Below are 57,671 nucleotides of genomic sequence, written 5' to 3' on the forward strand. Positions count from 1 at the left end.
AAACGGAGGCTCCAAGCCGCAACACGCCATGTTACTGGGAGCCGACCTCGACAGCGAAACCTGCATCAAATACATCGACCGGTTCCTGATGTTCTATATAAGAACCGCGGATCCGCTTACACGTACTGCTACCTGGCTGAATAAGCTCGACGGCGGAATAGATTATCTCCGCAATGTAGTGGTGAATGATAGTCTTGGTATTGCCGCGCAGCTGGAAGTTGAAATGCAGCTGCTGGTCGACAGCTACAAATGTGAGTGGAAAGAGGTCGTGGAAAACCCGGAATTGCGTAAGCGGTTCACCCACTTTATCAATGCACCGGAAGACAAAGATCCTACAGTGAAATTCGAAACGCTTCGCCAGCAGAAAAAAGCTGCTGACTGGAAATAATTTTCTTCATAAAAAATTTACTGCTATGTCTATTTCTTCAACAACCATTCACTGGTTTTTTGCCTGCAGAACATCGGATGTACCCACCAATGGCGGTGTTTGCGTAAAGTACAAAGAGGAGCAGATTGCATTGTTTTATTTTGCCCGGAGAGATGAATGGTATGCTACCCAGAATCTTTGTCCGCATAGGCAACAGATGGCGCTGAGTCGCGGTATGACTGGCACCACCAAAGACGAACCCAAGGTAGCATGTCCCTTTCATAAGAAAACATTTTCGCTGCTCGATGGTCGCTGTTTATCTGATGAGGCCGAATGTGCACTGACGGTTTACCCGGTGCGTATCATCGACGACCTTGTATACATCGGCGTGAGTGAAGGAACAGAAATGGCAGAAGCATAAATAGGAAACCCGGCAGCGGGCAGGCTGGCCGGGCTTCTGATTTCAAAATGGATTGACTCACTTAAAATCAACCAAAGGTACATGAAAAAATGGTTTCATGGCAGCATAGGACTCATGTTGCCTGGGCTGTTACTGTCGCATTACAGCTATGCCCAGTTCACCCTCGGAGCTCAGCTGCGCACCCGCTCTGAGCTTCGCAACGGACAAGGCGCTCCCCAACCCCAGGGCGCGGCCCCGGCTTTCTTCACCTCTCAGCGCACCCGGCTGATGGCCGGTTTCAGCGCATACCGCATTAAACTGGGCCTGACGGTACAGGATGTACGTGTATGGGGGCAGGATGTTTCTACCATAAACCGCACTACTACGCCCGATAACAACGGCTTTATGCTGCATGAAGCCTGGGCGGAAATCCTGCTTACGGATACGGTGGTAAAAAACAAAAGCCTGTCCGTTAAAATCGGCCGTCAGGAACTGGTGTATGACGACAGCCGGTTGTTAGGTAACCTCGACTGGCTACAGCAGGGACGCCGGCACGATGCGGCGGTGGTGAAGTATGAAAGCAGCTCCTGGACAATGCACGCAGGATTTGCTTTCAATCAGAATAAGGAAAATGCCTCAGGCACCATTTATAATCCCGTTCCTCCGGGCAATTATACCGCTAATACCAACGGGGGAAGTGCTTATAAAAGCCTGGAATACCTGTATGTTTCCAGGAAGTTCGATAAAGGTCATCTTTCCTTTCTTTTTCTTTCCGATCAGTTTTCGAAATATCGTGTCGACAGTGTAGCGAAAACCTGGGAAGGGCCTGCATATAGCCGCATTACAACCGGTCTGTTCTATACCGTGGAGGGTACTCATTTATCCGGTACGGCATCCGCTTACTACCAGGGAGGTACTAACGCAAACGGGCAAACGATTAATGCAACGCTGCTCTCCGGGTATTTGCAATATGCCGTTTGCAGCAATTTCGGCGCAGGCCTCGGAGTGGATTATACAACTCCTGATTTCGATCCGTTGTATGGTACTCCACATAAGTTCTGGGGATATATGGATTATTTCTACGTTGCCAGTCCGTTTGGAAACAAAGGGCTGCAGGACTATTATCTCAGAACAAAGCTGACAGCCGGTTCCCGCTGCACAATAGGCGCTGATGTACACGAATTCTATAGCGCTGAAATGAGCAAAAAATTCGGAACAGAGGCGGATATCGTTGCTACCTACGCACTTACAAAGATGATAGGATTTGAAGCCGGCTATAGCCACTTCTGGAGCACTGCTTCACTGGCCGCTGTAAAGAATGTTAAAGACCCGGCTGCCAATAGCAACTGGGCATATGTAACGATCAATATCCATCCCGAATGGAAATTTAAATAACAACAAATAACAGTACAATGCCCGCTCTCGATAAAATAAAAATATTTAGTCTGGATACCATCCAGATGCGTACTTTTCATATTACCTGGCTGATGTTTTTCGTCTGTTTCTTTGGCTGGTTCGGTCTTGCTCCGCTGATGCCAACGATCAGAACCGATCTTGGGCTTACGAAAGCGCAGGTAGGTAACATCATCATTGCATCTGTATCCGGCACCATTATAGCCCGCCTTGTGATAGGCAGGCTCTGCGATACATGGGGACCGCGTAAAACAGCGATACGCCTCTTATTGCTGGGATCTGTACCGGTATTCCTGGTAGGATTATCAAGAGATTATACCTCTTTCCTTGTTTTTCGTTTAGCCATCAGTGTTATAGGTGGTTCTTTCGTAATTACACAGTTCCATACTTCTCTGATGTTTGCGCCGGCTATCAAAGGTACGGCTAATGCCATTACCGGTGGTTGGGGTAATCTGGGCGGCGGTGTAACTAATATGGTGATGCCGCTGATCTTCGCTGCCATTGTAGGAATGGGGTTTACTAAAGGGGAAGCCTGGCGTTATGCCATGATTCTGCCGGGTTTGATGATGCTGATAGTGGCGTGGTTGTATTACCGCTATACGAAGGATACGCCGGAAGGTAACTTCGATGAGATTGGTCGCAATAGCCGGCAGGCCAAAACAGATTGGTCTGTATTGCGCGACTGGCGCATCTGGGCGTTGACATTGGCCTATGGCATGTGTTTCGGTATGGAAATCACTTTTGATAATGTGGCTTCTTTACACTTCGTGGACACTTTTCACCTGTCGCAGAGCAGTGCTGGCTTCTGGGCCGGGGTATTTGGTTTCATGAACCTTTTTGCCCGTGCATTGGGAGGCATTGTGTCTGATAAAGTAGGTGCTGTATCAGGGATGAAAGGGAAGGGCCTGTTGCTGGCTTTTATGTTGCTGATGGAAGGCGCAGGGCTGATACTTTTTGCTCAGTCGGGCTCACTTGTGCTGGCAATTATTTCAATGCTTGGCTTTGCCCTGTTCCTGAAAATGGCCAACGGCGCTACTTACGGTATAGTACCATTTATCAGTGAAAAAAATACCGGCCTGGTGAGCGGAGTGGTAGGAGCCGGCGGTAATCTGGGTGGAATGATGTTTGGTTTTCTGTTTAAGTCAGAGCACATCACCTACGTACAGGCATTTACGTACATTGGGCTAACAGTGATCACCATAGGATGTATTGTACTGCTGACACGATTTACACCAAGACAGGAAACCGATGAAGAGCAGGTAGTCAATGCTCCGGTGGCGATGTCCTGAAAGCGTTAAAAGATGAATTATGCGGTCGACTCTTAAAACTACCTGTTGTTATTGCGGTGTTGGTTGCGGCATACTGGTACATAAAGACCGGCAGGGAAAACTGTATGTGGAAGGAGATCCTTCGCACCCCGTGAATAAGGGAATGCTTTGTTCAAAAGGAATGAACCTGCATTATACGGTAATGGATACAACCGACCGGTTACTTTATCCTGAAATGCGCTACCATCGGGAATTACCGAGGCAGCGGGTAACATGGGATCAGGCATTGGAACGTACTGCTGCAGTGTTTTCTTCCATCATCAGGAAGTATGGGCCGGATGCCGTGGCATTTTATGCCTCCGGTCAGTGCCTGACGGAAGAGTATTATGTAGTCAATAAACTGATAAAAGGATTCATCGGCAGCAATAATATCGATACAAATTCCCGGCTTTGTATGAGCAGCGCTGTAGCCGCTTACAAGATGGCATTGGGAGAAGACGCAGTACCGGGCACTTACGACGATATAGAGCAAACCAGCTGTATTTTTGTGGCCGGCGCCAACCCCGCCTGGTGCCATCCTATTCTGTGGCGCCGGGTGGAAGCTGCCAGGGCGGCGAATCCACAGCTAAAGATCATTGTGAGCGACCCCAGGGTAACGCAGAGTTGCAGTATCGCCGATCTGCATCTGCAGATTAATCCCGGTACCGATATAGTACTCCATCATGCTATAGGCCGGTTGTTGATAGAGCAGGGAAAAACGGACCATTCATTTATAACAGCACATACCGAGGGATTTACGCAGTATCGCGAATGTGTGATGCAACGCAGCATCAGCGAGGCGGCTGCTATTTGTGGTATAGCCGAAGACGCCATCAACACCGCTGCTACATATATCGGAGCGGCAGAGGGGTTCATGACCTTATGGACAATGGGACTGAATCAAAGTGTTGTGGGTGTGAATAAGAATCTTAGCCTTATTAATCTGCACCTGATCACTGGTCATATCGGAAAGCCAGGCAGCGGCCCCTTTTCGCTTACAGGTCAGCCTAATGCCATGGGAGGCCGGGAAGTAGGCGGACTATCCAACCTTTTGCCTGCGCACCGGGTATTGAGTGACCCTGAGCATCGCCGGCAGGTGCAGGAATTCTGGGGCGGAACAACACTATCGGATAAACCCGGGCTTACCGCTACCGAAATGTTCGATGCCCTGAATGATGGCCGCCTGAAAGCCATCTGGATCATGTGTACCAACCCGCTGGTGAGCCTCCCGGATGTACGTGTGGCGGAAGCTGCATTGCAAAAGGCAAAGTTTGTGGTAGTACAGGAAATATCATCGAAACCGGAAACCCTGCGATATGCTGATGTAGTGCTGCCGGCTGCTGCCTGGACGGAGAAAGAGGGTACCATGACCAATGCCGAGCGCCGCATCAGCTATCTCGGCAGAATTGCCGATGCGCCCGGAGAAGCATTGCCGGACGCAGAGATCATTTGCCGGTTTGCCCGGAAAATGGGATATAACGGATTCGGCTATACGAGCATGGAGGAGATCTATAAAGAACATGTGCGCCTCACGGCTGGCACCAACATCGATATCAGCGGCCTTGATTACACCATACTGAAGAAACAGCGAAGCGTACAATGGCCCTTCAATAAAGGGAAAGGAACCGCCCGCCTGTTTACTGACAGCTATTTCTATACCTCTACCGGCCGTGCTCTCATACACAGTTTCGGAGATACGAATGGCTCTGAACCACTGACGCCCGATCTGCCCCTGATCCTTACTACCGGACGTATCCGTGATCAGTGGCATACCATGAGTAAAACAGGGAAAGTCAATAAACTGAAGCAGCATATTGCCAATGCTTTCCTGGAAATCCACCCGGCAGATGCACGGAAACGCGGTATCAATACCGGCGATATTGTAACAGTAACCAACGAACGGGGGAATGTACGGGTGAAGGCCCAACTCAGCGATGCCATCAAGCCTGGAGTAGTATTTCTGCCTATGCACTGGGGAAAGATGCTGAACAGTGATCTGCATCGTGCAAACAATCTTACCAACAAGCTGCTGGACCCGGTATCAAAGCAACCTGATTTCAAATACGCTGCGGTGGAAGTGGCCCGCTATCGTAAGCCCGTGCAGAAGATCGTTGTGATCGGGGCCGGAGCCGGAGCTTGCGGGTTTGTGAAGTCGTACAGAGAGCTGAATACCACCGATGAAATTGTAGTGTTCAGCAAAGAGGATCTTCCTTTCTATAACCGCGTAATGCTGCCCGATTATATCAGCGGAACCCAGCAATGGAAGCAGCTGGTGAAAATGACGCGGGCAGAAGAAAAGGAATATAATATCACCCTGCACAGGGGAGTTAGTGTGGTACATATCAACCGTACTGCGAAAGAAATAACTGATAGTAACGGCGACGTACATACGTACGATATACTGTTATTGGCTACCGGCAGCCGGGCGGCCAGTTTGAAAGATGTTCCGGATCTGCCGGGCATTTTTACCATGCGCACAAAACTGGATGCAGATGCCTTCAGTGAACATATAGATCCCCGCAACGGTAAAGTGATGATCGTTGGTGGCGGACTGCTTGGTATAGAACTGGCCGCTTCCCTGCGTGAAATGCGTATAGACGTTAGCGTTATACAGCGCAGCTCCCGGCTGATGGACAGGCAACTGGACGCACTGGGCGGCCAGTTGCTGTATGAAGAGCTGACCGACAAAGGCATTGAGATCTGCTATAACGATGAAATAGATCGCTTCGCCGGGCATGAGAAACTGGAAGGCATCTATATGAAAAGCGGCCGGTATATCGCCTGTCAGGCGGTGGTGATGTCGATAGGCACCGTACCTAATATAGAACTGGCTCGCGAAGCCCGCTTAAATTGCAGCAGGGGCGTAGTAGTGAATGAATACCTGCAAACAAGCGATCCCGATGTTTTTGCCATCGGGGAAATAGCCGCGTTTAATGGCACCCTTTACGGTATCACAGCGGCTGCGGAACAACAGGCCGCAGTGGTGGCCCGTTTCCTGAATGGAGATATCAGCTGCTACTATCAGGGATCGCTGATGATGAATATCCTCAAGATGCACGGCACCGACCTTTGTTCGCTGGGTATGGTAGAAACGCCGGCAGATCCGGCTTACGAAGAAATCCTGTTTATTGATAAAGCCAAACGTTATTATAAAAAATGTATCATCCATCAGGACAGGCTGGTAGGCGCTATATTGATAGGGGATAAAACGGAGTTCCAGGAATTCCGCGATCTGATTGAGCAACGTATTGAGCTGTCGGATAAGCGACTGGAATTGTTGCGTTCCGGTAAGAAAGGAACACCGGTGATTGGCAAACTGGTTTGCTCCTGCGGTAACGTGGGCGAAGGAAATATCCGGGAGAAAATAAATGAAGGCTGCAGCACTCTGCAGCAGCTGTGTCAGGCTTCCGGCGCCGGTATGGGATGTGGAAGTTGTAAATCAGAAGTGAAGGCGCTGTTGGAAAAACATCTGCATAAAAATCAACCAGTACCCGTTTTATAATGGCGAAGCATACACATACGTTACAGTTTAATTTTACCGGCGGCATCATATCACCCGGTAAGCTGCTCGAATTGCTGGAACTGCTGGACGATGCTACGGTAACGCATGTACGCTTTGGATTGAGGCAGCAGCTGCTGTTGGATGTGCCTGATAAATCCCTGGCAAACTTTATTGCATCGTGCAATGCGCGGCAGATCAGGTTTTCCGATACTCCCAATATACTCAGTTCATATCCTGCTGCAGATATTTTTACCAGTAATACCTGGCTGACAGAAGGTGTTTACAAGGATGTGTTTAATCAGCTGGATTATCAGCCTGCACTTAAAGTGAACATCTGCGATAGCCGGCAGACGTTTGTGCCCTTGTTCACCGGACATATCAACTGGATCACTTCCGGCTCCCTGCATTACTGGTATTTATATCTGAGGCCCCCCGGCAGCCAGGAACTTTTTCCATGGCCGGAACTCGTGTATACAAACGACATTGCAACAGTTAGCCGGAAGGCAGAATTGTTGTTGTTGCAAGGCGTTTCGCCTGATATTGCTTATCAGGATATAAAAAATACATCGACTTATATCTCAAAAGAAAAAGACAAAGAACCTGATTTTCTGCCTTTTCATCTGCCTTATTATGAAGGGTTCAATAAACATCACAACAGTTACTGGCTGGGGATTTATAAAAGAGACGAGGATTTTTCCACTGCTTTTTTAAAAGAAATCTGTATCCTGTGTATGGAAACCCGCATTGGTCAGTTATATGCAACTCCCTGGAAATCGCTTGTGATCAGGAATATCGACACTGCTCATCGCAGGCTCTGGGATTTTATTTTAGGTAAGCATGGCATCAATGTGCGGCATGCGGCAAATGAGCTGAACTGGCAGGTGGAAGATAACTGCGAAGATGGTCTGATCCTTAAACGGCACATTATCCGGTATTTCGATATTGCGGATGTGCGTACCTATGGCCTTTGCTTTAGTGTGAGAGTGTTCCGGCCGGCCAGTTTATTTGGAAACATTGTAATCAGGAAACGGGAAAACCCGCAGGGTAGCCGCCTTAAGTATATGCAGCGATATGATATTTTGTATACTGCCGATTTTAACGCCAATACCGGCTCACTGATACCCTACCGGGAAAATGTATCAAAAGAACATCTGGGCCCTTATGTGTCTTCATTATGCCGGTTGTTTTATGAACAAAGCAGTAAGACCGATACGCTGATGAATTTTGTTAATGAACAGCGAACATTGGCCCAGCCCGATCATAAGGAGTATATCCTGCATCAATGCACTAATTGTTACACCGTTTATGACCCCGTTGCCGGCGACCCCGCCCATGCTGTTCAGCCAGGAACTCCCTTCAGTGAAGTACCTGCTATTTACACCTGTTCTGTATGTGATGCAGGCCGGGATGATTTTAAAGAAATAAAGAACACAGACCTGCTTTTCCGCGGCTGATCCCGTTTATATATTTTATTTTGGCCCCATTACCAGGATGTTTATTTTAGCTGCTAAATAAAAAGATAAGGAATGAAGTTTAGGGTTACAACGGGCAGATGCCTGGCCATCGGACTGCTGGCAGGCAGCTGTTTTCAGGCGAGTGCACAATCTGATCGCTGGCAGCAGCGGGTGAAGTATTCGATGGATATAAAGATGGATGCACCTGCTAATCAATTTAAAGGGCAGCAACATCTGGAATATTACAATAACTCACCTGATACACTGAAAAAAGTCTTTTATCACCTCTACTGGAACGCATTTCAGCCAGGCAGCATGATGGATGTCCGTAGCCGTGAATTAGGTAAAGTTGTTCTGGGAAGAGACAAAAACGGCAATGAACGCCGCGACTGGGACCCTCGTGTGCGTGACAGGATCTCTAAACTTCAACCTAACGAAATAGGCTATCAGAAAATAATATCGCTGAAGAGAGATGGTAAGCCGCAGGCATTCAAAGTAGTGGAAACCATATTGGAAGTACCGCTGGATAAGCCTGTCCTGCCTCATTCAAAAACTGTTTTTGATATGGAATTTGAGGCCCAGGTACCAGTGCAGATCCGCCGTAGCGGCCGCAATAACTCCGAAGGGATCGACTTTTCTATGTCGCAGTGGTATCCTAAAATGTGCGAATATGATTACGAAGGCTGGCATCCTACTCCCTATATTGCCCGTGAATTTTACGGCGTATGGGGCGACTACGATGTGAAAATAACCATCGATAAAAAATACGTGTTGGGAGGCACCGGTTACCTGCAGAATCCCCAGCAGATTGGCTACGGTTATGAAGCGCCGGGAACCAAAGTAAACAGGCCCGCAGGTAATACACTCACCTGGCATTTCATCGCCCCCAATGTGCACGACTTTGTGTGGGCTGCAGATCCCGATTACAAGCATATTACCCAGAAGGTAGATGGATTCACTGCACATTTCCTTTACATCGATAACGAGCATACACACGAAACCTGGCCTCAGCTGGCGAAGATGGTTCCTGTTGCATATGCTTATGTCAAGGCGCATTATGGCCCTTATCCATACGAACAATATTCCTTTATTCAGGGAGGCGACGGCGGTATGGAATATCCAATGGCTACGCTGATTATGGGTAACGGAAAAATGGATGGCTTGTATGGCCTGGCCATGCACGAATGGATGCATAGCTGGTACCAGGGTATGCTGGGTACCAACGAAAGCCTGTATCCATGGATGGATGAAGGCTTCACCACTTTCGCAGAAAATAATATACAGTACAATACCATCGATTCACTGAAAGGCCGGAATCCACTGGAAGATGCTTACGCCGGCTATTTTGCGCTGGTAAGAAGTCCATACGAAGAACCTGCATCCACGCATTCAGACCATTACAACACCAACTATGGCTACAGCCTTTCTGCCTATTCTAAAGGTGCAGTATTCCTCGAGCAACTTAGCTATGTGATCGGAACACAAAACCGCGATAGCGGACTGCTGCGCTATTACAGGGAATGGCGCTTCAAACACCCGAATGCGAACGACTTTATCCGGGTAATGGAAAAAGAAAGCAATATTCAGCTGGATTGGTACAGGCAATATTTCATCAATTCCGTAAAGCATATTGATTACGGCATCGACAGCGTATACCCGAAAGGCAATAAAACAGTAGTTCGCCTGCGCCGGATCGGGCTCATGCCTATGCCGATCGATTTTATGGTTACAGATAAAAACGGAAATAAAGTGCTGTACTACATTCCGCTGTCGCTGATGTTCGGCGAAAAGCCCAATGATTATGCCGGCATAAAACGCATCGTAAAAGATCCCTGGTATTGGACCAATACCAACTACGAAGTAGAAATAGATACTCCCTTATCTGAAGTACAGGAGCTGGAAATAGATCCCAGTCAACGTATGGCGGATATTGACAGAAGAAATAACAGAATGAGCTATTAGCTTTTAATTAAGAATAGAGAAAGGAGAATGAAGAATGCCAGCGAAGATAGTAAACGCGAAGATCACATTCGCTACCATTTTCGCTGGCATTCTTCATTCTCCTTTCTCTATGCTTAATTAAAAGCCGAAGGCTTTTTCTGCAATTCTTTCTCCTTCCCTCAGCATCTCCTGCATTGCCATCGGTTCAAATCCTAGTCCTCCCATATCTGCGTCCAGTGGGATTTCCGGCCGGATAACATGCAGATTTATTTTTCGCTTATCCTCAAAAGGATTGTGCGCGACGTCGCTGAAACAGCGGTCGATGTCGGCCGCCGGTACACCTGCCTGAGCAAGGTTGGATCTTACTTCGTTGAGATAGGCAATGGCGTCGTTAGTGAGCCGGGTACTGTTGATGCCATTGGCGGCTATACTGTTAGTACTGCTATCCATTTGCTTTTCCAGTATCTCGAGGATGGTTTTAAACAGCCTGTTGTCTTCTTCATCATTTTCCGGCGTAAGGAGGATGGCGTATATATTATCGGCTCCTTTATCGATCGCCAGTTTTACCGGATCATAATGTATGCCTCCCGCACTGGTGAATTGCTGTACATGATCAGGAAGAGAGGCTACTGACACAGGTGGCATGAACACCGGAATGCTGCAGGCTGCCTGCACGGCTTCGCGGAAAGTAAAGTTGTCGTGCAGTGAAACGATTTCAAAATCGTGCAGCGACCCGTCTGCAATACCGGGTGTGAAATAGGTAGTTCGATTGGATTGCAGGCAGTGCGCCGCAATGAACACCTGTTTATTCAATTCCTGCAAGGCTGCAAATCGCGCATCAGTGAAGATATTGGTGATTTTCTGAGTAAAAGGGGTTGAGTTGTAGAGTGAATTGTGCTGCGGAAACCGCTGCATCATCGTGCTGGTATTGAAAAGATCGGCGGTCCTGTTGCTGGTAAAGAGCTTTTCCAGCAACAGGATTTCTCCCAGAGCGGCCAGTGGTGTAATCAATGCACTGGTGCCAGTTCCACAAAAAAAATCGAAGTTAATATCCGGCCGGTGAGAGAAAATATATTTGAGAACACCCACAGCAAAAGCAGCTCTGGAGCCGCCTCCGCTGATGACTAATGCTGTTGTCGCCATGGAGATTTATTAGGTGACAACAAATTAATTAAAAAATCAGAATATCAGTTGCTGAAGCTGGTTTTCCCAGGTATGCCCTAGTAGTTCCTGGTCCCGCAATTTATCGAGGTGATGTTCATTATGATACACAATGCTGTAGAGCATTTCACGAATCGTAATTTTCCCCAGCAACGGATGAGGCAAACGGTATTTGTCGAGGTCTTTTTCCGACCATGAGGCAAGCTTCTCATTTAGCCTGGCCTTTTGCAACAGGAAGCCCTGTATCAAAGCCGGACGCTGAGCAGGGTACACTACTCCCGGATGGTAGGCCCGGCCCGCTACCGCACCAGCGGCAACTACCTTGCTGAATTGCCCGGCCAGCTGCTCATATGAACGAACAGGTAACTGGTTGGTACCAAAATAGCGCAGGGTAATTTTGGGAAATCCCAGGGCGCTGCTCACAGGCCGTATGGATTTTATAAGATGATCCAGCTGTTGGCCGGCAGACCATTTGCCATAAGGAGAAGCTGTAAAACGTATATCCGGCAGCGTATTGACAAAGTCAATGAAGTTGTCGAAGCTGGTGTTAAGTAACTTAATTATCTCATGTTTGTTCAGGTACATAGGAAATGATTTTAGCGGATTCAAAAACACATTACCTGGCGCCGTATACTGAAATACCCTGGCCTCTGCATTCTCTTTGAAGTTACATCAGATTTGTGAACCGGCCAACTGGAAATTACATATAAAATTATTTTATGTGCAAAAAAATATTCGATTGGACGGAAAATAAGCGCGTACAGCTAGAAAAAAGTTAAATTATTCTAGTGCGGCGCATTCAAAACCCTGTTTTTGTACAAATTTGATGATAATATCTTCATCTACTTCGAGGTCAGCAATACGCAGCACCTTGTCACAATCGTCCAGGTCTACATGGCAGGATCCTACCGGAAAACTGTCGGAAATAGCCCGGATCACGTATTGTCGCTCTTCCGGGCTGTGTATATTGGTTTTGAATATGCCTATCATAGTCGGAGATTTTTAATGTGATTCTTTTTCTTCGTTTTTAAGGTCATCACGGCGTTCCTCCCACTGATCGTGGCGCCAGCCGCCGAAACCCCGGCAACGGTTGCGGAAATGTTCCTTCATCCTTTCCTGTTCTTCCGGCGTCATATTCGCCATTTTCTCCCGCATGCGGGCTTTCCATTCGCGTCCACGTTCCCATTTGCTACCGTGATGATTGTGCCATCCGAAGAGCAATTTTCCGAGCAGCAACAGGCCAAGTGCCTGCCAGAATGTGATGATCGGGCCATGGAAAAGATCGGGTATCAGGTTGTTCCATAATAACATGGTAGCAAACCCCACAGCCGTGATAAACACGATTCCCAATACTAAAAACTTCATCACATGAAGGCCTTTGTTCCTTCTTCCATATGTGTGTCTCATATCTTTATTAATTAATTTAAATCAGTCGTTTAATAATTCCTGGTACAGTTCAGTAAGACGATCCCGCAGGTACAGTACAGCATAGCGTTTGCGCGACAACAGCGTATTTACGCCCACCCCGGTTTCTTCACTGATTTCCTTAAAGGATTTTCCTTCCACTTCGTGCTGCAGGAACACCTGCCGCTGGTCTGGGGGTAACTCGTCAATCGCCTCCATGATCGCCTCATACATGATCTTCTTTACCAATGGGGTATCAGCTTCCAGGTTTTTGTCCGACAACAGCTCCGGGAGAAATAATACCTCCTCTCCTTCAATTTCGCGCGTGTGATCTGCAAAGGGAGACTCTTTTTTCTTCCGGAACCAGTCGGTGATCTTATTGCGTGTCACTGCAAACAACCAGCCTGTTATAGAATCTATCTGGCTGCCCAGCTTCAGGTATTCAGTGAATTGATAGAAAACGTCCTGCAAAATGTCCTCCGCATCCGACGTATTACTTACCCGCTGACGGATAAAGTGAAGCAATCGCTTGCGTTCCTGCTTTACGGTTGCCTGTATGCGTTCGTTTTGCTCTATGGCCATAATGCTATTTGAAAGGACCAGCTGTTTCATCTTAATAAGGATGACGAAACAGCAAAACGGATATTTTAAAACTGCAGAAAAATTTTTTAAGCAGGCAGGGGGTTATATAAAGATATGAAACCTGCAACAGATGGGAAAATGCCTGGGATACCCGGCGCCGATAGCCTCTTTTCCGCCCGGCGCCTCCGCTAATAACTGAGGATCAGCTTTTAGCCAATACTACATACTTCTCTTTAAAACTCTCCTCCGGAAATATATCATACACACTTACCATCCGGGGTTTTACATGACTTTCCGAGATTTCCTGTGCAAGGTCGCCTCCTTTCAGGCATATCAGCCCCTTTTCGAACTGCTTGCCAGGTATAGCCGATTTCTTCAGCAACGGTTTGCTCCAGCGCCAAAGATCGCCCAGCGGTGCTACCGCACGGGATACAACAATATCGAACTTACGGTTCTTTATATCTTCCACCCGGCTATGTGCTGTGGTAACATTCTTCAACTGCAGGGCCTCTGCAACTCCCTGTACCACCTTGATTTTTTTACCAATTGAATCTACAAGATGAAATTGTACCTCAGGAAAGAAAATAGCCAGGGGAATTCCCGGAAAACCTCCGCCTGTACCCAAATCCAGAATCTGCGTACCCGGTTGAAAATCTGCAAGTGCTGCTATACTGAGAGAATGTAAAACATGCTTTTCATATAGAGCATCTATATCCTTACGGGAAATAACATTGATCTTCTCATTCCATTCCTGATATAACCCCTGTAATGCCCCGAACTGCGCCAGCTGCTCTGGTGTGAAGTCGCTGAAGTACTTTAAAATAATTTCCATAGTGCAAAGTAAAAGAATTAAGAATTAGGAATGAAGAATTAAGAATAACGATGCCCGGCATTCTTCATTCCTGATTCTTAATTCGTAATTCTTTCTTCTTACCATTTGTTCTTCGATTTGAAAAACAACGCAGGAGTGAAAATGATGTAGTAAAGGAACATGAAGATATCCATCAGCCAGCTGATCTTGAACAGGTCGCTCTCATCCAGCTTACGCATAGCGCAATAGGTAATGATGGATTGTACAAGCACCTTTAGGCCGAATATGCCTAACACATACCAGAGGATAGGAGGAGGAAAGAATAAGCCCGCAATAAATGCAGGGTAAAAAAGAAAATGAGTGAGAGAAAACAGCCCCAGAACAAACTTGTGGCCAAAGCGGTAATGTTTGCCGGTAGACATATGCCTGGTTTTCTGACGGAACCAGCTTCTCCAGGTTTGCTTGGGCTCAGAGTAGGTGAACGCCTGTTTGTCGATCACCACGCCCACGTTTTTATTTGTAGCTGCCGTATTTACGAACAGATCATCATCGCCGCTGGCCAGGTGCTGATGGCTGGTAAACCCTTTATGACGGAAAAACAGCTCTTTATCGTATGCCAGATTCCTGCCTACGCCCATATAAGGCATGCCGCTCATCGCGAACGACAGGAACTGCATGGCGCTGAAGAAGGTTTCGTAACGGACAATTTTATTCAGGAACCCTGGCTTTTTGTGGTAAGCGCCGTAACCCAGCACAATTTCTTTTTCATCTGTAAAGCCCTGGCTCATGATCGACAGCCAATAGGTACTTCCCGGCTTGCAATCAGCATCGGTAAGCAATACCCTGTCGAACTGCGCTCCTTTCAGTCCGATAGATAACGGGTACTTTTTCCCTGGAATAAATTTCGCCGCCTGCTTGATCTCAATATGGCGGTAGTGAGGATAACCCGGCTCTATGGAGCGCAGGTAATACTTTGTATCGTCTTCGGAGTTATCATTGACCACAATTACTTCATACTCTGGCTTCATATGCTGGTGGTAACGCTGCTGCAATACCCCCGGCAGATTTTTCTGCAAGTTTAACTCCTCATCTTTTGCGCAGATGATGACTGAAAAATGCCCGTCCGGTGTATGGTCCAGGTCAAATTTTCTCTTGTAAAAGGCTACCCGGGAGAAGATAAATAAGAAATATATGATCTGTATCCCGGCTATTGTAGCAAAAAAGTATAAGGCAATTTCACCCAGATGGTCCTGCATAATGCTCGCAAAAATATAATATTTTTATTATCTATGAAAAGAAAGAATTAAGAATTAAGAATTGGGAATGAAGAATTAAGAATGCCAGGCGTTGGTATTCTTCATTCTTCATTCTCAATTCTTAATTTCTTTCCTGATCTTTGCGGGCTGAAACACAGATACGTGAATTTTGAACTGATAACTACAGATAGCGGCAGCAATGCCAGGGCCGGGAAGATCAGTACGGCTCATGGGGAAATAGAAACCCCTATTTTTATGCCCGTTGGTACTGCCGGCAGCGTAAAGGCTGTTACGCAGGAACAGCTGCGGCAGGATGTACAGGCACAGATTATACTGGGCAATACCTACCATTTATACCTGCGCCCCGGGCTGGAAGTGTTATCGCTGGCCGGCGGACTGCATAAATTCAATGGGTGGGACCGTCCCATCCTGACCGATAGCGGAGGCTACCAGGTGTTTTCCCTAGCTGCCAACAGGAAGATCAAGGAAGAAGGAGTGGTATTTCAGTCGCATATCGACGGATCCCGCCACCTGTTTACTCCGGAAAATGTAATGGATATCCAGCGTACCATCGGGGCCGATATCATCATGGCCTTTGATGAATGCCCGCCTTATCCTTCAGAATACCGCTATGCGCGTAAATCGATGGAGTTGACACACCGCTGGCTCGACCGTTGTATCAAACGACTGGCCGATACTCAGCCGGCTTACGGTCACGAACAAACGTTGTTCCCCATTGTTCAGGGGAGTACCTATAAAGATCTGCGTAAGGCCTCAGCGGAATTCATTGCTTCCAGGGGAGCCCTGGGCAATGCAATCGGCGGACTTAGCGTAGGAGAGCCGGAGCAGGAAATGTACGAAATGTGTGGCCTGGTATGTGAGATCCTGCCGGCCGACAAGCCCCGGTACCTGATGGGGGTGGGCACACCGTGGAATATCCTGGAAAATATAGCGCTGGGCGTAGATATGTTCGATTGTGTAATGCCTACCCGCAACGGCCGTAACGGCATGCTTTTTACCTGGAACGGAGTCATGAACATCCGTAACAAAAAATGGGCTACCGATTTCAGGCCCATCGATGAAAATAGCCCCTGTTTCGCTACCAACTGGTATTCCAGGGCTTACCTGCGTCACCTGTTCGTTTCCGGGGAAATCCTGGGCATGACTTTGGCAAGTATCCACAACCTGGCATTTTATCTTGAACTGGTAAAAGAAGCCAGGAAACAGATCCTGGCAGGTACTTTTACCGCCTGGAAAAACCAGATGACAGCACAGCTGAAAACACGCCTGTAAAAAACACGGACAATAAAATAAACTAATATCTTTGGGGTCATATGACTAAAATTGACTGGTACATTTTACGCAAGCTCATAGGTACTTTCATTTATTCCCTGATGATATTCCTATTGATTTCTGTGGTGATTGATGTCACGGAAAAGGTAGACGACTTTATGAAGCATCATTTGTCGCTGCGTGAAATTGTGGTGGATTATTACTTCGGGTTCATCCCGCATATCCTTGCATTGCTGTTCCCATTATTTATATTTCTGTCTGTAATATTTTTTACTTCCAAGATGGCTTACCGCTCCGAGATCATCGCGATCCTGGCTGCCGGTGTCAGCTTCCGCCGGTTTCTGCGTCCTTACTGGGTAGGGGCCTTCCTGTTCGGCGGCATCCTCTGGCTGGCAAACTACTGGGTGGTACCCAACGCTAACCGTATCCGTACCGGGTTTGAAAATAAGTACCTCCATAACCACGAAGATGAGAAGTCGCAATACGACCGCACCACCCGTATCGATAGCTTTACCTATGTCACCTTCGGTACTTATGATCCGAACTACAGGAGCGGAAGCAACTTTGTACTCACTACGGTCAACAGGCAATCCATGACCTTCAAAATGAAGGCCGACCGTATTACCTGGGATTCGACTTCCCGCAAATGGCGTCTCGATTATGTAACCATACGTACGATGGATGGCCTGCACGAGCGCTGGAGTAACAAGCAGGACACCATGCTGAAGCTGGCGCTGGTGCCGAAAGACCTGGTAGATGAAAAGAACCTGCAGGAGGCCATGACAACCCCCGATCTGAGACGTTATATAAAGCGCGAAGCCATTCGCGGTTCTGAAGGCCTGAACACCTATTGGGTGGAATACTACAGGCGAACAGCCGCCGCATTTGCGGTGGTGGTGCTTACCCTCATCGGAGGTATTATTGCTGCCAAAAAAGTAAGGGGTGGTAGCGGACTACATCTGGCCCTGGGTATTGTCATCAGTGCCAGTTATATCATCTTCCTGCAATTTGCCACAGTATTTTCTGTTAAGGCCGACCTCAATCCACTGATAGCCGTATGGATACCCAATATCATATTTGGAGCCCTGGCATTTTATCTCTATCGCCGGGCGCCGAAATGAGGAACAGTCTTTAGCTTTTAGTTATTTAGAATTTTTAAAAATGACAGCAAAAACCTGATAGCTGTCTGAATATTTCTTTCAAAATTTTCAATTCATTCTGAAAATTTTACATTTCTTTAACGTCTTTATATATTTATACTATAAATTATTTGTAAATAATTTATTTATAACATTATAGAAGCATTTAGCCCTGCTATATCCCTGCATGTTTTCCTTCCGAAACCGTTGTTAATTTGCCATTAAATACCACTAAATGGTGGTAACTTCGTTAACAAATCATTACTTTTGACTATTGATCGATTTTGTTTTTATAAATACACAATAGCAGTAAAATGGGGTATATAAAAGAGAAATTCAAGGTTAAATCGGACGAACTTAACGTTGAAGTAAAAGAACTGGTAAAAAATCACGGCACCAAGAAAATTGAAGACGTGACGCTGGCTCAGGTTTATCAGGGTATGCGCGGTATCACCGGCCTGGTAACAGAAACCTCCCTGCTGGACGCCAATGAAGGTATCCGTTTCCGGGGTTATTCCATTCCTGAACTGAGGGAAAATTTACCGAAAGCTCCGGGTGGTGCAGAACCTTTACCGGAAGGCTTATTTTATCTGATGCTGATTGGTGAATTACCGGGTGAAGCGGATGTTCAATACCTTTCCAGCATGTGGGGCCGCCGTTCTCATGTACCTAACCACGTTTTTGCTGCGATCGAGGCACTGCCTATTACTACCCACCCGATGACCATGTTTACGGTTGCTATCATGGCCTTACAGACAGAATCTTCCTTCGCTCACGCTTACGCGGAAGGTATTAATAAAAAAGACTACTGGAGTTATACTTATGAGGACACCATGAACCTCATTGCCCGCCTGCCAAGGATTGCCGCTTACATTTACCGTCGTAAATATAAGAACGGTCAGCATATACAGCCTAATGGCATGCTCGACTGGGCCGGTAACTTCGCACACATGCTGGGTTACTCCGACGAAGGATTTAAAGAACTCATGCGCCTTTACATGGTGATCCACGCGGATCATGAAGGCGGTAACGTGAGTGCACACACTACCCACCTGGTAGGTTCTGCACTGAGCGATGCTTATCTTTCATTTGCTGCCGGTATGAACGGTCTGGCTGGTCCGCTGCACGGCCTGGCTAACCAGGAAGTGATCAAATGGATTCTTCAGATGCGTGAAGAACTGGGTGGCGGCACACCAACAAAAGAACAAATTGAAGCCTACGTACGTAAAACCCTGGCTGAAGGTAAAGTAGTGCCTGGTTATGGCCACGCTGTATTGCGCAAGACCGACCCCCGCTTTACTGCTCAGATGGAGTTTGCAAAGAAACATCTGCCGGATGATGAACTGGTGAAAATTGTGTGGAACGTGTATGAAACAGTTCCGCCGATTTTGCAGGATCTCGGTAAGGTGAAAAACCCATGGCCTAATGTGGATGCTCACTCCGGAGCATTGCTGGTACACTATGGATTGGTAGAATATGAATTCTACACCGTATTGTTCGGCGTTTCCCGCGCACTGGGCGTACTGGCTTCCCTCTGCTGGGACAGAGCACTCGGACTTTCCCTGGAAAGACCGAAATCTGTTACCACCGAGTGGATGAAACAGTTTGTTGAAGGAAAAGTGGATGCAATAGCCGAATAGTTATAATTGTTTTTTGCTAAAAAGGGCAAGTGGTGAATTTTTACCATTTGCCTTTTTTATTTTTGTTTTTCATCAAAACAGCATAGCCATTTCTACTTTTACAGCCATATTGTCCAACCCGATTGAGTACCTGAAAGGTGTAGGCCCGCAAAAAGGAGAATTATTGCGTAAGGAAATCAGCATACACACCTTCGGTGATTTGTTACAATATTTTCCGTTCCGGTATGTGGATCGTACCCGTATCGACAAAATAGCTACCCTGAATGGTTTTGAGGATTTCGTTCAGATCAGGGGGAAGATCATCAATATGGTGGTGATGGGAGAGAACAGGTCGAAGCGGCTGGTGGCTACGTTTAAGGACGAAACGGGCACCATTGATCTGGTATGGTTTCAGGGCTGGCAATGGATGCAGAAATCTCTGCGCGAAAATGCAGGCTACCTGGTTTATGGCCGTATCTCTGTATTCAATGGGGTGACTCAGTTAGCCCATCCGGAAATGGATCTGCTGACAGAGGAAATTGCTACTGGTAAACAATTCCTGGAACCGGTATATTATACTACCGAAAAACTGAAAGCCCGTGGCCTAACGGCAAAGGCTATAGGAAAACTGACAAAGAATCTGCTGGAACAGCTATCTCCATCAGAGGTAAGAGAAAATATTCCTTTGGAGGTGCTGCAGCAATACCGGCTCATGCCCCGTTCACTGGCTTACTTCAAAATACATCTGCCTGCCGGTGAGGAGGAAGCGCGACAGGCACAACGCAGGCTGAAGTTTGAAGAACTATTCATCGCGCAGATCCGCATATGCCGGCTGAAACTCAAGCGGCATCAGCAATCGCACGGGTATATATTCAATACCGTCGGGCAGTCGTTCAACGAATTCTACAATCAGCACCTGCCCTTTTCATTGACAGGTGCACAGAAAAGAGTACTGAAAGAAATCCGGACCGATACCGTTCATGGCCGGCAGATGAACCGCCTGGTACAGGGCGATGTGGGAAGCGGCAAAACAATGGTTGCCCTGCTTGCCATGCTACTCGCCAAAGACAACGGATTCCAGGCATGTATGATGGCGCCTACGGAAATCCTGTCGCAGCAGCATTTCAAAAGCATCGCTGCCATGTTGGAACCGATGGATGTAAAGGTGGCGCTACTCACCGGCAGTATAAAAGGAAAGGCCCGCAAACAAATCCTGGAAGGGGCACTTGATGGCAGTATCGATATACTCGTAGGAACCCATGCCCTGCTGGAGAAAGAAGTGCAGTTCAGGAACCTGGGCATGGCCATCGTTGATGAACAGCATCGCTTCGGCGTAGCCCAACGGGCACGCCTATGGGAAAAAAATGATATTCCGCCGCACATACTCGTTATGACGGCAACGCCTATACCACGAACGCTGGCAATGACCATCTACGGGGATCTCGACGTATCGGTGATCGACGAATTGCCACCGGGCAGAAAACCTATTACCACCGTGCATCGTACCGAGTTCCAGCGGCCACAGGTGATGAACTTTATAAAAGAAGAAATCAACAAAGGGCGCCAGGCGTATATTGTTTACCCACTTATCGAAGACTCCGAAAAACTGGACTATGAAAACCTGATGAAAGGGTACGAGGAAGTAAAAGCATTTTTTCCCGAACCAAAGTTCTACATCAGCATGGTTCACGGCAGGCAGCCTGCAGAACAGCGGCAGGCCAATATGCACCGGTTCATCACCGGCGATACCAATATCATGGTGGCTACTACGGTAATAGAAGTGGGCGTGAATGTACCCAACGCCTCTGTCATGGTGATCGAAAGTACGGAACGCTTCGGGCTTTCCCAGTTACATCAGCTTCGCGGTCGCGTTGGCCGGGGAGCAGAACAATCGTTCTGCATTCTGATGACCGGCAACAAGGTCAGTCAGGATTCAAAAGAGCGTATCAATGTAATGGTACAAACCAATGATGGTTTCCTTATTTCAGAAAAAGACATGGAACTCAGAGGCCCCGGCGACATTGAAGGCACCCGGCAAAGCGGCGTGCTCGATTTCAAACTGGCGGATATTATAGCGGACAAACCCATCCTTGATGCCGCCCGTGCCAGCGCGGAAAAGATCCTCAACGAAGATCCCGATCTGCTGCTGCCTGAAAATCAGTCATTAAAGGATTTTCTGGCCAGTCAGCGAAGTAAATCGCTCTGGAGCAAAATTTCCTGACACTTTTGACGTTTATTAATTGAATAAATGAGATAAAGAAAAGGAAATACCTGAGTGGAGAATCCCTTGAATCTATTTACCCTTATTTCCGATTCAGCGTTTTTTCTGCTGCTCCCGACCGTAACAAATTGCCAGGCTTCTGCGTTTATAGTATTATATTAGTTATTCAGTTTAAAATAAATCTAATCCCGTTGAAATTTACCTTCCCGACCGGCATTATTGGATTGATTGTTTTCTTTTTACTACCAGGACTTTCAGCCCGGGCACAGCAACGTGTAAATTATACACCGTTGAACTTTACTGAAAACAAAGGACAGTGGAACCAGGATATTGTATACCGGGCAAGTATGGATGCTGCAACAGTTTTTCTCAGAAAAACAGGATTTACCTTCCTGGTTTATAATACAAAAGATCTTTACCAACTGAATGATTTTGTTCATGGTCACGCACATGCCACTGATTCTTCCTCTCACGTGGTTCCGATAAAAGGGTTTAAAGCTGAAGAACCGGTACCGGGCGGCGGCAGTGATGGTGGTGGCAGTGGCACCACCCCTCCAACCAGGCCGGGCACCCCTCCTCCTGTAAAGGGCCATGCATATACCGTTGATTTCCTGGGAGCCAATCCTAATGCGGAAATTGCACCTGAAAAAGCGCAGGAAGCTGTGGCGAACTACCTGATAGGGAACGATCCCAGCAAGTGGGCATCTAACGTAAAATCATTTCAGGGCATCAATTATAGCAACATCTATCCGGGTATAGATGCACATGTTTATTCTGAAGCATCCCGCCTGAAATACGATCTGATCATTCATCCCGGCGCCGATCCCGGTCAGATACAGATGCAGTATAACGGCACTACCGGCATGGAACTGAAGAAAGGACAGCTGTATATCCACACCAGCGTGGATGATGTAATTGAACAGCTGCCGTATGCCTACCAGTATATCAACAACGAACGTGTATCCGTAAAAGTGACTTACCGGCTGAATGGCACTAAACTCGGCTTTAATGTTTCAGGAAAATACGATCCCGCTTACCCGCTGGTGATCGATCCTATTTATGTTTTCTCCACTGTTTCCGGTTCCCGCGCCGACAACTGGGGCTTTACAGCCACCTATGATGCAGCGGGCAACTTCTATGGCGGTGGTATCGTATTTGGTCCGGGTTATCCTACCACACCAGGTGTGGTACAAAGCTCTTTCGGTGGTACCGTAGGTGGCTCCGACTTTGACATAGGTATTTCAAAATTCAATCCCTCCGGAACAAAACTGATCTATGCTACCTATATCGGAGGCAACGGACTGGAGCAGCCACATAGCCTGTTCGTTGATCCGGCCGGCGATCTGATCATATCCGGCAGAACTACTTCCAATAACTATCCGGCTACAACAGTGGTCGGAAAACGAGGCGGATGGGATATTGCCATCACCAAATTAAATCCTACCGGTTCTGCTTTTATCGGCTCCATGATCATTGCCGGAACGGCCGATGATGGCGTAAATATTACGGCCGACAGGCGTGCAGGTGGTAACTCCCTGCTGCGTAACTATGGCGACGATGCGCGAAGTGAAGTGGTTATAGATGGGGCTGGTTATATTTATGTGGCCAGCTGTACCCGCTCAACTGATTTTCCGGTTACTCCGGGCGTGTTTCAGGGGGCTAAGAAAGATGGGCAGGATGGCGTTATTATGAAAATCAATCCCCAATGCTCCGCATTGGTATGGGCTTCCTATCTCGGTGGAAGCGGCGACGATGCTGCTTATGTAATTGCGCTGAATGGAATGAATACGCTCTATGTAGCAGGAGGTACCGGCAGCTCCGATTTCCCCGGCGTAGCCGGCGGTCTCTATAGCGCTTACAGAGGCGGGATCTGTGATGGGTTTATTGCACATCTTTCAAATGACGGCACAAAGATTATTCAAAGCACTTACCTGGGTTCCGACAACGCGGCGGCAGATCAGATTTATGGTATACAACTCGATAAAAACGGGTTCGTTTATGTAATGGGAACTACAGAAGGCGCCTGGCCCATTGTTTCAACCGGCGCCGATTTTTATAACGAAAATGGATTGCAGTTCATCTCCAAGCTGACACCCGACCTCACGAAATTCGTCTATTCTACCACCTTTGGCAGATCAAGGAATCTTACAAGTGTCCCCAATCTTTCACCTACGGCATTCCTGGTAGACCGGTGTGAGAATGTATATGTGTCTGGCTGGGGCGGCGGTATTAACGTACAGCTGCACTATCCCAACTCCGATACCTACGGCCTGACTACCACACCCGACGCCCTGCAGCGTACTACCGACGGGATGGACTTTTATTTTTACGTGTTACAGAGAGATGCTATCCGGGTAAGTCCTTCACAGGGACCGCTCTATGCCAGTTACTTCGGTGGGCGTGGATTGTATGAGCACGTGGATGGAGGTACCAGCCGCTTCGATAGAAATGGCATCATCTACCAGGGCATATGTGCCTGGTGCGATGTAAGTGCCAGTGGATTTAAGCCTACTTATCCCACTACTCCCGGCGCCTATTCAAGTACACCACCTCCGGGCTGTAATTTTGGTGCACTGAAAATTGCTTTTAACCTGGATGGTATCAAGGCTGGAATTAAAACCCTCGACCGCCGTAACAACTATTGCGTTCCGGATGAGGTGACATTTGTGGATACTACGCTGGTGCCTGGTAAAACATACGAGTGGTATTTCGAAGACGATAATACTACACTGAAAGGTGGACCGGAACTCGACACGGTAAAGCACACCTACAAAAAAACAGGGCTCTTTAAAGTACGGTTGGTTAAAATAGATCCTGCCAGCTGTAACTATTCAGATACCGCTTATATCACCCTGAAGCTGGGAGATAACAGAGCTACCCTTGACTTTGATGCAAAGAGAGTAGATCCCTGCGACAGCCTGAAGTATCAATTTACCAATGCTTCTACTGCCACTGATCCGTTCCGCGATAGTTCGTTTATATTAGACTTCGGTGATGGTACGCCTCCGGTTTATGTGGGAGTCAAACAATTCCCACTTTATCACTATTACAAAAACGCTGGTGTATATAACGCCACGCTTACATTGATAGATACTAATTATTGTAACGCGCCACAAACGCTTACCAAACCTTTGCGTGTAGCCATCAATGTGGTAGCATCTTTTAATGTGCCAAGCCCGTTGTGTGTTGGTACGCAGGTGCAAATGGATAACACTACCCTGGGCGGCGAATCGTTTACCTGGAAGTTCGGCGACGATGGCACTACTTCATCAGACCCTTACCCGGTGCATACATTCCAGAAGTCCGGAACTTTTGATATTAAATTGCTGGCGCTTGATCCTAATACCTGTAACAAAAAAGATTCTATCATCAAACAGGTAACAGTAGTGGATCCGCCTAAGACCGACTTTTCTTACCAGCCACTTAAGCCGATAGAAAACGTACCGGTGACGTTCACCAATAATACCCTGTATGCGGATCATTATCTCTGGAACTTCGGGGATGGCGATACCACCTCCGCAGTGAATCCCGTTCACCAGTACCTGAGAACCGGTACCTATAACGTATGTCTGACATCCTTTAATAAAGAAGGATGTTCGTCAACGGAATGTAAACAGGTGAGCTCTATTGTGGTGCCTTTGTTTGATGTGCCCAATGCTTTTGCACCCAGTGGAAAGAATAATGTTTTTTATGTTAAAGCATTTGGTGCAGTTAAATTCAACCTTAAAATATTTAATCGCTGGGGCCAGCTGGTCTTCGAAAGTTCGGATCCGCTTGTAGGATGGGATGGCAGATTTAAAGGTAATCTCCAGCCGATGGATGCGTATGCTTATATTGTGAACCTTGAATTTACAGATGGTACCAAGGGCAGCAGATCAGGAAGTGTAACCTTGTTAAGATGATGAACTATGAATCAGATCGTTAAATTACCGGTATGTTTGGCAATAATGCTGATGGTGGCAGTGGGAAGTTACGGTCAGGACCTTCACTTTTCGCAGTTCTTCAATTCGCCGTTAACCACTAACCCTGCCAATACAGGCTTTATTCCCGACGGGAATTACCGTCTTGGTATTAACTTCCGCGATCAATGGGCCAGTATTCCGGTGCCTTATAAGACCATGTCGGCTTACGGAGATTTTCAGCTGTTCCGCGACAAGCTGGAATATGGCTGGGTGGGTATTGGAGGCGTGATACTCCGTGATGTGGCTGGTGCCGGCAACCTTACTTCCACCAAAGGATATGCGTCTATAGCCTATCACCAGTTGCTGGGCTTCAGCAGCTTGCTGTCGGCCGGTTTTAATATCGGATCTGCCGGCAAACGGGTGGATATTACCAAACTTACTTTCGGGGATCAATGGAATGGAAAGTTTTTTGACGCTCAGATCCCTACCGGAGAACCTATTACGCAAACGAGTATTAACTACTTTGATCTGCAGGCAGGACTTAACTACGCCTATTTTCCTACTGAAAATATCTACGTGAATGTTGGATTTTCTGTACAGCATATCAACACTCCCCGCGAAACCTTTTATACAGGGAATAATGTGGTACCCCGCCGTTACATAGGATTCCTGAATGCCAGTATCAAAATGAGCGATAAGGTCATCCTTAATCCGTCCGCTTACTATTCTACACAGGTGGGTGCAAGAGAACTGATGCTGGGAGCTAATGCCGCCTATAATTTGTCGGGCGACGGTGCGCAACAGCTTTTTGGAGGACTCTATTACAGGGCTAATGATGCTGCTATTTTCCTGGTAGGTTACCAGATCAGCAATATCAAGATGATGTTTAACTATGACGTAACTACCTCCAGTTTATCTACTTTCAATGGCCGTAGGGGCGCCTATGAAATCGGAATAGTTTACACCGGCCTCTATAGCAACCGTACATTCAATAACGCTAAGAGGTCTACCATCTGCCCGTCTTTTTAACCGGGAGTATATAGCTATAGTTAAACGGTACCCTCACGAAAGGTATACATGAAATATTTCAGCTGATGGAAACCCTGAGCGGCACTATCTCCGGAGCGTATGGTATTGGGTTGGTGCAGAAGAGCCGTATGGATATCATCTTCAATCGCACATTCATGCAACTTATAAAGCAAATAAAGCGGATATTTGATCCGGAAAAATATCTTAAACAGGAGTAAGATATTTGATTGTTAAACTTTTATCCTGGTGTTTAGTTAAACATTAATTAATAAATGTGATCATGAAACGTTTACTGATATGTATTTTCTTCCTGGCCGCTGCGCAACTGACGCAGGCCCAGTATTATAAAACGGACACGCTTTCCCATAAAGGATTCGACCGTTCCCGGCTGGTGTTGGGCGGCTCCCTGGGGATGGTGTTTGGAGACTATACCAATGTAGAGGTTTCTCCGCTGATAGGTTATCGCTTCAACGATTACCTGGCGGCCGGTATCAACGTCAACGCCCAATATGGCCAGTTCCGCTCCAGGGACTATAATGGTAACACCCTTCAGCGCGATAAATACACCATCTTCGGTGGCGGTGTCTGGGGCCGGGTGTATCCGATACCAGTTCTTTTTGTTCACATCCAGCCTGAGTATAACTTCGTTAACCAGTCTACCACTTACTATCAAACCAGCGATAAGCAAACCTATAAAACCAACTACGGTGTGCCCAGCCTTCTTGTTGGAGCAGGTTATACCCAGGGTGTTGGCGGCCGCGTGGGAATCGGTATTTCTATTATGTATGATGTACTTCAGGATAACCGTTCCCCTTACCGGAATAATCTGATATATCGTGTAGGAGCAGGACTGGGGTTCTAAGCAATAATTTCTCCTGAGCGGGGGAAATGAAGAACAGGGAATAAAAAATTAAGAATGAAAGCGGAGATAGTAAACGCGAATATCAAATTCGCTACTATCTCCGCTTTCATTCTTAATTTTTTATTCCCTGTTCTTCATTCATCTCTATATTATCCTCTTGTTAAATGTTTATAAATGCTAAACATTGTTTTACATACTCTCTATCTTTGCTGCGAATTAATAATAACCGGAAAAGATGGGAATACAGTTAGTTGTTTTTGACATTGCAGGTACTACTTTGCATGATGAATCCAATGTTGCAAAGGTACTGCAGGAAGCTATCCGGCTGGCAGGAGTGTCTGTTACGCTGGAACAGGTGAACGAGGTAATGGGATATGCGAAACCGTATGCGATCCGTTATCTGCTGGAACAGCAGGGCGATAGCAGATATAGTGATGAAACTTTTATCAATAAGTTGCATACCCGTTTTGTGGAAGATATGAAAGCGCATTATGCTACGCATCCGGCAGTCAGGGAGAAAGAAGGCGTATCCCGTGTATTTGCTCAATTGAAGGAAAGAGGTATCAAAGTGGCACTGGATACCGGTTTTGATAAAGATATTACAGATGTGATTCTTGAGAGGGTAGGCTGGAGACAGAAAGGGTTGATTGATGCGGTGGCCACCAGCGATGTAGTGGCTTTCGGACGTCCTTACCCGTATATGATCTATCGCATTATGGAAGAACTGGAAATACGCGGTATACAGTCGGTGGCCAAAACCGGTGATACCATTTCCGATCTGGAAGAAGGTACCAATGCGGGTTGCCGGTATGTGATTGGGGTTACCACAGGCGCTTATTCCAGGGAAGAGTTGGAAAAAGGTCCCTATACACATCTGGTAGCCTCTCTGGAAGAAATACTTTCAATCATTTAATCACATTTTACTTTACATATCATGCAACAGCAACAGGCAGAGGTAGCGGTGATTGGAGCCGGTATCGTTGGGTTGGCCATGTCGTGGCACCTGGCATCCAAAGGAAGGAAAGTCGTTTTATTTGAGCGCAACAGCAAAGCTATCAGCGCTTCTATCCGCAATTTCGGACTGGTATGGCCGATCGGGCAAACTGCAGGGAAAATGTATGACCGAGCCATGCGTAGCCGTCGCACCTGGAAAGAACTTGCAGCACTTACAGGCTTGCAATGTCAGGAAACAGGTTCTATCCATCTTGCTTATCACGCAGATGAAATGGCCGTACTGGAAGAATTTGCAGCTGCTGCTGCGGGAAACGGGTATGCATGTGATCTGCTGACGCCCGGACAGCTGGGTAAATACACACAGGCAGTGAAAACTGCCGGGTTACAAGGCGCCTTGTGGAGCCCTACTGAAATGACCGTGAATCCACGTGTAGCCAGCGCCGTTATTGCAAAGCACCTCGAAGAGAAAATGAATGTAACAGTGCGTTTTGGTACTGCTGTAAATGGCATTAGCATGCCTTACATAGAAACCAAAGATGAAAAATGGAAAGTGGATGAGGTATATGTATGCAGTGGCGCTGACTTTGAAACGCTTTACCCTGCTGAGTTTGCAGCTGCTCCGCTGAAAAAGTGCAAACTGCAGATGATGCGTACCATCCCACAGCCGGGTAACTGGCAGTTGGGCCCCGCTCTTTGCGCCGGTCTTACGCTCGGTCACTATGCCGCTTTTGAGAGCTGTAAAACGTTGGAGCCACTGAAAGAGCGCTTTGCCGCTGAAATGCCGGAATATGTGAAATGGGGCATACACCTGCTGGTGTCGCAGAATGGAGTGGGAGAGCTGACTATTGGTGACTCGCATGAATATGGTCCGGACTTCGAACCGTTTGATAAAACCTTCATCAACAACCTTATTTTGAAATACATGCACACCTTCCTGCAGGCACCGGAATACACCATACAGGAGCAATGGCATGGCATTTATCCCAAGCTTACCAACGGTAAAACCGACCTCGTATTTTCACCGGAGAAAGGAGTAACTATCGTGAATGGCCTCGGTGGAGCTGGAATGACATTGTCTTTCGGCCTCGCAGAAGAAGTGGTGAACAACCCGGCTACCTTTGCGTAACCTCGATAAATTTAAATTAGGTTATTGCTCAAATTATTGATAAATTAATTGCCAGTTAAGCGTTATGAGAAAACCTGTTAACGAATATTCCAATTCTATTTAGAACAGTTTTCAACATGATTTACGTTTTTTGGCCAGCATTAGCAACGTTTCTGCAGCGATGTCTTTGACAACGCTGCACGTTCATAACGTGTTAAATGTAAAGCAGGTTTCTTTATAGTCACCTGCTTTTTTGTGCCCAAAGCTGTTCCTGTAAACCAATTATTACATAAATTAGAGTGTTCCGGGTAAACGGAGCAATAAAAAAGTAATCGCATGAACAGTAGTATAAAGAATCTTAAAGAAAGAGATTGGACAGAGACAAGAGCACATTCCAGCTGGCAGATATTCAAAATCATGGCTGAGTTCGTTGACGGGTTTGAAAAGCTGGCAAAAATCGGCCCCTGTATTTCTATTTTTGGTTCCGCCCGTACAAAGCCGGGTAACCGTTACTACGACCTGGCCCAGGAAATCGCTTCCAAACTTGCGGAAGAAGGATTTGGTATCATCACCGGTGGCGGCCCCGGAGTCATGGAAGCAGCCAACAAAGGCGCCCAGGCAGCGCATGGAAAATCTGTAGGCGCCAATATTACCCTGCCCCACGAACAACGGCCCAATAACTATATCGACCAGGAAAACAGCCTGAACTTCGATTACTTCTTCGTTCGTAAAGTAATGTTCACCAAATATTCACAGGGCTTCATCATGATGCCCGGCGGTTTTGGTACCATGGATGAGTTTTTTGAAGTGGCTACTCTGATCCAGACCCGTAAAATGGAAGAAACCCCGATGGTACTTGTGGGACGCGAATACTGGAGTGGCCTCCTGAACTGGCTCCGTACTGTAATGATGGAAAAGGAACATAATATTAACCCGCAGGATCTCGATCTCCTGCAACTCTTCGATACTGCCGATGAAGTGGTGGAATACTTCCGCGTATTCTATACAACAAATAAACTCAGACCGAATTTCTAATCATCAGCTATCCGTTACTGAGAGAATAAATCCCCCGGGATAACGTTTAAGAATATATGATATAGCGCTTTGGCTTTTAGTCGTCAGCAGCCGGAACCTTAGGATACCCGGTGGCTGAAGGCTAAAAGCTAAATGCTTTTTCCTTAGCTTTGCAGAAATTTTAATATGATGGAGCTCATACCGGCAGCAGTGGAAGCCTATTCAGAGAAATATACCAGCAGGGAGAGCGATCTGCTGTATAAACTGAACAGGGAGACGCATTTGAAAGTGGAATTACCGCATATGCTGAGCGGACAGGTGCAGGGACGGTTCCTGAGCATGGTGAGTCATATGATCCGGCCTCGCCGCATCCTGGAACTGGGCACCTATACAGGATATTCCGCTATTTGCCTCGCTGAAGGACTCGCCGCAGATGGCATCTTACATACCATCGACATCAACGAAGAGCTCGAAACAAGTTGTCTGCAGTATTTCCAGGCAAGCGGAAATGCAGATAAAATCCACATGCATATCGGCAAGGCCGCGGATATCATCCAACAACTTGATGAAACATTTGACCTGGTATTTATCGACGCTGATAAAACCGGTTACGAACATTACTACGACCTGGTTTGGGAGAAACTTCGCCCTGGTGGAATTATCCTCGCTGATAATGTGTTGTATCATGGCCAGGTGCTGGCACCTGCAAATGAACAGGGCCGGCAGGCAAAGGCGATGGTCAGCTTCTGCGAAAAAGTACTGGCCGACGACAGGGGGGAACAGGTATTGCTCACTATCCGTGATGGTTTGCTGATCATCAGGAAGAAATAAAATTGCCCATTAAATCCTAACATACATGCAAGTAAGAAAATTCTTAGTGATAGTTAGTTTTCTTATTGGCTTCGTTACCGTATTGCGCGCTCAGAACATGACCACGCAGCAATACATCGACACCTATAAAAACTTAGCCATTGAGGAAATGCGCCGTACCGGCGTGCCTGCCGCTATCAAACTGGCGCAGGGCATCGTGGAGACGCAGTCCGGCAACGGAACACTGTGTTTACAATCCAATAACCATTTCGGTATTAAATGTAAAAACAATTGGAATGGTAAAACCATCAAATATGATGATGATGCAGCACAGGAATGCTTCCGGGTATATGAAAATGCCCGCGATTCCTACCGGGATCACTCAGATTTTCTGCGTGCGAACCCCCGTTATGCTTTTCTCTTCAGGTTCGATGGAGACGACTATAAATCCTGGGCATTTGGATTGAAACAGGCCGGATATGCTACTAACAGAACTTATTCGCAGCAGCTGATCAAAGTGATTGAAGACTATAACCTGCAGCAATATACGATGATCGCTATGGGAAAAGATCCTTCCGATCATGGTGCAGGTACGGATAAAACACTATATGCCGAAGTAACAGAAAGAGAGACACCCCGCCCGGTTAATGAAAGAAGGAATCACCACAACAATCTCCGGCAGACGGCAGTAAATTATCCTAAAGGGGTATTTGAGATCAACGGCCGCAAAGCGGTGTATGTGAAGGCTGGTACCTCACTGATACAACTGGCCGACCAACAGCGTATGCGCCTGCGTAAACTGGTACGCTTCAACGACCTGGAAAATGATAATCCCCCTGCTAAAGACATCGTTCTCTTCCTGCAGAAGAAAGGAAAACGCGGTGGGAAGCAGTTTCATAGTGTGGCCAGCGGCGAGTCTATGCACGATATCGCCCAGGCAGAAGGAATACAGCTCAGATGGCTCCGCCGCCGCAACAAGATGAATGAAGGAGAGGAACCCGCTGCAGGTCAGCGCCTCACGCTCGACGGCTTTGCCAATGCTGCGCCCCGCCTGGCAAAAAATACCCGCGTACTGAAGGAAGAAGACCAGGAACCACCGGAAGACTTTTCTCCGCGGAAGGCCCTGGATGGGATCAAAGAAGAAGTGGCAAAAAATACCGGCGGTGGTGCTGCAATACCGGCTCCCAATACTAATCCCGCTCCGGCGCAGCAGGGCGGCGTACCCGTGGCCATGATCGAGGATCTGAAAAAGAACGGGCAGGTAACCACCAGCCCGGCCCCTAAAGCCTCCATGCCTGCTACCCAATCAGTGCCTGCACCGCCTAAACCCGCTGCTACACAGAAATCCGGCGTTGTATACCACAATGTGCAGCCCAAAGAAACGCTTTACGGTATTGCTAAAATGTACAATCAGACAGTTTCGCAATTACAGGAATGGAATAATTTGCAGAGCGCTGATATCAAAATCGGTCAGCGGCTGCTCGTGAATAAATAAGCGATCTTTTTTCGCTTATGATTGTTAAATATGGAAATGTAGTAGTATTATGTCAGTGATCAAGGTACACGACAAGCAGTTTCAGCCCTATATCGGTGCCGTTGAATTGCAGCAACGTATTAAAGAGATGGCAGAACAAATCAGCAGCGATTTGAAAAACGAACGCCCGCTGTTTATCGCCATCCTGAATGGCTCCTTTATGTTTGCCGCAGATATTTTTAAACATCTCAATATCGACGCAGAGATCTCATTCATTAAACTGGCTTCCTATAAGGGAACTAAGTCAACCGGCAATGTGGTACAGGCAATCGGCCTGGATGAAGACCTGTTCGGGCGTACAGTGGTGATCCTGGAAGATATTGTGGATACCGGCAAGACCCTCAGCCAGTTCCTGCCACAACTGGAGCATCAGCAACCAAAGAAATTGCTGGTAGCATCCCTGCTTACCAAGCCCGATGCAATGGTATTCCCCATCAGGATAGATTATCTGGGCTTTTCTGTACCCGATAAATTTCTGTTGGGTTATGGCCTCGATTATGATGGGCTTGGCCGCAATCTTCCGGAAATATATCAACTGGTGGAGTAGTACACGGTCGGTAAATAATTGTGAAAGACGCAAAGGGTGGATGATAGAGCCCTTTGCGTCTTTCCTGTTACAGGACAACTTGTTAGAATTGTCCCCGAAATTGTGTAATTTACTTCCATGCTCAAGTACCTTTTACTCTTAATTTGCTGGGGTGGAGGGCTGCAGGCGCAAACAATCCAGGTATCGGGAGCAGTGGAAGACAGCATTACTCACCATCCCGTTTCCGGAGTGACAGTGAAGGTGATGGATGACACAACCAATGTAGTCACAAACGCTTTCGGTCTTTTTAAAGTAGAAATCCCCAAGGCCACGGCCACGCTGTTGTTTTCCCGCAACGGTTATCAGCCAAAACAGCTTGCGGTGAATAAGAATGAGAGACTGGTAATAACGCTATCGCCTATACGTACTGATATTGATCCTGTTGTCCTGGCCAAGGCCAGAGCCAAGATGCTGCATAGTAGCAATCCCAACTACGGTAATGTAAGCATGGGCACGCATTCTTTCTATAATGAAACTTATGGCGCTACTTACGAAAATAAATTCGTGCGTGCCGGAAGTCATCCTGTTTCTACGTTTGCGATTGATGTAGACAGGGCCGCATATAGCAATATCCGCCGCTTTCTGCGCCTGAAAGAGAAAGTGCCCGTAGACGCTGTTCGCATAGAAGAAATGGTGAACTACTTTCACTATGATTTTCCTTTACCCCCTCCGGGTAATACGCTTGCCTTATATAGCTACTACATGACCTGCCCCTGGGATACCTCCCATCGGCTGTTGCAACTCGCTGTGAAGGCACGTGCGTTGGAAACAGACAGTTTTCCTCCGAGTAACCTGGTTTTCCTGACAGATGTTTCCGGCTCTATGGGTGCTTCAAACAAATTACCGCTGTTACAGGCTGCTTTTCGAATACTGGTCAATAACCTGCGCCCGATCGATAAAGTAGCCATAGTGGCTTACGCCGGCGAGCCTGTGCTGGCATTGCCTGCTACGTCCGGCAACCAGAAAGAAACGATTCTCAATGCCATCGATAACCTCAATGCTGGCGGGCCTACTGCCGGAGAAGCGGCCATTAAAATGGCTTACCGTATTGCTGGCGAACAGCTCATTCCTGGCGGAAATAACCGGGTGATACTGGCTACGGATGGAGATTTCAACGTAGGCATGAGCAGCGACGAAGAAATGGAGAAGCTGATCCTGGAACAGAAGAAAGGCGGCGTATTGCTGACCTGTCTTGGGTTTGGAATGAAGAATTATAAAGATTCCAAACTCCAGTCTATGTCGTCCAGAGGCGATGGTAACTTTGCCTATATCGATAATCTGGAAGAAGCTAACAAGATATTTGCCCGGGAATTCGGCAGTACCCTGTTTACTGTAGCCCGCGATGTACAGCCGGAAATACAATTCAATCCGGGGCATGTAAAATCGTATAGACTTATAGGTTATGAGAACAAAGTGATACCGATCGACAGTACTGTGAAGAATGAGTATGCCGGCGGTATTATAGGCAGCGGACATTGTGCTGTGGCTTTATACGAAATAGTGCCGGCAGGTCATCTTCCTGATTCTCTGCTGGCAACGGTAAAAGTATTTTACCGTGATCCGGAAGATACCGTTATAAAGATACTGCCAGGCCAGGTAAACACTACCCTGCAGCCATTCGATGAAGCCTCGGCTGATTGCCGTTTTGCGGCATCAGTGGCGTTGTTCGGCATGTTATTGCGAAAATCGTCTTACTGTGGCAAGGGCAATGTGGATATGGTATTGGAAATTGCACATAATGCCCTGGGCAACGATAATGGCGGCTATCGCCGGGAATTCCTGAAAATGGTAAAGATGGTGCGTAAATCGAAGCAGCTGAAATAAGCTATTTGGTAAGGCGATAACACTTTCTGATCATCTTCTGTTGGAAATCAAAGGGCAGGGTCTGATTAGTGATATCCCGTATAGACGTTGCCGTTATTTTATCTTCTTCCAGTACAAACCTGCGGTAATTATTGCTGAAGTATACCACCCCATCTTTTTTGGTAGCCAGCAGCACCTTGTTGAGTAAAGTCACGTGATCCCGCTGTATATCCAGGAACTCTTTCATCCGCTTGCTGTTGGAAAATGTAGGCGGGTCCATGATCACAAGGTCGTAAGTGTTCAGCTTCAGTGTGTCGAGGAACTGCAATACATCAGCATGTACAAAAGTATGGGCCGGATTATCGAAGCCGTTCAGCCGCATGTTTTCTTCCGCCCATGTCAGATAGGTTTTTGAGAGGTCCACAGACGTGATTTCAGTAGCTCCGCCTGCCGCAGCATACACAGAAAAGGAACCGGTGTAACAGAAAAGGTTCAATACCTTTTTATCTTTCGCTTCTTCTCTTACCATGCTGCGTGTGATGCGATGATCCAGGAATAGCCCTGTATCCAGGTAATCCGAGAGGTTCACTTTGAACTGAAGTCCGGCTTCATGCGCGGTAATAATATGGCTTTCCGCACTTAATTTTTCATACTGTCCCTGCCGGTTTTCCTTGCGCTGCCGCTGCTTCACCCAGATCTTATCAGGTGCTACATTCAGTACCCTGCTGATCAGCTCCAGGCAGCTATCCAGCCAGGCTTCATGGGCTTCATCGTCCATACCATGCCGGCGATTGTATTCAGCGATATACACATATTCTTCATATATCTCTATACTAAAGGGAAATTCGGGAATATCATCATCATACACACGGTAACAGGTAACCTGCTGCCGCCGGGCCAGTTTGGAAATATGCCGGAATACTTTCGTCAACCGGTTTTCGAACATCTGTAATTTCTGATCCATGATTTATTTAAAACGGGGGACAAGTTATAATACAAAAAGCTATCGGGGCGATTGAGGAAAGCAGGATCCACTGATGATCATTTCTTCAATCGCCCCGATAGCTTTGGGTGCTACGCTTTCAGCTTAGCTAAATATATCTCTTACTTTCTCAAAGAATCCTTTTTCGGATTTCTCAGGATTAGGTTTGAAGTTTTCGGAAGATTGTAATTTATCCAGCATCGCTTTTTCTTCCGGGCTAAGTGTTTGAGGCGTCCATACATTCACCTGAATAAGCTGATCGCCTTTTTCATATGAATTAACAGACGGGAATCCTTTGCCCTTCAGGCGGAAGATCTTACCACTCTGGGTTCCGGCCGGGATCTTGATTTTCGCTTTACCGTCGATGGTAGGTACTTCCAGCGAAGTGCCATAAACAGCGTCCGGGAAGGAGATATACAGGTCATATGCCACATTGAGGCCATCCCGCTGCAGTTCCGGATGCGGTTCTTCCTCGATCAGGATGAGCAGGTCGCCAGGTGCGCCGCCTCTTTCTCCGGCGTTGCCCTTGCCACTCATGCTCAACTGCATACCTTCCTGTACGCCTGCCGGGATATCGATGCTGACAGTTTCTTCGCCATACATGCGGCCTTCTCCTTTACAGTGGCCACATTTGCTGGTGATGATCTGGCCTTCTCCGTTACAGGTGGGGCAGGTAGTAACTGTTTGCATCTGGCCGAGGAAAGTTTGCGTTACTTTCCTTACCTGGCCTGATCCACCACAGGTATTACATGACTGGAATGAGTTTTTATCTTTAGCGCCGAGGCCACCACAGTGCTGGCAGGACACATACTTTTTAACCTTGATCTTCTTATTGGCACCTTTGGCTATTTCTTCATAGGTGAGCCTGATCTTAACCCGGAGATTGGAGCCACGGGTACCACGTCCGCGACGGCCACCACCACCACGGCCACCACCGCCGAAGAAGCTGCCGAAAATATCTTCGTTACCAAAAATGTCACCGAAGTTGGAGAAGATGTCGTCCATATTCATTCCGCCACCACCGCCAAATCCACCACGGTTGCCATTCACACCGGCATGTCCGAAACGGTCGTATTGCGCCCTTTTATCAGGATCACTCAACACTTCATAGGCTTCAGCTGCCTCTTTGAATTTTTCTTCTGCCTCCTTGTTATTCGGGTTGCGGTCAGGGTGATATTGCATCGCTACCTTGCGGTAAGCCTTTTTAATCTCATCCTGGGAGGCCGATTTGGTTACAACCAGTATTTCGTAATAATCTCTCTTGGTAGACATTATATAAATCACTTAATGCCGGTGCATACGCACCGGCCTTTGTTCGGTAAAAAATATTGCTTTGCGTCAGCTTTTAGCATAGGCAATCATTAGTGATTATGCCACATCGTCATCTTACTTACCCACAATTACCTTAGCATGACGTATCAATTTGTCATTCAGGTAATAACCAGGTTGCAATACATCCACCACTTTACCTTCCAATTCCGGGGTAGGAGCAGGAATCTCAGTAATGGCATCATGCAGATCCGGGTCGAACGAGGCATGTAAACTCTCCATAGGCTTCAGGCCCTTTGTTTGCAGGGTATTTCTCAGCTTATTGAAAACCAGCATTACGCCATCTTTAACAGCTTGCGCATCAGCAACGTTTTCTAACTGTTTTACTGCCCTGTCAGTATCATCCAATACATCCAGCAAAGATGTAATAACTTCTTTACCAGCTGTTTGCATCAGTTCTAAACGCTCCTTAGCAGTACGTTTGCGATAATTGTCAAATTCCGCCTGCAACCTGAGATATTTGTCTTTTATCTCGCTAATCTCCTGGTCTTTCTTCGCCAACTCTGCACCTTGCGCTGTTTCTGCAGCTTCATCTGACGTATTATTCGTATTTGAACTATTGCTTATATTTTCCTCTGGCATGCTTTTTTCGTTTTCGCTACCAGCGTTAGCCTGTCCGTTTGTCTGCATGTCTTTTTCGTTTTCTGTCATAATAAGTAATAATTGTCCGCGCTGATAAGCAGTCAATTTCTTTGCCAACAGGGCTCCGGGCGACAAAAAGACAGAAAACCGTTTCATTGCCCGCTAACCTCGTCACATTTATGCAGCGATCTTCTCCTTCGGCGGCCAAAAGCTGGCTGTCATTGTCTATCTTTGCCGCTCGAAATACAATAAATGACAAAAGTTTTTTTAAAGAAACAGATACAAAACAGGGTATTAGTAGGGCATCCCTGGGTTTTTGGTAATGAGGTGGCTGAAATAAAGGGAGAAGTGATTCCGGGAGATATCGTGGATGTATTTACGCATAAAGGCCTCTTCCTGGGCCGTGGGTATATCAACCCGCAATCCCAGATACTGGTCCGCCTGCTGACTCGCGACAAATCAGAAGAAATCAATGCAGAATTCTTTTACCGCCGGCTGCTGAAATGCTGGCAATACCGCCAGAAGCTGGGCTATGTGGAAAACTGCCGCCTAGTATTCGGTGAAGCAGATGATATGCCAGCACTGGTGATAGATAAATTCAACGACTATTTTGTGCTGCAAACCCTGGCACTGGGCATGGAAAAGTGGAAGGATGCTATTGTGAGCGCGATTAACCGCATCTTTTCCCCCAAAGGTATCTATGAACGGAATGATGTGCCGGTCAGAGAGCTGGAGGGTATGACCCAGCAGAAAGGTTTTTTAAGTCAGCCTTTTGATACTGATATTATTATCAATGAAAACGGCCTGAAGTTCCATGTGGATATCGTAAACGGCCAGAAAACCGGCTATTTCCTCGATCAGCAGGATAATCGCCGCGAGATCCGGAATATTGTGAAAGGAGCAGACGTGATGGAATCGTTCTGCTACACTGGTACATTCTCCTGCCATGCCGGCTTTTATGGCGCTAAAAGCGTATTGGGCCTTGACATTTCTGAAACGGCGGTGAACACAGCCAGACGCAATGCTGAGCTGAATAACCTGCAGGATATCTGCAAATTCCAGGCAGTGAACGCTTTTGATCAGCTGAAACAATGGACGCGGGAGGAAAAGAAATTCGATGTGGTGATATTAGACCCGCCGGCATTTACCAAAAGCCGCGAAAATATCCAGAAGGCAGTTACCGGCTACAAGGAGATCAACCTGAGAGGGATGAAACTCCTGAAACCAGGAGGTTTCCTCGTTACGGCCTCCTGTACCAACCTCGTTTCACCCGATCTGTTCCTGCAAACGATAGATGCAGCCGCAAGAGACGCCAAAAAAAGATTACGTCAGGTAACTTTCCAGACTCAGGCACAGGATCATCCGATTCTCAGGAATATTGAGAATACTACCTATCTCAAGTTCCTCATTGTAGAAGTATCCTGATAAAGACAGTCATAAAAAAGAAAAAGTCACGACATACATCGTGACTTTTCTTTTTATTTTGATGCCAGACATTGCTTAGCGGACGACATTAAATTTTCCCGACTCTATCAGATTCCCCCGCTGATCTCTCAGTTGGAAGATATAAAGGCCATTATAGTAGTTGTCGAGATTTACGGTTGTACGCGGACCGATGCCTTTAAGCTGGTCAATTTTTTTTCCCAGGAAATTGTACACAATAAGATCGTATAAGCGATCGTTATTATTATGTTGTTGAATTTCAAAGTTAATGGTGGTAGTAGCGGGATTGGGATATAGCTTCACAATTTTGCTACCCCCTTCCGTATTAGGTTGGGATTTTTCGCTTTGAGCCATACTTATGTGAGATAGCAGGCTAAAAACCAATATGAGAATCAGGGTAGAGGTTTTCCACATAGTATTATAAAAATAGAATTTTTTTCAAATATTTCCTAATTTTTGTTTGTTAATACGGCTGTTCAGGCCGACACTTCTACATAAAAATAACAAACGAATAGTCATTTTGTTAGCATTTCTCCATTTTTTATCTAAATTTTAACGCTTTAGTAGGAAGGTGTTAATTAATTGATTTTCAATTAGTTAAAATCTTGGGCAGTTAACGCTCTCCAGCGTAGAGTTTCTGCTATTGAGAAACCCTTTGAAAACCAATGAGATCTCAAAGCCTCCGAATGTTTGGCTGGCTGTCCGCAGACTGGAAATATTAGCATCATAACTCATACCTATCTCGTATTTATCCATATCGATCTTCACGGTAGGTATAATTGCATCATTCCATCTCAGGAAAAGGCCGCCATAAATAGCCCTGGTAGATTCCAGTCCCCGGTCGAGCAGGCCGTAACCGATCATGGCTCCGCCAATATATTCGGAGTAAGAGCCCTGGTGAAGCTGATTGTAATGGGCGATCAGCTTTACACGTTCTTCGAGAGGAATAGTAATACCAGCGTTGAAAGTGAGCTTGGGCTGGAGTTCTATATTCTTATCGTTGTAAAAGGAGATTTTGGGCCGGTTGAAATGAAAATATCCCGCGCCAATGAAGTAATTCACTTCTTCTCCTATCACACTGTTGTAACTCAGGCCTACACCGGCATCCAGATAGCTATATCCTTTCAGTGCCAGTTTCCCCTCTTCGCCCGTAGCTGCTGTCGGATCAAAACGCCCGTTTGTATACTGGTTATTGAACGTCATGTTGGTCGGATCAAACTGACGCTGTACAAGGCCACCCATGAAGCCCATGGAAAGAAAACTGGTTTTGTCTTCATTAAGAGATTTATGATAGTTGATCGCAGGAAATATCTGCGTCGATTGTAATTTGGAGGTACCCGCCCTGTCATATGTCAGCTGCAGGCCGGTAGTGATGTAATCATTACTTCGTCCGACAGGAAACTTTATTTCACCACTGAGGGTACCGGTCTGATACGGAATCGTTACACTGTTCCATTGGTTGCGATATACAGCCTGTACGCGTACATCTCCGTTAAAAATTCCTATCAGTGCAGGATTCCGGAGGATGGGTGTTTCGTAGAACTGCGACAGGTGTATATCCTGGGCAAACAGTTGTTCTGCGCCTGTTGTGCAGATCAGCACGAGTAATATGCGGTATAAGGTGTTCATGTTAGCCAGGTTAAAGAATTATCTGAGTAATGTTACATTGCCTTTCAGCTGAAAAAATTCGTTGGTATCGCAATATGCTTCGATGAAATAGATATACACATCCGCATTTTGCGGTTTACCATTGAAGTTGCCGTTCCATCCTGCACTTATGTCATCGATATTGATACCCTCCCGGTGAAATACTTCCTGTCCCCAGCGGTTGAAGATCCTGAAAGACTTGATCTGTCTGATACCACGGCCCCTGGGATAGAAGATGTCATTTTGCCCGTCGCCATTAGGGCTGAAGGTATTAGGTAGAAATAGTACATCAGTATTGCAGACAAGCCCGATATTTACTAACGCAGTTTTCGTACATCCGTATTGGTTAGTAGCAGTGATACTGTATGTCATTGGCCGGCGGATGGCAGCAGTCGCATAAGGAGAGTTGGTATTGTTGAGATAATCGTCCGGACTCCATTTCCACCTGGTGATATCAGGGCTGCCGCTGGCTGTCAGCTGCACTAAGTCTCCTACTGTCACCGTCTGATCTTTTCCGGCACTTACCACCGGCACTGGTTTAATGGATACTTTAACGGCAAGAGGGGCACTCATCGGGCAGATGGCATCATTCGTACCGGTAACCTGGTAAGTGATATCCTGCGGTGGTGCAGCAACAGGATTGGCAGCTGTATTGTTGTTCAGCGTGGTAGCAGGCGTCCAGTTGTACATGGCGGCTCCACTCGCTTTCAGCTGCACGGAAGAGCCGGCGCAAATTGCCGTGTCATTGCCAACAGCGAGCTGTACTTTGGGCACTACGGCAATGTCGGCAGAATCATTTACCGTACATCCGTATACGTTAGAAGCCTGTACAAAATAGCGTGTACTGGCAACGGGTGAAGCTACCGGATCGTTACAGAAGATGCAGCTGAGCTGTGAACTGGTCAGCCACTGCACGTTTCCATCGGAGAGCGCATGCAACATTGTATTGTTGCCTTCGCAGATCTTCGCTTGTTGAGTGGAGGCTTTTATGAATGGAGTTGGATTGATGGTAATTGTTTGGGTAATGGAATCGCTGCAATTGCGGGCGTCGGTAACAACGAGTTTTACCTGTTGAGGTCCGGAAGTACTGTAGCTAATGCCCGGAGGTGTTTGAGAGGCAGTACTCTGGCCATTACCCAGATCCCAATACCAGTTGGTGACAGGTATATTTGGAGACGTGATGGTATTGTTGACAAAGCTGACCGGTTGTCCGGCGCAGGTAGATCCATTGGTGGCGAACCCGGCCTGCGGCGCGAGTATACTGATATCAGCCCGTTTAAACACCACATCGTCGCAATAAGCGGGATCTTTATAATGTACGGTGAGTTGATCGTTAAAAGTGCCGGTGGTAGTCCACGTTTTTACATAGGTTTGATCGGTGGTATTGTACACGGTTCCGTCGCCCAGTTGCCAGGTGTAGCCAGCCACCAGCCCGAGAGGTACATTGAGAACTTCATAGGTTGCCTTGCTGCCGCGGCAGATAGCACTTACGCCGGTGGTGAAATCTGCCACAAAGTAGTAAACGGTTTGAAAGCTGCTGTGGCTGCAGTTGTTGCCGGTTTCCCCGATAGTAAGCCGAACGGTATAATTACCGGGAACGGTGTAGTTATGCACTGCATCCCGCGTGCTTACTACAGGAGAATTATCGCCGAAATCCCATTGAAAAGTGGAGTTGGCGCTGATTCCGGTGGATTGGTTCGTAAAAGTGAATTTACTTTTATTCGTACAATCCCGTTGCAGACTGAACTTAGATACAGGTCCGGTTACAGTTACGGTAGCCGGCGGCGCATTGGTATAGCAGCCATTGCTGCCTGCTTTCATTTTTATCGTCAGCGTGCCGTTAGCATTGAAGGCGTGGGTGATATCATTACTGCTCCCTTCTGCGGCAGTACCATCACCAAAGTCCCAGTTGTAGGTATCGGCATAGGAGGCATTGGCCAGCAGGCGTACCGGGTCTCCTGTGCAGGCAGTAGGTGGAGAAACGCTGAAGCTGACGTTGGAAGGCGGATTTCCCGTATGCACGTAACGATCGAAATTTTTTGTGAACGTACACTGTCCCTGTGTGGTAACTGTTACGCCTACACTATAGGTGCCTGTTTGAGTGTAAAGGTGATTCACAATGCCACTATTGGTTGTCTGTGAGTTACCGTCGCCGAAATTCCATGTCCATGAAGTTACCGGATCATTGAGGTTGTTGCCTGAAGAAGCGGAAAAGCTGGCCGTATAAGGAACACAGCCGGAGAGAGGCGAGGTGAGGGTAATGTCCGGCAGGGAAATATCGATGTAGGCTGGTTTCTTTAATAGCCCCGTGCAACCGTTGCTGTTAGTAACGGTTAGTGTAACGTCGAATTGCCCGGCCCGGGTATAATTATGTTGTATATAGGCATTGCTGGTGGTGACTACGGTGCCATCGCCGAAATCCCAGGTGCGCGTGGTTGCACCGGGAGTGGCGTCTGTGAAATTAGCAGTGTATGGCTTACAGCTTTTGGTGATATCGGCAGAGAAGCTCACGGATGGGATGCTGCCTATTACCAGATCGCGCCAGTAGGTACTGGTCATGATGCCACCGTTCACATTGAAAGTGGCTGTCAGTGTAATTTTCACGGGGCCGCCGTTGGTGTAGGTGACCTGGGGATTGGGATCAGTGGAGGTTCTTCCATCTCCAAAATCCCACTTAATGGAGAGTGGAGTACCTGTGCTGGTATTTTTCAATGATAGTATTACTGGCGTGCAAAGCGTTCCCGGTGATGTGGTGTAGGTAAACTCCGCCTTCTGAGCGAAGAGACCAGCTGCCTGTAAAAGGGATATAAATAGCAGTAATGTCCGTAAACATTTTGCCTGTAGGTATTTCATAGGGTGCACAGGTTTTCCTTTAATAGAAAAGTTCCACAAATTAATAAAAAATACATATATAATTTTTTTGATTTTCTGGACTCTTGTCTTGCTGTTACCTGATCAATGTGATATTTCCTTTTAATAGATTTACACCGCCTTTGTCGCAGACGACCTCTACATAATAGACAAACACGTCCGGATTAAGGAGCTCGCCCTTGAAACGGCCATCCCAGCCGGCGGAGGGATCGTTGGTGCTGGCTCCGGCCCGTTCAAATACCAGCTGCCCCCAGCGATTGAAGACCCTAAATACCCGGATGGTTTGCCGTCCCTGGCCGCGGACATAGAATATATCGTTTTGCCCGTCGCCGTTAGGAGAGAAACTATTAGGGATAAAAAGGTTTTCGTTGCTGCATACCAGTTTGATCGACACTGCGCTGGTAGCAGAACAGCCAAAACGGTTGACAACCTTTACGTGGTAAGTGATATCGTCAGTAGGCGTTGCTGTAGGGGCCAGGCAGGAAATACAGCTAAGCCCTGTCACCGGCGTCCATTGCACATTTATAATATCATCACTACCTTTTACCGGCAGCGGAATAACAGACCCGGTGGCGGTAACGATATCCGGGCCGGCGTTCACCGTAGGCGCATCTCTGACGTAAACCCGCGCCAGCACCGTATCTGTAAAACAGGTACTGTTGTTATATCCGACCACCTGGTAAGTAATATTACCATCCGGAGAGGCTATAGGATCAGGTATATCGGACTTGTTGAGGCCACGGGCGGGGATCCACTGATAACGCAGTGCGCCGCCTGCCAGCAGCTGAACACTTTCTCCTGCACACATTTCAGCATCTAGGGCATATATCCTGAACGGTTGTGCCACGCTGACGGGGATCTCTCCATTATTCGTACACCCGTACTCGTTAGTTGCCAGTACATGATACACGGTGTCAACGTCGGGCTTTACCTGGGGTGATGTGGCTGAGGGATCCGAGATGTTGTAGTTAGTCCAGGCAACTTTAACGTTGGCAGTCGTATTGGCCTGCAACTGCAGTGTAGCGCCGCGGCATATAGCGGCAGATACTGGCGATGGATTTAAAACCGGGGATGGATTCACGACAATATTTGTGTTGGCAGTGGCCGGGCAGGAGCCATCGGCATTGGTGATCCGCAAGGTGGCCGGAATAGAACCAGGATTGTTTAATGTAATGGAAGGAGGTACCTGCTGATCAAAAGTTTTGTCAGTACCTACCTGCCATTGCCATTTGGCGGCAGGTACATTATTCTTGTCGCGCCCAACCAGTTGCACGGTTCCGGATACACAGAATGGTGTTACCGGTTGTATTTCAGGAGCAGCCTGATACGGAATCACCACCGGCAGCGTTTTTTCATCCTTGCAGCCATAGGCGCTCGTGACGGCGAGGGTAACATTGGTGTTCCCGGGCTGCGGATAGTTGAATGCGCCATTCAGTGTAGCAGCTGTATTGGCAGGGTTGCCGGGCATACCGAAATTCCAGGCATTGGTGAAATCCAATGCCAGCGAGTCTTTGGTAAGTGTCTTACTCTTGTTGGTAAAGGTAACCAGTCCTCCGCCACATACCTGGAAATCGTTAGAGGAAAAATCCGCCGTGGCTTTATCTACAATGATCTTGTCGTTACCCTGTGCTTTTACAACGCAGCCCTGATTATCCTGCAGGGATACACGCGGATAATAGATCCCTGCTCTTGCATAGGTATGTGCAGGCGAAACCGGCGTAGTAGTTACCAATACTGTACCGTCATCGAAATCCCACATATAGCTGTCTGTTTTAACAGACGTGGCCGTAATGCTGATATTCATTGGGGCACATCCTTCCGTAGGTGTGCTCTTCATAGAACCGTCGGGCCCTTTAATGGTGATAGGTAACGTAGTGGTGTTTGAACAACCTCCATCAGCATATACCGTGAGCATCACATTATACGTTCTGGCGCGTGCATAGATATGCACATCCGGGTTTATCTTGGAAGAGGTGCCATTGTCGCCGAAATCCCAGCTGGCACTGGTGAAGCCTGTAGAGGTATTGGTAAATAATACTTTTACCGGCGGACATAAATCAAGATCCGTAGGAATAGTAAAGGATGCTTTAGGATCAGGCACCGTGATAACATTAGATTGTATGATTTCATCGGTGCATCCTGCCGGAGTTGTTACTTTCAACTTTACACTATACTGCCCGGCCGCCGTATAAATCTTTACAGGCCTTGCCCCTGAACCGGTGATGTTGTCCCCGAAATCCCAGGCGTAATCCTGAATCGTACCCTGCGATTGGTCTACGAATGTGAATGATTTGTTTAAACAGGCATATGGCGACGGTACCATAAACCCTGCTTTTACTTTTTCGAGGCTGATGACTTTTTTAGCCGTAGCAGTGCAGGTAAATTTATCTGTAACCGTCAATGAAACCGTATAGTCGTTTGCGTTGGTATAAGTGTGTTTAATTCCAACCGGAGAAGTGTTATAGGTTTCTACAGCACTTTGATCACCAAAATCCCATTTCCAGTTCACCAGTTGGTTGCCGGTATTGGCACTGGATTTATCATTAAAGGTGAATACTTCATTTTTACATCTCTTGCCAGAAAAATCAAAATCAGGTGAAGGTCCGTTTACATCGATGCTGATGGCCGGCGCATTTTTTGTACAGCCATTTTTATCGATAATGGAAAGCCCGATGGTGTAAGTGCCTGCCTGATTGTACTGATGTGTAATCCCCTGGGCCGGGTCAAAATTGTATGCCGGAATACTTTGTATGGCTCCCCCATCTCCCCAATCCCACCGGTATTCATTGACGTTATTGTTATTCAATGGCTGTAGGGAAATGTGGATATTCTCGCCCTTGCATATACGGGGTTTATCAGGCACGGTCACCGGTTTTTCGTCGATGATATTGACAGACAGATCATATACAGATGTGCAGACGCCATTATCGATGGTCAGTTTTACCTGTTTGATACCTGTAGTCGTATAGGTGAAATCCGGATGCTGATCTGTAGAAGTGGCGCCGTTTTCACCGAATTCCCAGAACCATTTTTTTACCGTTACGCTGGCGGCGCCAAAATCGGAATTGTCCGTAAACTTACGATGATAGGGATTGGTGCAGTCCGGCGTGGTAGTGAAATTCGCGATGGGAGGAATAATCTGAATATAATTTCTCTTGATCAGCTGTACGCGGCAACCGTTGTTATTTACTTCCAGTATTACATCATGGCTGCCTGTTTGATGGAAAGTGTGTTTGGGATTCTCTTCCGTGCTGTTACTCTGGTCCTGTACAAAAGTCCATATCCAGGAAGTGCCAGGCGGCTTAGACAGGTTGGTGAATTGTATAGGATCTTTGGCACAGGATTTCAACGGCGTGGCCGTGAAATCTACCACTGGTGGTATACCTGCATTTATAAGCGTATTGCCGCTGGCAGTGCAGCCTGAAGCAGTTGTAACCGTCAGGCTCACGATAAAGGTACCCTGCTGTGTAAAAGTATGACCTGGTCTGGCTGCTGTGGAAGTAGTTCCATCACCGAAGTTCCAGGCATAGCTGACAATCGGATCGGTAATATCGAGTGTTGCGTAGAAATCGACCGGTAGTGGTACACATCCTTCCATTGTGCTGCGGTAGATACTCAGATTGGGTTTCACGATATTGATATAACCTGCTCTGCTGACGGTTTGGCTGCAACCGAGTGTATTCGTTACCGTAAGACCAATAGTATAGCTGCCTTCTTTGACATAAGTATGGGATGGGTTTTCCAGGGTGGAGCTGCTGCCATCGCCAAAGGTCCACGACCATGAATTGGCAGCAGACGATTGTGCACTGAACTGTGTAGTGAAAGGAACATTACAGGCATTCACCGGTGAAGCCACAGGAGCGGCCTGCGGAGTAGGGTTAATGTGAACGGTTTGCTGTATTTCTTCCGTGCAGCTGCCCAGAATTGCCTGCATTTTGACGATGTAATCACCAGGCTGGCTGAACTGTTTCACCGCAGTGGCGCCGTTCAGTACGCTGCCATCCGGGAAGGCCCATATTACCTGATCCGGTGCCGGCGTAGTGGTACTGGTAAAGGTCACGTTCTGCCCGGCGCAGGGGTTTGAAAAAGTAAAGGATGGCTTCACCTGTTCTATAACGATATAATCGGTTTTGATAAGCGGATTAGCGCAACCTCCGCTGGTGGCGGCGGTGAGTTTTACCGTATACCGGCCTTCTTTTGTGTAGGTATGCTGCGGGAGCTGGCCGGTACTGCCGTCGCCATAATCCCAGGTATAGGTCACCGGATCGGAAGAAGGATTCACCGTAGTATTGTAGAAATTGACCGTAAGCGGCACGCTGCAACTTTGTGTTTTATCGGCGGTAAAAGCCGGAACCGGCGCGCTTTGTACTTTAACCGGCATCGGTTCGCCAGAGCTGGAGCATTTCATGGAATTAGTGACAATACTGATCACATTGAAAGTTCCCGGTTGTGTAAATGTATGGGTAGCGTTGGCACCACTGGCTCCGCCTCCATCGCCAAAGTCCCAGGTAATACTGCTGATGGTGCCATCGCCAGGCGTAGATTGATCCGTGAATGTTGCCATAAATGGTGCGCATCCTCCGGTGGCCGATGCCTTAAATGCCACAACAGGTTTATTGTAAACCTGTATATCCACCTGTTTAACGATGACGTTATTGGCAGCGTAGGTAGCAGTTAGCTTTACGTGATAAATACCCGGATTCTGAAATGTTTTGGAAGGAGTAAGGTCGTTGAGAACATTGGCGCCCAGTCCGAAGTCCCATTCCACCTGTTGATAACCGGGATCGAGACTGGCGGTGAAATTGACCAGAAAAGGAGGACAACCTGCTGTTTTGTCGGCTTTCACCGACACTGATTGTGCAGCGGCAGTGAAAACTGTTGCCAGCAGAGGCATCAGGCAGCAAAAGATATGTCGGACAACATTCCCGGGATATTTAAACAGGCTTTTCATGGCATAAGTAGACTGTAAAGTCGATTCATAGGTATTCCGGATATAAAAATAACAATAATGTTTGGAAAAGAGATGCTTTTATCTATGTGGCTGAATGGCTGTACCTTAGCATAAAAAGGCAACCCAAAAATGAACACGCAGTACTGGAACAACAGATATATAAAAGGAGAAACCGGTTGGGATATGGGGCAGGTGTCGCCGCCATTAAAGGCGTATATCGACCAGCTATATAACCGTGATATCCGGATACTCATACCCGGTGGCGGAAACAGTTACGAGGCAATGTACCTGGCCGGTCATGCTTTCAGTGATGTAACAGTGTTGGATATTGCTCCTACGTTGGTGGAGCGCCTGAGGGAAACGTTTAGCCGTACCCGTGTGAAAATATTAGAGGAAGATTTTTTTGCACATACGGGTGTCTATGACCTGATATTGGAACAAACTTTCTTTTGTGCAATAGATCCTTCATTAAGAACTGATTATGTAAAACATATGTATTCGCTGATCAGGCCCGGAGGGCATCTGGTGGGGGTATTGTTCGATCGTAATTTTTCTCACGCCGGGCCTCCCTATGGAGGAACAGAGGAGGAGTACAGGAAATTGTTTGAAGATGATTTTGAATTTAAAACATTACAGCCCTGTTATAATTCGCACCCTGCAAGACAGGGAAGCGAGTTGTTTATTAATTTTATACCGAAAATGAAAAAAATATGCAACGACTTTTTTTAGCGCTGGCTTTGTTGTTATCCGGATCTTCGTTGATGGCACAGCAGAAACAGGCAGTAGATGCACCGGAATTTGATGCAGATATCCGTCAACCCGGTGTACAGGTATTTGATGTACGTACCGCCGGAGAATTTAAAACAGGGCATTTACCACATGCTTTGCAGGCGGATTATACAAAGAAAGAAGAGTTCATGGACCGGGTGCAGTATCTCGACAAAAAGAAAACGGTGTATATCTACTGTCTGAGTGGAGGCCGTAGCAGTGCTGCCGCCAAATGGATGAGGGAAAATGGCTTCGGGGATGTAGTGGAATTGCAGGGTGGAATTAACGCCTGGAAACAGGCAGGTAAACCGGTAGAAGGTGCCGTTGTATCCGGTTCGCAAATGAGTGTGGCTGATTTTAATCAATCTGTGAATGTAAAGGAATTGGTACTGGTAGATGTAGGTGCTGTATGGTGCCCGCCCTGCCGTCAGATGGAACCGGTACTGGAAAGTTTCTTTAAGAAACACCAGGAAGTAAAGAAAGTATTTGTAGATGGCGGAAAGGATCAGGATGTCATGAAATCCATCAAAGCTGAAAAATTGCCTACGTTCATCTTTTATAAAAATGGAAAAGAGATAGGGAGAAAGCAGGGTGTAATGAAGCAGGAAGAGTTGGAGAAAGCCATTGGAGTCAGGAATTAATAATAAATAATTAAGAAATAACAGGAAGACCTTAGCGATTGGTATCATCAATTGCTAAGGTCTTCCTGTTATTTCTTAATTCTCATTCTACACGTTATATTTCTTCTCGGCATACGCCAGAAAATTTCCGAATGCCAGCGGTTGACCGGTTACTTTTTTACACAGCTCGTTAGAGGTATAGAACCTGCCATACGGATGTATATTAGTGCGTAACCATTCCAGGAGCGACTGATAGTTGCCGCTCGCTATGCTTTTATCGAGATCGGGAATTTGTTGTTGTGCAGCGGCAAAGAACTGAGCTGCATAGAAACTACCCAGGGAATAAGTGGGGAAATAGCCGAAGCTGCCATGCGACCAGTGGATATCCTGTAACACACCCTGTACGTCGTCAGGTACCGTTACGTGCAGGTATTGACGGTAGTAGTCGTTCCAGGTATGTTTCAGGTCTTTTACATCGATGCTGCCGTCGATCAGTCCCTTTTCAATTTCATACCGGATCATGATATGGAAGTGATAGGTCAGTTCATCCGCTTCGGTACGGATGAGAGACGGTTGCACCTTGTTGATAGCCAGGTAAAAGTCGTTCAGGGAAACAGTATTCAGGTTCTCAGGAAACAGTTGCTGAAGACGGGGATAGTGATGCTGCCAGAAAGCGAGACTTCTTCCTACATTATTTTCCCATAAACGTGATTGTGATTCATGTATACCAAGGCTGGTAGCTTCGCCGCAGGGAAGGCCGTACTGATCTGGTGGGAGGCCCTGCTCATAGAGGGCGTGGCCGCCTTCGTGAATACAACTCCAAGTCATATTGCCGAAGTCGTTTTCATCGATGCGGGTAGTTACCCTGACATCGAACGGATTGAAGCTGGTTGTAAAAGGATGTTCGGAAACGTCTTGTCGGCCTGCCTGCATATCATAGCCCATATTTTTCAGGAGAGAAATGCCGAAGTTCCATTGCGTGTCGCGGTTGTAGAAGTGATGCAGGAATTCTTTATTCACTTCGGGCCGGGCCTCGATTTTTGCCAGCAGCGGCGACAACGCAGTCTTTACTTCGTTGAAAATTGTATCCAGCATGGAGGTGGTGGCACCTTTCTCGTATTCATTCAGGAGGGCATTGTAAGGATGCCCCTCGTAACCGAGCAGTGCAGCCTCCTGTTTCTTCAACGAAATCATTTTTGACAGTGCGGGAGCAAAAAGCGTATAGTCGTTGGCTTTACGTGCCTTTATCCAGGCATGATAGCATTCGTTGGTAACAGTCGACATTTCTGCAACGAAAGAAGCGGGATATTTTTTATTCTTTTCCACATCTTCCGCAGAAAGCTCAATATTTTTCAGTTCGGTTGGAGTCAGCTCTTTACTACCTTTGAGTGCCTGGAGCACATTATCGAGCTCAGGTGCCGTGAACAGTTCATGGGCGATCGTGCTGAGGGTGGTGATTTGCTGGCCCCTGAACCTGGCGCCCTTTTCCGGAAGATAAGTTTCCTGATCCCAGCCCAGAACAGCCAGGGCGTTCCTCACATCTGCAATTTTCTGCATCCGGGATCTGTAATCATCATATAGTTCGGTGGATTTACTTTCGGGCATAAAAAATTTTTTTTGCAAATTTAGCTGTTGCCCTTAATTTTTGCACTTATGAAAGTAAAAGAGATCATACAGGTCATTGAGCAGTATGCTCCGTTACAATTCCAGGAAAGCTATGATAATGCGGGGCTTATATTTGGCCGTGCAGACCAGGAAGTAACCAACGCGCTGATTACGCTGGATGCGACAGAGGAAGTGATTGATGAGGCGATAGCCAAGGGTTGTAACCTGGTAATAGCGCATCATCCGATCGTTTTCGGCGGGCTGAAGAAGATTAATGGGAATAATTATGTGGAAAGGGTGGCGATCAAGGCGATCAGGCATGATATAGCAGTATATGCAGCCCATACCAACCTGGATAACGTTCAGAACGGGGTATGTGCCGAAATGGCGGTCCGTCTGGGACTGGAGCAGTCCAGGGTATTGCAGCCCAAGCGCGGCCTGCTGAAGAAGTTATATACATTTGTGCCGGTGGCCGACGCAGAAAAGGTAAGATCAGCGCTGTTTGCGGCCGGTGCAGGGCATATCGGGAATTACAGTGAATGCAGCTTCAATGCGGCAGGGGAAGGCACATTTAAAGGGGGAGCAGGAACGGACCCGTATGTAGGTACCCCCGGAGAACGACATTTTGAGGGAGAAATAAAGTTGGAAGTGATTTTTCCGGTATATTTGGAAGGCAAAATTTTACAGGCGCTGCTGGGTAGCCATCCTTATGAAGAGGTGGCCTATGATGTGATAAGCCTGGACAATGCCTGGCAGCAGGTAGGTTCGGGGCTGGTAGGGATGTTACCGGAAGAGATGGACGAGATGCAGTTCTTACAGCATGTGAAGCAGCAGTTCAAGGCGGGTTGTGTGAAATATACGGCACTGAGAGGGCGGCCGGTGAAAAAAGTGGCCCTGTGTGGAGGGGCAGGTAGTTTCCTGCTGAAGCAGGCGATAGCAGCCGGAGCAGATGCGTATATTTCCTCAGATTTTAAATATCATGAATTTTTTGATGCTGATAATCAATTGATTATTGCAGATATAGGACATTTTGAGAGTGAGCAGTTTACAGTGGAATTATTTTATCATATATTGACTGAAAAATTCCGTAATTTTGCGCCTCTTAAATCTACGATTAAAACAAACCCGGTAAATTATTTATAATACATGGCAACCGTAAAAGAATTCTCTGTTGAAGAAAAATTAGCATCTGTACTCAGATTGCAAAAGATTGATTCCAAACTGGATGGAATCCAGGTGTTGAAGGGGGAGTTGCCGATGGAGGTAAAAGACCTGGAAGATGAGATCGAAGGGTTAAATACACGGCAGGCTCACATTGAGAATGAGGTGAAAGGTATACAGGACTTCGTTGCCAGCAAGAAAAACGCCATTAAAGAGGCGGAAGCGCTGATCAAGAAGTACGAGAAGCAGCAGGACAATGTGAAGAATAACCGCGAGTTTGAAGCCATCACCAAAGAGGTGGAAATGCAGAACCTGGAGATCAAGCTGGCTGAGAAGCATATCAGGGACGCTAACGACGAGATTAAGGAGAAGAGCCGTGTTGTGGAAATGGCCAGAAAGGCGATAGGTGACAAAGAAGCAAACCTGAAGCATAAAAAAGGAGAACTGGAGAAGATTATAGCGGAAACTGACAAGGAAGAAAAAGCTTACCGCAAAGAGAGTGAAGAGGCAAAAACCAAGGTAGATCCCCGTTTACTGCAGGCTTACGAGAAAATCCGTAAGAACTACCGTAACGGTCTGGCTGTGGTAACAGTGGAGCGTGACTCCTGCGGCGGATGTTTCAATGCTATCCCTCCTCAGCGTCAGGCAGAGATCCGTCAGCACAAAAAGATCATCGTTTGTGAGCACTGCGGCCGTATCCTGGTAGATAACGACCTGGAAGCAACAGTGACTATCTGATTCTAAACAGATCATAAGAAATTAAAAGGGCGTCTTACCAGATGCCCTTTTTTATTACCATATGTGCATAAAAAAATATACTAATGAATTTAGTTTTGATTTACTAAATATATTAGTTTTGTGTCCATTGCCGGTGCGCAGGTACTTTGCGTAGTAAGGCATTTATTTTGTGGCAGGGAATTGGATGCAATAACGCAACTTTAAAAAATGTGAATTGTTATTTGGGAATTGAAAGATGTTATGAGAGATTTGGCCTTTAATTCTGGAATTTTTCCCCGTATGCGTATTATTTTTTCTTTGCTGTTATTGTTGAGTATAGGTTTTAACGTTAGTGCCAGGCAGAAAGTTTATGATTTTAATACCCGCTGTGAACAGGCTTATGATGCCATCATGCAGTTGAGGCTGAATACTGGACGGGCTTTGCTGGAGGCAGAGAAAAAGGATAATCCGGATAACCTGGTGCCTTATTTCCTTGAAAACTATGCGGATTTTTTCCCGCTCTTTTTCAATGAAGACCCTGCCGAATATTCGAAGAAAAGGGGCCTTAGGTCCTTCAGGCTTAGTAAAATGGAAGAGGGATCGCCGGATTCTCCATATTACCTGTACACACAAGCCGCTATTAAATTCCAGTGGGCATTGATCAAAATAAAGTTTGATGAGAAGTGGGACGCTACCTGGGAGATACGTAAGGCTTATATGATATTAAAGGAAAACCAGCGGAGGTTCCCCGATTTTGTACCCAATAACCTGTTATTGGGGGCCATGCAAACAGTTTTTGGAACCATACCGGAGGGATTCAGGTGGATCACAAACATACTCGGGCTTAAAGGTAGTCTGAAAGATGGAATGGCCAATGTAAACAAGTTCATTGAGAGCAATGCACCGGAAGCCAGATTTTTTAGAGAGGAGTCTTACTACTACTATTGCTACCTGATGCTGTTCATCGTGAATAAGCCCGAAGAAACCTGGGAGTTCCTGCAACGTAAACAGCTCGACACAAAGAATAACTACCTCTTTGCCTTGATGGTGGCTAACCTGGCACTTAATAATCAGAAAGCAGCGGTTGGCCTGAAGGTGCTTACGGAAAGAAATGATACCGGAGAATATGCTGACATTCAGTATTACAACTACGTAATGGGCTTACTGAAGCTAACCCGGCTGGATACGGATGCACATGTATACCTGGAGCGGTTTGTCAATGAGTTTAAGGGTAAGTTCTATGTAAAGGAATGTCTGCAACGATTAAGCTGGTATTACTATCTGGAGGGAAACCAGGCTGCAGCTGACAAGTACAGGGCTATGATCCTTACTAAAGGAGGAGTGGAAACAGATGCCGACAAACAGGCATTAAAAGAAGCCAAGGCGGGTAAATGGCCTAACCCCTTCCTGCTGAGGGCAAGATTACTCAGTGATGGAGGATATGTCAGCAAGGCGCTTTCCCTGTTACAGACAAAGAAGGCCGCTGATTTTCCGGCAATGGAAGATAAGCTGGAATACGCCTACCGGCTGGGGCGCGTATATGACGAAAGTGGGCAGGATGATCAGGCGATTGCCATGTACGAGGTAACGATCAAGGTAGGGACTAACCGGCCGGAGTATTATGCTGCCAGAGCATCTCTGCAAATGGGCTATATTTATGAAAAAAGACATGATAAAGCAAAGGCACTGGAATGCTATCAGCGCTGTCTGAGTATGAAAGGCCATGATTATAAGAATTCCCTTGACCAGCGTGCCAAAGCGGGCATACAGCGGGTGAACGGAACCTGAGCTTTTAACATCACCAAGGAATTACCTTACTTATGTTACAGCGATTAACCATTAAGAATTACGCTATTATTGATCAACTGGAGGTTGATTTTTCCGGAAACCTGAACGTAATTACCGGAGAAACCGGAGCGGGTAAATCCATCCTGCTGGGAGCCCTGTCCCTTATCCTGGGAGAACGTGCGGATCCCGGTGTTTTGTTCGATAAAACAGGTAAGTGTATCATAGAAGGTTTTTTTAAAGTAAAGAAATCCCAGGTTGCCGCCTTTTTCCAGGAACATGAACTCGACCTGGAAGATCAGCTGATCATTAGAAGGGAAATCAGCGCTACGGGCAAATCGAGAGCCTTTGTGAATGATACGCCGGTGAATATCTCGCAACTGGCGGAACTAAGCAGTTACCTGGTAGATCTTCACCAGCAGTTCGATACCCTCGCGCTGGCCAATGCGGATTTTCAGCGGGAAGTGATAGATGCACTGGTGAATAAACCCACTGAACTGCAACAGTATCACCAGGAGTTTGTTCAGTATACTCAGATACAGAAGAAATATAAGCAACTGCTGGATAGCAGAGATAACGCCAATAAAGAGCTGGACTATAACCGTTTCCTGCTGGACGAGCTGACGGAGGCTGGTTTTAGTCCCAATGAGATCGAAGAACTGGACGCGGAGCTGCAAACCCTCAGCCATGCTGAAGAAATCAGGAATACCCTGAACCGGGTTTATTTTCAGTTGAAAGAAGATGAACAACCGATACTCCAGCAATTGAAACAGATGCAGTCATCCCTGCAATCCCTGTCTGCTTTTCATAAAGACATTCCCGGTTTGTCTGAACGCCTGTTATCGACCTATCTGGAATTACAGGATCTGGCCGGTGAAGTGGAGCATATCAGTGATCAGGTACAATACGACCCTCAGCGGATTGAAATAGTGAATGAACGAATGACGCTGGGATACAGGCTTTTCAAAAAACATAGCGTACAAACCACTGCGGAGCTGCTTGCCATCAAAGACGCCCTGAGCGTAAAAGTAGCTGATGTATTAAACCTGGATGGGCAACTGGCGGAACTGGAGCAGGAGCAACTACGGCTAAAAAGCGCCCTCCTCGCCGCCGCCGCGGTGATCACGGCCCGGCGCAAGGAACAGGCCGAACCCTTCTGCAAACAGGTAAATGCATTACTGGCGCAGGTAGGGATGCCCAACGCCCGGCTGAGAGCAGACATCATAGAAGGCGAATTGAACCCGTATGGACAGGATACGATTGAATTCCTGTTTGATGCCAATAAAAGCAACCATTTTGCGCCTGTAGGGAAAGTAGCCTCCGGGGGAGAGCTGAGCCGCCTGATGCTGTGCATTAAGTCGCTGGTAGCTAAATCGGTGGCCCTTCCCACCCTTATATTCGATGAAATTGACACCGGTATCTCCGGGGAAGCCGCCCGTCAGGTAGGAATTATCCTGAAAGGATTGGCCAAATCTCATCAGATCATCTGCATCACCCACCAGCCACAGATCGCCGGGAAGGCGGATGCCCACTATTTTGTATATAAAAATGCCAAAGCCGACAAGGTAACAACCAGCGTACGCCTGTTGAATGATGAAGAGCGGATCAACAAGATCGCGCAGATGCTTAGTGGCGAAAAGCCCACAGCCGCCGCACTGGAAAATGCCCGGGAAATGGTAGGAAACTAGCTACTGACCGCCGGTCGCCGGCTGCTGATAGCTGGTAGCTTTTTTTTTCAACT

Annotated in this window: 44 protein-coding genes (1 of these 44 only partly in view); 29 read left to right on the top strand and 15 right to left on the bottom strand. The window is 47.0% G+C overall.

Features of this window, described 5'->3' with window-relative positions; all coding sequences use genetic code 11:
* The 7 genes from nirB to UNH61_RS01455 all read left to right on the top strand — a co-directional run.
* Window positions 1-388, top strand: the final stretch of a protein-coding gene (gene nirB, locus UNH61_RS01425) for a nitrite reductase large subunit NirB (protein ID WP_326990322.1). It extends 2,111 nt beyond the left edge of the window; only the last 388 of its 2,499 coding nucleotides appear in the window; the start codon falls outside the window, past its left edge; its stop codon occupies window positions 386-388.
* A gap of 25 nt (window positions 389-413) precedes the next feature.
* Window positions 414-788: a nitrite reductase small subunit NirD gene (nirD, locus tag UNH61_RS01430; RefSeq protein WP_326990323.1), complete on the top strand. Its 375-nt coding sequence runs from the start codon at window positions 414-416 to the stop codon at window positions 786-788.
* 81 nt (window positions 789-869) lie between these two features.
* Complete coding sequence (locus UNH61_RS01435) at window positions 870-2,162, top strand: alginate export family protein (protein WP_326990324.1); 1,293 nt, start codon at window positions 870-872, stop codon at window positions 2,160-2,162.
* A gap of 17 nt (window positions 2,163-2,179) precedes the next feature.
* Window positions 2,180-3,469, top strand: coding sequence for an MFS transporter (locus UNH61_RS01440; protein ID WP_326990325.1), 1,290 nt, complete (start codon window positions 2,180-2,182; stop codon window positions 3,467-3,469).
* Window positions 3,470-3,488: 19 nt separating this feature from the next.
* Window positions 3,489-6,989, top strand: coding sequence for a molybdopterin-dependent oxidoreductase (locus tag UNH61_RS01445; RefSeq protein WP_326990326.1), 3,501 nt, complete (start codon window positions 3,489-3,491; stop codon window positions 6,987-6,989).
* Window positions 6,989-8,443, top strand: coding sequence for a rubredoxin (locus tag UNH61_RS01450; RefSeq protein WP_326990327.1), 1,455 nt, complete (start codon window positions 6,989-6,991; stop codon window positions 8,441-8,443). The genes UNH61_RS01445 and UNH61_RS01450 overlap by 1 nt, the downstream gene beginning before the upstream one ends.
* Window positions 8,444-8,515: 72 nt before the next feature.
* A complete protein-coding gene (locus UNH61_RS01455; protein ID WP_326990328.1) occupies window positions 8,516-10,405 on the top strand; it encodes a M1 family metallopeptidase in 1,890 nt (629 codons plus the stop codon).
* 117 nt (window positions 10,406-10,522) lie between these two features.
* Here the strand turns inward: UNH61_RS01455 and UNH61_RS01460 are convergent, their stop codons facing one another.
* From UNH61_RS01460 to UNH61_RS01490, 7 genes are all read right to left on the bottom strand, one after another.
* Window positions 10,523-11,527, bottom strand: a complete 1,005-nt coding sequence (locus tag UNH61_RS01460; protein WP_326990329.1) for a patatin-like phospholipase family protein — start codon at window positions 11,525-11,527, stop codon at window positions 10,523-10,525.
* Window positions 11,528-11,563: 36 nt separating this feature from the next.
* Entirely contained in the window at window positions 11,564-12,130 is a 567-nt protein-coding gene (locus UNH61_RS01465; RefSeq protein WP_326990330.1) for a DinB family protein, read from the bottom strand.
* 195 nt (window positions 12,131-12,325) lie between these two features.
* The gene (locus UNH61_RS01470; RefSeq protein WP_326990331.1) at window positions 12,326-12,535 is read right to left on the bottom strand and encodes a hypothetical protein; all 210 of its coding nucleotides are present in this window, start codon (window positions 12,533-12,535) and stop codon (window positions 12,326-12,328) included.
* A gap of 12 nt (window positions 12,536-12,547) precedes the next feature.
* Window positions 12,548-12,952 (bottom strand): hypothetical protein, encoded by a 405-nt coding sequence (locus UNH61_RS01475; protein WP_326990332.1) that lies wholly within the window; start codon window positions 12,950-12,952, stop codon window positions 12,548-12,550.
* 21 nt (window positions 12,953-12,973) lie between these two features.
* Entirely contained in the window at window positions 12,974-13,561 is a 588-nt protein-coding gene (locus tag UNH61_RS01480) for an RNA polymerase sigma factor (protein WP_326990333.1), read from the bottom strand.
* 172 nt (window positions 13,562-13,733) lie between these two features.
* Window positions 13,734-14,363: a 16S rRNA (guanine(527)-N(7))-methyltransferase RsmG gene (rsmG, locus tag UNH61_RS01485; protein WP_326990334.1), complete on the bottom strand. Its 630-nt coding sequence runs from the start codon at window positions 14,361-14,363 to the stop codon at window positions 13,734-13,736.
* A gap of 98 nt (window positions 14,364-14,461) precedes the next feature.
* Window positions 14,462-15,598, bottom strand: coding sequence for a glycosyltransferase (locus UNH61_RS01490; RefSeq protein WP_326990335.1), 1,137 nt, complete (start codon window positions 15,596-15,598; stop codon window positions 14,462-14,464).
* Window positions 15,599-15,760: 162 nt separating this feature from the next.
* On the opposite strand from UNH61_RS01490, the gene tgt reads away from it, so the two are divergent.
* The 15 genes from tgt to UNH61_RS01565 all read left to right on the top strand — a co-directional run bounded on the left by tgt (window position 15,761) and on the right by UNH61_RS01565 (window position 35,490).
* Entirely contained in the window at window positions 15,761-16,891 is a 1,131-nt protein-coding gene (gene tgt / locus UNH61_RS01495) for a tRNA guanosine(34) transglycosylase Tgt (RefSeq protein WP_326990336.1), read from the top strand.
* A gap of 41 nt (window positions 16,892-16,932) precedes the next feature.
* The gene (locus UNH61_RS01500; RefSeq protein WP_326990337.1) at window positions 16,933-18,012 is read left to right on the top strand and encodes an LptF/LptG family permease; all 1,080 of its coding nucleotides are present in this window, start codon (window positions 16,933-16,935) and stop codon (window positions 18,010-18,012) included.
* A gap of 332 nt (window positions 18,013-18,344) precedes the next feature.
* On the top strand, window positions 18,345-19,670 hold the full coding sequence (locus tag UNH61_RS01505; protein ID WP_326990338.1) for a citrate (Si)-synthase, eukaryotic: 1,326 nt from the start codon (window positions 18,345-18,347) through the stop codon (window positions 19,668-19,670).
* Between the two features lie 13 nt (window positions 19,671-19,683).
* On the top strand, window positions 19,684-21,870 hold the full coding sequence (gene recG, locus UNH61_RS01510; RefSeq protein ID WP_326990339.1) for an ATP-dependent DNA helicase RecG: 2,187 nt from the start codon (window positions 19,684-19,686) through the stop codon (window positions 21,868-21,870).
* Between the two features lie 191 nt (window positions 21,871-22,061).
* Window positions 22,062-25,772 (top strand): PKD domain-containing protein, encoded by a 3,711-nt coding sequence (locus UNH61_RS01515; protein ID WP_326990340.1) that lies wholly within the window; start codon window positions 22,062-22,064, stop codon window positions 25,770-25,772.
* A gap of 6 nt (window positions 25,773-25,778) precedes the next feature.
* Window positions 25,779-26,801 carry a PorP/SprF family type IX secretion system membrane protein gene (locus UNH61_RS01520; protein WP_326990341.1) on the top strand — a complete coding sequence of 341 codons (1,023 nt, stop codon included), beginning with the start codon at window positions 25,779-25,781 and terminating at the stop codon, window positions 26,799-26,801.
* Between the two features lie 53 nt (window positions 26,802-26,854).
* Window positions 26,855-27,019, top strand: coding sequence for an FAD-linked oxidase C-terminal domain-containing protein (locus tag UNH61_RS01525; protein ID WP_326996156.1), 165 nt, complete (start codon window positions 26,855-26,857; stop codon window positions 27,017-27,019).
* A gap of 62 nt (window positions 27,020-27,081) precedes the next feature.
* Window positions 27,082-27,663 carry a hypothetical protein gene (locus UNH61_RS01530; RefSeq protein ID WP_326990342.1) on the top strand — a complete coding sequence of 194 codons (582 nt, stop codon included), beginning with the start codon at window positions 27,082-27,084 and terminating at the stop codon, window positions 27,661-27,663.
* 235 nt (window positions 27,664-27,898) lie between these two features.
* Window positions 27,899-28,576: a phosphonatase-like hydrolase gene (locus UNH61_RS01535; RefSeq protein WP_326990343.1), complete on the top strand. Its 678-nt coding sequence runs from the start codon at window positions 27,899-27,901 to the stop codon at window positions 28,574-28,576.
* 21 nt (window positions 28,577-28,597) lie between these two features.
* Window positions 28,598-29,743 (top strand): TIGR03364 family FAD-dependent oxidoreductase, encoded by a 1,146-nt coding sequence (locus UNH61_RS01540; RefSeq protein WP_326990344.1) that lies wholly within the window; start codon window positions 28,598-28,600, stop codon window positions 29,741-29,743.
* Between the two features lie 315 nt (window positions 29,744-30,058).
* On the top strand, window positions 30,059-30,757 hold the full coding sequence (locus UNH61_RS01545; RefSeq protein WP_326990345.1) for a TIGR00730 family Rossman fold protein: 699 nt from the start codon (window positions 30,059-30,061) through the stop codon (window positions 30,755-30,757).
* Window positions 30,758-30,922: 165 nt separating this feature from the next.
* A complete protein-coding gene (locus UNH61_RS01550) occupies window positions 30,923-31,567 on the top strand; it encodes an O-methyltransferase (protein ID WP_326990346.1) in 645 nt (214 codons plus the stop codon).
* A gap of 25 nt (window positions 31,568-31,592) precedes the next feature.
* On the top strand, window positions 31,593-33,041 hold the full coding sequence (locus UNH61_RS01555) for a glucosaminidase domain-containing protein (protein ID WP_326990347.1): 1,449 nt from the start codon (window positions 31,593-31,595) through the stop codon (window positions 33,039-33,041).
* Window positions 33,042-33,090: 49 nt separating this feature from the next.
* Complete coding sequence (gene hpt, locus UNH61_RS01560; RefSeq protein ID WP_326990348.1) at window positions 33,091-33,627, top strand: hypoxanthine phosphoribosyltransferase; 537 nt, start codon at window positions 33,091-33,093, stop codon at window positions 33,625-33,627.
* 117 nt (window positions 33,628-33,744) lie between these two features.
* A complete protein-coding gene (locus tag UNH61_RS01565) occupies window positions 33,745-35,490 on the top strand; it encodes a von Willebrand factor type A domain-containing protein (protein WP_326990349.1) in 1,746 nt (581 codons plus the stop codon).
* 1 nt (window position 35,491) lies between these two features.
* Here UNH61_RS01565 and UNH61_RS01570 read toward each other — a convergent pair whose 3' ends face one another.
* The 3 genes from UNH61_RS01570 to UNH61_RS01580 form a co-directional block, all read right to left on the bottom strand.
* On the bottom strand, window positions 35,492-36,433 hold the full coding sequence (locus UNH61_RS01570) for a class I SAM-dependent methyltransferase (RefSeq protein ID WP_326990350.1): 942 nt from the start codon (window positions 36,431-36,433) through the stop codon (window positions 35,492-35,494).
* A 123-nt stretch (window positions 36,434-36,556) separates the two neighbouring features.
* The gene (gene dnaJ / locus UNH61_RS01575) at window positions 36,557-37,723 is read right to left on the bottom strand and encodes a molecular chaperone DnaJ (RefSeq protein ID WP_326990351.1); all 1,167 of its coding nucleotides are present in this window, start codon (window positions 37,721-37,723) and stop codon (window positions 36,557-36,559) included.
* A gap of 114 nt (window positions 37,724-37,837) precedes the next feature.
* The gene (locus UNH61_RS01580; protein WP_326990352.1) at window positions 37,838-38,431 is read right to left on the bottom strand and encodes a nucleotide exchange factor GrpE; all 594 of its coding nucleotides are present in this window, start codon (window positions 38,429-38,431) and stop codon (window positions 37,838-37,840) included.
* A 183-nt stretch (window positions 38,432-38,614) separates the two neighbouring features.
* Here UNH61_RS01580 and UNH61_RS01585 point away from each other — a divergent pair, with 183 nt between their 5' ends.
* Window positions 38,615-39,787, top strand: a complete 1,173-nt coding sequence (locus UNH61_RS01585; protein ID WP_326990353.1) for a class I SAM-dependent rRNA methyltransferase — start codon at window positions 38,615-38,617, stop codon at window positions 39,785-39,787.
* Window positions 39,788-39,862: 75 nt separating this feature from the next.
* Here the strand turns inward: UNH61_RS01585 and UNH61_RS01590 are convergent, their stop codons facing one another.
* From UNH61_RS01590 to UNH61_RS01605, 4 genes are all read right to left on the bottom strand, one after another.
* Window positions 39,863-40,159, bottom strand: a complete 297-nt coding sequence (locus UNH61_RS01590; protein ID WP_326990354.1) for a T9SS type A sorting domain-containing protein — start codon at window positions 40,157-40,159, stop codon at window positions 39,863-39,865.
* A 243-nt stretch (window positions 40,160-40,402) separates the two neighbouring features.
* Window positions 40,403-41,434 carry a PorP/SprF family type IX secretion system membrane protein gene (locus tag UNH61_RS01595; RefSeq protein WP_326990355.1) on the bottom strand — a complete coding sequence of 344 codons (1,032 nt, stop codon included), beginning with the start codon at window positions 41,432-41,434 and terminating at the stop codon, window positions 40,403-40,405.
* Window positions 41,435-41,452: 18 nt separating this feature from the next.
* The gene (locus tag UNH61_RS01600) at window positions 41,453-44,305 is read right to left on the bottom strand and encodes a PKD domain-containing protein (RefSeq protein WP_326990356.1); all 2,853 of its coding nucleotides are present in this window, start codon (window positions 44,303-44,305) and stop codon (window positions 41,453-41,455) included.
* A 94-nt stretch (window positions 44,306-44,399) separates the two neighbouring features.
* Window positions 44,400-49,274 carry a PKD domain-containing protein gene (locus tag UNH61_RS01605; RefSeq protein WP_326990357.1) on the bottom strand — a complete coding sequence of 1,625 codons (4,875 nt, stop codon included), beginning with the start codon at window positions 49,272-49,274 and terminating at the stop codon, window positions 44,400-44,402.
* A gap of 129 nt (window positions 49,275-49,403) precedes the next feature.
* Here UNH61_RS01605 and UNH61_RS01610 point away from each other — a divergent pair, with 129 nt between their 5' ends.
* Entirely contained in the window at window positions 49,404-50,003 is a 600-nt protein-coding gene (locus UNH61_RS01610) for a methyltransferase domain-containing protein (protein ID WP_326990358.1), read from the top strand.
* On the top strand, window positions 49,985-50,683 hold the full coding sequence (locus UNH61_RS01615) for a thioredoxin domain-containing protein (RefSeq protein WP_326990359.1): 699 nt from the start codon (window positions 49,985-49,987) through the stop codon (window positions 50,681-50,683). The genes UNH61_RS01610 and UNH61_RS01615 overlap by 19 nt, the downstream gene beginning before the upstream one ends.
* An 87-nt stretch (window positions 50,684-50,770) precedes the next feature.
* On the opposite strand, the gene UNH61_RS01620 is transcribed toward UNH61_RS01615, so the two are convergent.
* A complete protein-coding gene (locus UNH61_RS01620; protein WP_326990360.1) occupies window positions 50,771-52,267 on the bottom strand; it encodes a carboxypeptidase M32 in 1,497 nt (498 codons plus the stop codon).
* Window positions 52,268-52,315: 48 nt separating this feature from the next.
* On the opposite strand from UNH61_RS01620, the gene UNH61_RS01625 reads away from it, so the two are divergent.
* The 4 genes from UNH61_RS01625 to recN all read left to right on the top strand — a co-directional run bounded on the left by UNH61_RS01625 (window position 52,316) and on the right by recN (window position 57,618).
* Window positions 52,316-53,410: a Nif3-like dinuclear metal center hexameric protein gene (locus UNH61_RS01625; protein ID WP_326990361.1), complete on the top strand. Its 1,095-nt coding sequence runs from the start codon at window positions 52,316-52,318 to the stop codon at window positions 53,408-53,410.
* A gap of 3 nt (window positions 53,411-53,413) precedes the next feature.
* A complete protein-coding gene (locus UNH61_RS01630; RefSeq protein WP_326990362.1) occupies window positions 53,414-54,166 on the top strand; it encodes a C4-type zinc ribbon domain-containing protein in 753 nt (250 codons plus the stop codon).
* 279 nt (window positions 54,167-54,445) lie between these two features.
* Window positions 54,446-55,933, top strand: a complete 1,488-nt coding sequence (locus UNH61_RS01635) for a hypothetical protein (RefSeq protein WP_326990363.1) — start codon at window positions 54,446-54,448, stop codon at window positions 55,931-55,933.
* Between the two features lie 32 nt (window positions 55,934-55,965).
* On the top strand, window positions 55,966-57,618 hold the full coding sequence (recN, locus tag UNH61_RS01640; protein WP_326990364.1) for a DNA repair protein RecN: 1,653 nt from the start codon (window positions 55,966-55,968) through the stop codon (window positions 57,616-57,618).
* Window positions 57,619-57,671: the final 53 nt, after the last annotated feature.

It is taken from the genome of Chitinophaga sp. 180180018-3, assembly GCF_037893185.1.
Lineage (GTDB): Bacteria > Bacteroidota > Bacteroidia > Chitinophagales > Chitinophagaceae > Chitinophaga.

What these genes read in the sequence shown, in the direction of transcription:
- nirD (WP_326990323.1), top strand. Translation starts at nt 414, where the DNA reads ATGTCTATTTCTTCAACAACCATTCACTGGTTTTTTGCCTGCAGAACA.
- UNH61_RS01435 (WP_326990324.1), top strand. Translation starts at nt 870, where the DNA reads ATGAAAAAATGGTTTCATGGCAGCATAGGACTCATGTTGCCTGGGCTG.
- UNH61_RS01440 (WP_326990325.1), top strand. Translation starts at nt 2,180, where the DNA reads ATGCCCGCTCTCGATAAAATAAAAATATTTAGTCTGGATACCATCCAG.
- UNH61_RS01445 (WP_326990326.1), top strand. Translation starts at nt 3,489, where the DNA reads ATGCGGTCGACTCTTAAAACTACCTGTTGTTATTGCGGTGTTGGTTGC.
- UNH61_RS01450 (WP_326990327.1), top strand. Translation starts at nt 6,989, where the DNA reads ATGGCGAAGCATACACATACGTTACAGTTTAATTTTACCGGCGGCATC.
- UNH61_RS01455 (WP_326990328.1), top strand. Translation starts at nt 8,516, where the DNA reads ATGAAGTTTAGGGTTACAACGGGCAGATGCCTGGCCATCGGACTGCTG.
- UNH61_RS01460 (WP_326990329.1), bottom strand. Translation starts at nt 11,527, where the DNA reads ATGGCGACAACAGCATTAGTCATCAGCGGAGGCGGCTCCAGAGCTGCT.
- UNH61_RS01465 (WP_326990330.1), bottom strand. Translation starts at nt 12,130, where the DNA reads ATGTACCTGAACAAACATGAGATAATTAAGTTACTTAACACCAGCTTC.
- UNH61_RS01470 (WP_326990331.1), bottom strand. Translation starts at nt 12,535, where the DNA reads ATGATAGGCATATTCAAAACCAATATACACAGCCCGGAAGAGCGACAA.
- UNH61_RS01475 (WP_326990332.1), bottom strand. Translation starts at nt 12,952, where the DNA reads ATGAGACACACATATGGAAGAAGGAACAAAGGCCTTCATGTGATGAAG.
- UNH61_RS01480 (WP_326990333.1), bottom strand. Translation starts at nt 13,561, where the DNA reads ATGAAACAGCTGGTCCTTTCAAATAGCATTATGGCCATAGAGCAAAAC.
- rsmG (WP_326990334.1), bottom strand. Translation starts at nt 14,363, where the DNA reads ATGGAAATTATTTTAAAGTACTTCAGCGACTTCACACCAGAGCAGCTG.
- UNH61_RS01490 (WP_326990335.1), bottom strand. Translation starts at nt 15,598, where the DNA reads ATGCAGGACCATCTGGGTGAAATTGCCTTATACTTTTTTGCTACAATA.
- UNH61_RS01500 (WP_326990337.1), top strand. Translation starts at nt 16,933, where the DNA reads ATGACTAAAATTGACTGGTACATTTTACGCAAGCTCATAGGTACTTTC.
- UNH61_RS01505 (WP_326990338.1), top strand. Translation starts at nt 18,345, where the DNA reads ATGGGGTATATAAAAGAGAAATTCAAGGTTAAATCGGACGAACTTAAC.
- UNH61_RS01520 (WP_326990341.1), top strand. Translation starts at nt 25,779, where the DNA reads ATGAATCAGATCGTTAAATTACCGGTATGTTTGGCAATAATGCTGATG.
- UNH61_RS01530 (WP_326990342.1), top strand. Translation starts at nt 27,082, where the DNA reads ATGAAACGTTTACTGATATGTATTTTCTTCCTGGCCGCTGCGCAACTG.
- UNH61_RS01535 (WP_326990343.1), top strand. Translation starts at nt 27,899, where the DNA reads ATGGGAATACAGTTAGTTGTTTTTGACATTGCAGGTACTACTTTGCAT.
- UNH61_RS01540 (WP_326990344.1), top strand. Translation starts at nt 28,598, where the DNA reads ATGCAACAGCAACAGGCAGAGGTAGCGGTGATTGGAGCCGGTATCGTT.
- UNH61_RS01545 (WP_326990345.1), top strand. Translation starts at nt 30,059, where the DNA reads ATGAACAGTAGTATAAAGAATCTTAAAGAAAGAGATTGGACAGAGACA.
- UNH61_RS01550 (WP_326990346.1), top strand. Translation starts at nt 30,923, where the DNA reads ATGATGGAGCTCATACCGGCAGCAGTGGAAGCCTATTCAGAGAAATAT.
- UNH61_RS01555 (WP_326990347.1), top strand. Translation starts at nt 31,593, where the DNA reads ATGCAAGTAAGAAAATTCTTAGTGATAGTTAGTTTTCTTATTGGCTTC.
- hpt (WP_326990348.1), top strand. Translation starts at nt 33,091, where the DNA reads ATGTCAGTGATCAAGGTACACGACAAGCAGTTTCAGCCCTATATCGGT.
- UNH61_RS01565 (WP_326990349.1), top strand. Translation starts at nt 33,745, where the DNA reads ATGCTCAAGTACCTTTTACTCTTAATTTGCTGGGGTGGAGGGCTGCAG.
- UNH61_RS01570 (WP_326990350.1), bottom strand. Translation starts at nt 36,433, where the DNA reads ATGGATCAGAAATTACAGATGTTCGAAAACCGGTTGACGAAAGTATTC.
- dnaJ (WP_326990351.1), bottom strand. Translation starts at nt 37,723, where the DNA reads ATGTCTACCAAGAGAGATTATTACGAAATACTGGTTGTAACCAAATCG.
- UNH61_RS01580 (WP_326990352.1), bottom strand. Translation starts at nt 38,431, where the DNA reads ATGACAGAAAACGAAAAAGACATGCAGACAAACGGACAGGCTAACGCT.
- UNH61_RS01585 (WP_326990353.1), top strand. Translation starts at nt 38,615, where the DNA reads ATGACAAAAGTTTTTTTAAAGAAACAGATACAAAACAGGGTATTAGTA.
- UNH61_RS01590 (WP_326990354.1), bottom strand. Translation starts at nt 40,159, where the DNA reads ATGGCTCAAAGCGAAAAATCCCAACCTAATACGGAAGGGGGTAGCAAA.
- UNH61_RS01595 (WP_326990355.1), bottom strand. Translation starts at nt 41,434, where the DNA reads ATGAACACCTTATACCGCATATTACTCGTGCTGATCTGCACAACAGGC.
- UNH61_RS01600 (WP_326990356.1), bottom strand. Translation starts at nt 44,305, where the DNA reads ATGAAATACCTACAGGCAAAATGTTTACGGACATTACTGCTATTTATA.
- UNH61_RS01605 (WP_326990357.1), bottom strand. Translation starts at nt 49,274, where the DNA reads ATGAAAAGCCTGTTTAAATATCCCGGGAATGTTGTCCGACATATCTTT.
- UNH61_RS01610 (WP_326990358.1), top strand. Translation starts at nt 49,404, where the DNA reads ATGAACACGCAGTACTGGAACAACAGATATATAAAAGGAGAAACCGGT.
- UNH61_RS01615 (WP_326990359.1), top strand. Translation starts at nt 49,985, where the DNA reads ATGCAACGACTTTTTTTAGCGCTGGCTTTGTTGTTATCCGGATCTTCG.
- UNH61_RS01620 (WP_326990360.1), bottom strand. Translation starts at nt 52,267, where the DNA reads ATGCCCGAAAGTAAATCCACCGAACTATATGATGATTACAGATCCCGG.
- UNH61_RS01625 (WP_326990361.1), top strand. Translation starts at nt 52,316, where the DNA reads ATGAAAGTAAAAGAGATCATACAGGTCATTGAGCAGTATGCTCCGTTA.
- UNH61_RS01630 (WP_326990362.1), top strand. Translation starts at nt 53,414, where the DNA reads ATGGCAACCGTAAAAGAATTCTCTGTTGAAGAAAAATTAGCATCTGTA.
- UNH61_RS01635 (WP_326990363.1), top strand. Translation starts at nt 54,446, where the DNA reads ATGCGTATTATTTTTTCTTTGCTGTTATTGTTGAGTATAGGTTTTAAC.
- recN (WP_326990364.1), top strand. Translation starts at nt 55,966, where the DNA reads ATGTTACAGCGATTAACCATTAAGAATTACGCTATTATTGATCAACTG.